37 protein-coding genes and 2 tRNA genes are annotated in these 48,431 nt (G+C 53.1%); 19 read left to right on the forward strand and 20 right to left on the reverse strand.

The window, feature by feature from the left end; translation table 11 throughout:
* Positions 1-765 (forward strand): hypothetical protein (locus D6783_01590; protein ID RME53542.1); only part of this gene is annotated, 765 nt, incomplete at its 5' end.
* 9 nt (positions 766-774) lie between these two features.
* Here D6783_01590 and D6783_01595 read toward each other — a convergent pair.
* Positions 775-1,293 carry a hypothetical protein gene (locus D6783_01595; protein RME53543.1) on the reverse strand — a complete coding sequence of 173 codons (519 nt, stop codon included), beginning with the start codon at positions 1,291-1,293 and terminating at the stop codon, positions 775-777.
* 402 nt (positions 1,294-1,695) lie between these two features.
* On the opposite strand from D6783_01595, the gene D6783_01600 reads away from it, so the two are divergent.
* Positions 1,696-2,100, forward strand: a complete 405-nt coding sequence (locus tag D6783_01600; GenBank protein RME53544.1) for a hypothetical protein — start codon at positions 1,696-1,698, stop codon at positions 2,098-2,100.
* Between the two features lie 108 nt (positions 2,101-2,208).
* Entirely contained in the window at positions 2,209-2,607 is a 399-nt protein-coding gene (locus D6783_01605) for a hypothetical protein (GenBank protein RME53545.1), read from the forward strand.
* 54 nt (positions 2,608-2,661) lie between these two features.
* Here D6783_01605 and D6783_01610 read toward each other — a convergent pair whose 3' ends face one another.
* Positions 2,662-4,011, reverse strand: coding sequence for a signal recognition particle protein (locus D6783_01610; GenBank protein ID RME53577.1), 1,350 nt, complete (start codon positions 4,009-4,011; stop codon positions 2,662-2,664).
* Positions 4,012-4,263: 252 nt separating this feature from the next.
* Between D6783_01610 and D6783_01615 the strand changes: the two genes are divergently transcribed.
* On the forward strand, positions 4,264-4,776 hold the full coding sequence (locus tag D6783_01615; protein ID RME53546.1) for a hypothetical protein: 513 nt from the start codon (positions 4,264-4,266) through the stop codon (positions 4,774-4,776).
* Positions 4,777-4,871: 95 nt separating this feature from the next.
* Here the strand turns inward: D6783_01615 and D6783_01620 are convergent.
* From D6783_01620 to D6783_01640, 5 genes are all read right to left on the reverse strand, one after another.
* A tRNA-Asn gene (locus D6783_01620) sits at positions 4,872-4,944 on the reverse strand.
* A 206-nt stretch (positions 4,945-5,150) separates the two neighbouring features.
* Positions 5,151-7,064 carry a hypothetical protein gene (locus tag D6783_01625; GenBank protein RME53547.1) on the reverse strand — a complete coding sequence of 638 codons (1,914 nt, stop codon included), beginning with the start codon at positions 7,062-7,064 and terminating at the stop codon, positions 5,151-5,153.
* Between the two features lie 94 nt (positions 7,065-7,158).
* Complete coding sequence (locus tag D6783_01630) at positions 7,159-8,454, reverse strand: hypothetical protein (protein RME53548.1); 1,296 nt, start codon at positions 8,452-8,454, stop codon at positions 7,159-7,161.
* Positions 8,455-8,492: 38 nt separating this feature from the next.
* Positions 8,493-9,128, reverse strand: coding sequence for a hypothetical protein (locus D6783_01635; protein RME53549.1), 636 nt, complete (start codon positions 9,126-9,128; stop codon positions 8,493-8,495).
* Positions 9,129-9,134: 6 nt separating this feature from the next.
* On the reverse strand, positions 9,135-9,365 hold the full coding sequence (locus D6783_01640) for a hypothetical protein (GenBank protein RME53550.1): 231 nt from the start codon (positions 9,363-9,365) through the stop codon (positions 9,135-9,137).
* Between the two features lie 39 nt (positions 9,366-9,404).
* Between D6783_01640 and D6783_01645 the strand changes: the two genes are divergently transcribed.
* Positions 9,405-9,650: a hypothetical protein gene (locus D6783_01645; GenBank protein RME53551.1), complete on the forward strand. Its 246-nt coding sequence runs from the start codon at positions 9,405-9,407 to the stop codon at positions 9,648-9,650.
* Positions 9,651-9,684: 34 nt separating this feature from the next.
* Here the strand turns inward: D6783_01645 and D6783_01650 are convergent, their stop codons facing one another.
* Genes D6783_01650 through D6783_01665 form a run of 4 tightly spaced genes read right to left on the reverse strand, consistent with a single transcriptional unit; the run spans position 9,685 to position 22,922 of the window.
* Positions 9,685-11,028 (reverse strand): hypothetical protein, encoded by a 1,344-nt coding sequence (locus tag D6783_01650; GenBank protein ID RME53552.1) that lies wholly within the window; start codon positions 11,026-11,028, stop codon positions 9,685-9,687.
* 5 nt (positions 11,029-11,033) lie between these two features.
* Positions 11,034-22,424: a hypothetical protein gene (locus D6783_01655; GenBank protein ID RME53553.1), complete on the reverse strand. Its 11,391-nt coding sequence runs from the start codon at positions 22,422-22,424 to the stop codon at positions 11,034-11,036.
* Between the two features lie 49 nt (positions 22,425-22,473).
* Positions 22,474-22,701, reverse strand: coding sequence for a hypothetical protein (locus tag D6783_01660; protein ID RME53554.1), 228 nt, complete (start codon positions 22,699-22,701; stop codon positions 22,474-22,476).
* Complete coding sequence (locus tag D6783_01665; GenBank protein RME53555.1) at positions 22,698-22,922, reverse strand: hypothetical protein; 225 nt, start codon at positions 22,920-22,922, stop codon at positions 22,698-22,700. Before D6783_01665 ends, D6783_01660 begins: the two co-directional genes overlap by 4 nt.
* A gap of 670 nt (positions 22,923-23,592) precedes the next feature.
* Here D6783_01665 and D6783_01670 point away from each other — a divergent pair.
* From D6783_01670 to D6783_01680, 3 genes are all read left to right on the forward strand, one after another.
* The gene (locus D6783_01670; protein ID RME53556.1) at positions 23,593-23,781 is read left to right on the forward strand and encodes a hypothetical protein; all 189 of its coding nucleotides are present in this window, start codon (positions 23,593-23,595) and stop codon (positions 23,779-23,781) included.
* A gap of 98 nt (positions 23,782-23,879) precedes the next feature.
* On the forward strand, positions 23,880-24,104 hold the full coding sequence (locus D6783_01675) for a hypothetical protein (protein ID RME53557.1): 225 nt from the start codon (positions 23,880-23,882) through the stop codon (positions 24,102-24,104).
* Positions 24,101-27,841, forward strand: coding sequence for a hypothetical protein (locus D6783_01680; protein RME53558.1), 3,741 nt, complete (start codon positions 24,101-24,103; stop codon positions 27,839-27,841). Before D6783_01675 ends, D6783_01680 begins: the two co-directional genes overlap by 4 nt.
* A gap of 134 nt (positions 27,842-27,975) precedes the next feature.
* On the opposite strand, the gene D6783_01685 is transcribed toward D6783_01680, so the two are convergent.
* On the reverse strand, positions 27,976-28,593 hold the full coding sequence (locus D6783_01685) for a hypothetical protein (GenBank protein ID RME53559.1): 618 nt from the start codon (positions 28,591-28,593) through the stop codon (positions 27,976-27,978).
* Between the two features lie 213 nt (positions 28,594-28,806).
* On the opposite strand from D6783_01685, the gene D6783_01690 reads away from it, so the two are divergent.
* The 5 genes from D6783_01690 (at position 28,807) to D6783_01710 (ending at position 32,547) form a co-directional block, all read left to right on the forward strand.
* Positions 28,807-29,802, forward strand: a complete 996-nt coding sequence (locus D6783_01690; protein ID RME53578.1) for a MoxR family ATPase — start codon at positions 28,807-28,809, stop codon at positions 29,800-29,802.
* 129 nt (positions 29,803-29,931) lie between these two features.
* Entirely contained in the window at positions 29,932-30,834 is a 903-nt protein-coding gene (locus D6783_01695) for a DUF58 domain-containing protein (protein RME53560.1), read from the forward strand.
* A gap of 51 nt (positions 30,835-30,885) precedes the next feature.
* Complete coding sequence (locus D6783_01700) at positions 30,886-31,836, forward strand: VWA domain-containing protein (protein ID RME53561.1); 951 nt, start codon at positions 30,886-30,888, stop codon at positions 31,834-31,836.
* A gap of 63 nt (positions 31,837-31,899) precedes the next feature.
* Positions 31,900-32,340, forward strand: coding sequence for a hypothetical protein (locus D6783_01705; protein ID RME53562.1), 441 nt, complete (start codon positions 31,900-31,902; stop codon positions 32,338-32,340).
* A 79-nt stretch (positions 32,341-32,419) separates the two neighbouring features.
* A tRNA-Thr gene (locus tag D6783_01710) sits at positions 32,420-32,547 on the forward strand.
* Between the two features lie 18 nt (positions 32,548-32,565).
* Here the strand turns inward: D6783_01710 and D6783_01715 are convergent.
* Entirely contained in the window at positions 32,566-32,814 is a 249-nt protein-coding gene (locus D6783_01715; GenBank protein ID RME53563.1) for a hypothetical protein, read from the reverse strand.
* On the opposite strand from D6783_01715, the gene D6783_01720 reads away from it, so the two are divergent.
* The 6 genes from D6783_01720 to D6783_01745 all read left to right on the forward strand — a co-directional run bounded on the left by D6783_01720 (position 32,813) and on the right by D6783_01745 (position 39,566).
* Positions 32,813-33,493, forward strand: coding sequence for a PadR family transcriptional regulator (locus tag D6783_01720; GenBank protein ID RME53564.1), 681 nt, complete (start codon positions 32,813-32,815; stop codon positions 33,491-33,493). The two genes, D6783_01715 and D6783_01720, sit on opposite strands and share 2 nt — an antisense overlap.
* Positions 33,490-34,206, forward strand: a complete 717-nt coding sequence (locus D6783_01725) for an ABC transporter ATP-binding protein (GenBank protein ID RME53565.1) — start codon at positions 33,490-33,492, stop codon at positions 34,204-34,206. The genes D6783_01720 and D6783_01725 overlap by 4 nt, the downstream gene beginning before the upstream one ends.
* Before the next feature lie 139 nt (positions 34,207-34,345).
* Positions 34,346-35,680 (forward strand): hypothetical protein, encoded by a 1,335-nt coding sequence (locus tag D6783_01730; protein ID RME53566.1) that lies wholly within the window; start codon positions 34,346-34,348, stop codon positions 35,678-35,680.
* Positions 35,681-35,734: 54 nt separating this feature from the next.
* Positions 35,735-36,958 (forward strand): ABC transporter permease, encoded by a 1,224-nt coding sequence (locus D6783_01735; GenBank protein ID RME53567.1) that lies wholly within the window; start codon positions 35,735-35,737, stop codon positions 36,956-36,958.
* Entirely contained in the window at positions 36,933-38,297 is a 1,365-nt protein-coding gene (locus tag D6783_01740) for an ABC transporter permease (GenBank protein RME53568.1), read from the forward strand. The genes D6783_01735 and D6783_01740 overlap by 26 nt, the downstream gene beginning before the upstream one ends.
* Positions 38,298-38,531: 234 nt before the next feature.
* Positions 38,532-39,566, forward strand: a complete 1,035-nt coding sequence (locus D6783_01745; protein ID RME53569.1) for an AI-2E family transporter — start codon at positions 38,532-38,534, stop codon at positions 39,564-39,566.
* Between the two features lie 63 nt (positions 39,567-39,629).
* On the opposite strand, the gene D6783_01750 is transcribed toward D6783_01745, so the two are convergent.
* The 7 genes from D6783_01750 to D6783_01780 form a co-directional block, all read right to left on the reverse strand.
* The gene (locus D6783_01750; protein RME53570.1) at positions 39,630-41,495 is read right to left on the reverse strand and encodes a hypothetical protein; all 1,866 of its coding nucleotides are present in this window, start codon (positions 41,493-41,495) and stop codon (positions 39,630-39,632) included.
* Positions 41,496-41,640: 145 nt separating this feature from the next.
* Positions 41,641-42,630: a DUF4931 domain-containing protein gene (locus D6783_01755; protein RME53571.1), complete on the reverse strand. Its 990-nt coding sequence runs from the start codon at positions 42,628-42,630 to the stop codon at positions 41,641-41,643.
* Complete coding sequence (locus tag D6783_01760; protein ID RME53572.1) at positions 42,627-44,411, reverse strand: glycosyltransferase; 1,785 nt, start codon at positions 44,409-44,411, stop codon at positions 42,627-42,629. The genes D6783_01755 and D6783_01760 overlap by 4 nt, the downstream gene beginning before the upstream one ends.
* A gap of 66 nt (positions 44,412-44,477) precedes the next feature.
* A complete protein-coding gene (locus D6783_01765) occupies positions 44,478-45,128 on the reverse strand; it encodes a hypothetical protein (GenBank protein RME53573.1) in 651 nt (216 codons plus the stop codon).
* A gap of 93 nt (positions 45,129-45,221) precedes the next feature.
* Complete coding sequence (locus tag D6783_01770; GenBank protein ID RME53574.1) at positions 45,222-45,440, reverse strand: hypothetical protein; 219 nt, start codon at positions 45,438-45,440, stop codon at positions 45,222-45,224.
* A gap of 134 nt (positions 45,441-45,574) precedes the next feature.
* Positions 45,575-46,876 carry an alpha-amylase gene (locus D6783_01775; GenBank protein RME53575.1) on the reverse strand — a complete coding sequence of 434 codons (1,302 nt, stop codon included), beginning with the start codon at positions 46,874-46,876 and terminating at the stop codon, positions 45,575-45,577.
* Positions 46,870-48,264, reverse strand: coding sequence for a glycosyltransferase family 1 protein (locus D6783_01780; protein ID RME53576.1), 1,395 nt, complete (start codon positions 48,262-48,264; stop codon positions 46,870-46,872). Before D6783_01780 ends, D6783_01775 begins: the two co-directional genes overlap by 7 nt.
* Between the last annotated feature and the right edge of the window lie 167 nt (positions 48,265-48,431).

Raw genomic sequence — 48,431 nt, forward strand, 5'->3', positions numbered from 1 at the left:
CGCGTATACGACCCAAGCGACGGAGCGCCGACCTCTTCGCTCGTGTACCACGCACTCGGCAACAAAGACGATCTCTGGATCGCCGCGGCAGGCACCGTCAGCGACTGGCACCTAGGCCCTGTTGCTGACCTGTTCGCCAAAACCTACCCTGACCTCCTCAACACGAAAAGCAAAAACGTTGCACGCGTCATTTACACCACCCCCCTCGGAAAACTCATCCGCATCATCACCTTCTCCATTAAAGGAAGAGTTTCTGACATGATGACCTCCGTTAAAATTCTCACACGCATAGCCACCCCTTACGAACTCCTCGAGCAAGAAACGCCCAGGGCGCGCTTCCTCCTGCACAAGTACGAACGCATCAACAAAGAATACCAGTCCCTCCTCCAAACAGCACTCGAGACACGGGCAAAGCACAACCTCTTCACCTTCACCTACAAGGAAAAAAACACGTCCTTCACCGCAGACTTGAGCAATGAACTGCTCTTTCGAAAAAAAGGAAACGTCATTCTCGTAGCAAGAGAAGCAGGCGACCTCTTTATCTTCTCCCTGCGCGTCCCTTACACCTTGCACGAGAAGGAAGGAATCAACGCGCAAGAACTGTTGCACGCGGCAATGAAGGGGCTGGACGGGAGCGGCGGTGGGCATCCTACCGCGTGCGGAGGGAGCATTCGAGCTGCATCATTCGACCAATTCACGACAAACCTGAGAAGCATCCTTGCTAAACAATGCAAGAAAACGACAGGAACAGAACAGAACAGCTAAGCCGCCTCGTCATCCTCCAAGCAACCGCTCCTCAAGCGTGTCCAACTGAACTGCGTACTTGCTAAGCAACTTCGAAAAATGCGAAGAGTACGCACGGGTCCGTCCGGAGCGCCCCGCGCCCGCCTTCGAACTGGCAGGAAGCTCGGCAAGGTGCAAATACCCCCTCGCGCGATTCATAAACAACCTTGCGCGCTCCTCCTCGCGCTTCTCGCCTTGAGCGGCAACGGCGCCGCGGCTCCTCAGACATTCCACATACGTCAACACAGCGTAAGCCCTGCTCATGAAGAAGTACAATTGAGATGATGGATGAACAACGTCGCCGCACAGCTCCTCTGAACGCTCACCGAGCAAGATGACTTCCCAAGCAAGCTCTTCTGTCTTTTGAGTGAATTTTTTTTCGAGGAGTTCACGGTTGAGCGCCTTCGCATAGCAAAACGCGGCTCTGGCGTAGTGGTTTGAGCGCTCTGCCTCGTTTTCTTCTTGACGGGCCAGATTGACAAAGAGCTTTCCTGCTTCCTCACCACCCATTTCTTCGCAAAGCCGAGCAAGTGAAGCCATACCTGTTCTTTCCTCCTACTGTTCTTCTTTTCTCTCCAAAGGCGTGTCGTTTTGAAGTGTTTTTGGCACGCTCTTTCCCTTTTTAATTCTGCGCTTTTTGGGCGTTTTCCCATCCGTTTTTCATGAGGCAACGAAGCCCCACCCCCAAATCTTTTTTGTTACTACTAAAAAATAATCAAAACCGAAAGATTTATATACTAGTGCCACTATACAGTAGCTACGTTGCGGGGTTTTGATCCCTCAATGTGCACGCGTGCGTGAAGAGCACGATTCTACCACCTCACCACCCCTCTTCGTCTCTTCACGCGTGCAACCTTTTTCAACAAACAAAAAACGATAAACAAAAAAAACACTTGCTCCAAACCAACGAACATGCATTACAACAACACAACCAACCCGACCAACCCCTCTTATTCTCCGCTCTACGATTCTCCGGTCTACGCACTCATCATCGATGACAGATCAAGAGAACCTATTGTTCACATCAGAGAAGGTATCAAAAACGCTTGGGAAGACTTGCAGCAGGCAAAAAAGTTAGGCTATCAAGCACTTGTGGTTGTTGAAGCGCGCACTGCTGACGACATCAAAAAAGTCGCCGATTTGGCATCTCGTGTCGTCGAAAAATACAGAGCAATGGCTTCTTCTCACGATCAACCAGGCAATCAAGCAGACAAACAACAACCCTCTTCAGGCCAAGCACTCCGCTTCCCCATTCGATGCAACGCATCCCAACTCGAAAAGCTGCTCAGCACCCACAACAAAAAAGGAAGAACGTAACAAAACACCTTCTTATCAACACACCACCCCTTACTTCATCAACAGATTCTTACCAATATATCAACAAAACACATTCTTTAAAAATTCCAAAACATTCTCCTCCACGCTATGGAGCATCACCACCAAAAAAACACTACAGGAGCACACAAGCAAAAAAAGAACAAGGAAACCCGCAAAGAACAACATAAAGAAGCAACACGACAAGCGAAAGACAACAACAAACGCACACTCACCATCATTCAATTCCTCTTTGAAGTCATCGTCGCAGGAGGATTCCTCCTCGGCCTCATCCCCTTCGCCTACCTCTTTTCCGTATGGTTCGTCATTCCACTCACCATCACCAACCTCATTCTTTCCATCATTACGAAAAACGACACGTTCAATTACACACTTCCCAACGTCTTCCTTGCCTTCTTCAGCCTCATGCCCATCCTTGGCATCGCGGCACGCATAGCCGGAGTCATCTTCGCCGCGCTCTCAGCAGCCACCCTCTCCAAACAATTCTAAGAGGCCTTAAGCAACAACACCAAAAAACATCAAACCAAAAAAAACATTCAACACTTAAAACTTCGCAACCCCGCCCTTCTGAAGCTTTTGCATCAACTTCCGCACATCCTTCTCCGACCCGCCGCCGCCAAGCATCTTCACCAACTTCTTCGACTGCCGATACTGCTTGAGCAAGGAGCGAACCTCGGAAGGATCCACGCCTGCACCTCTCGCAACACGCCCAATCCTTGACGCGTTCAACTCCTCGGGCCGCTCAAGCTCCTCCCTCGTCATCGAATCCATAGCATAACGCCACAGCTTCAGCTTCTCCTCCTGCACCTTCAACGACTCCTTCGGAAGCGGCAACGAACTCATCCCCGGAACGAGCTCCAGCACCCTCGAGAGAGGGCCCATCTTGCGCACCGCCTCCATCTGCTGATACAAGTCCAGCAAATTAAAATCTCCCTTGAGAAACTTCCTCCCCAAGTCCTGCGCCTCTTCTTCAGAAATCGCTTCCCGAGCTTTCTCCAAGAGGCCCTCCAAGTCACCCATGCCAAGCAAGCGCCCCACAAAACGCTTCGGATCAAAAATCTCAAACTCGTCAAGCTTCTCCCCCACCCCGATGAACTTCACCGGCGCGCCCGTCACGGAGCACGCAATGAGCGCACCGCCCCCCTTCGCAGTGCCATCAAGCTTCGTAATAACGACGCCCGTCACGTGGCACGTCTCGTGAAACGCCTCTGCTTGGCGTTGCGCCGCCTGACCAACATCCCCCGCCATGACCAACAACGTCTCATCAGGACGCACCACCTTGGAGAGCCTATCAAGCTCCTCAATTAAATCCTCAGAAAGCGCATCCCTCCCCGCCGTATCCACAATAACCACATCAGCACCCTTCGTATCAGCGGCTTCAACAATCTTAACCGGATCCTTCGCTCCCTTGACTCCAAAAACAGGGACACCAATACGCTTCCCCAACTGCTCAAGCTGATCAAGCGCGGCCGGCCTCCACGTGTCCGTCTGAATCAACACCACCTTCAAACCCCGCTTCTTGTAAAAATGCGCAAGCTTGCCTGCCGTCGTCGTCTTCCCATTGCCAAAAAGCCCGACCAGCATAATAGTAAACGGCTTTTTTTGGGGGATCACACGTGGCGCCTCCCCACCAAGGAAGGACACCAACTCCTCATACACAATATTAATCAAGAACTCTTGTTTTGTCAACCCCTTCGGGCAGTCTTCCTTGAGGGCGCGCTCCTTTATCCTCCTCGTCACCTCAAACACGAGCTGGACATTCGCATCCGATTGGAGCAACGCCCGCTGAATATCCTTCACAAGCTCATTCACGAGCTTTTCATCAACGAAGAGCGACTTCGTAACCTTCTTGATCGTTGAGCGCAGCGACTCCCCAAGCTTGTCTAGCACCATACCAACCGCGAGGCAAGTCACCCACCATTTATAAATATTCACTGAAACCCGCCACGAACAGCCCCCCCTTCAACAAAAAAAATTCCTCTTTCGTTCCTGCGGTTCGCCTCAACCAAATAGCACAGTATTTAAAAAAAACAAGAACACCCTCTTCAGAGGAAGACGCATAGACGCTAAGAGAACAAGCGCGTACTTAAAAAAAAAACAAAAACTACCAAACAAAACAAAACACGACAACTGAGACGAAGAGCAATGGCAAAAATTTACCTCTTCAACCCCCACAGGCAACCACGCAGCCCCCACGCCATCGAAGGAAACGGCGAAATCCTCCCGTTCGACTCCACACGAAAAAGCGACAGGAGCGAACGCCTCCACTACCGCCTCCTGCTCCACGAACTAAAATCAACCACGCCCGAACAGGAGATGCCGTACCACTCCCGCAACCGCATACAAAACTTCTTCTTCGGCAAACACGCCTCCGCCCCGCCAGCAGTACCACTTAATCCTGAAGAACTGCTCGCCATAAGCATTGGAGGCGGTGCCGCGACGTACCTGCTCAGCGGCAGCATTCCAGCAGCGCTTCTCGTAGGCGCGGCGCCCTACCTCGCCAACACAGCAAAGAACGCCTGGCGCGCCTTCTTTAAGAAAGAACAACAACCAGAAAAACCAAGCGAAGACGCAGAGGAGCGGCAACTCGCCGCCCGCAACCCGCAGCCTTCCCTTCTTGAACGCATTCTCTTCGGAGACGAGGAAGATACGTGGTGAACACGTTCCACCCGCGAAGCACGGTGCGGAAAGCCAAGACGAGACTATAAAAAAACCAGGAAGAACTGCATTGCACAACACGTGTTGAAAAGAAGCGCCTCCGCCCGGATTCGAACCGGGGACCTTTCGGTTAACAGCCGAATGCTCTAGCCGCTAAGCTACGGAGGCTGACACGAACGCAAGAGCACGCACCCCATTTAAAAGCTTTGCTCTCAACAACCACCCTCGTCAAGGCATTCGTTCACTCCAGCAATTTTCCTTCCAAAAAAAAAACACAAAAAAACACGACGAGGTTACGTCTCATTCAAACAACCCGCCAATGACCCTCGCGTCCTCTTCACAAAACATCAACTCAGCCTTCGCGCTTTTCCCCATCACGAAGGACGCAGGTACGCACCCATGTACTTTATGAGGTAATACAAGCGAGTAATATCATAGTACACAAGCTCGCGCTGCGCCTCCGTCAAAGGATGATACAAATTCAAAATAGTAAGGTAGTGCCGCTTTGCTGGACCAATCCTTCCGAACTGCAAGGCAACGTACGTATTCACCAGCTCATACCGGATACGCTCAACCGCACTCGCACCCGCCGGGGCCTCCAACTCCTGCACTTCACGGCGCACCTCATCAAGCGTGTACTCCGCCGTTGAAACAATCAACGTCCTAAACTCTTCCAAGACGCACTTCAACACAAGCGGCAAATTCCCTGAACGCTTCTCAAGACCGGCAACCCTTCGCTCAAACAAGACAAGAAACTGCTTCAACGACTCTGGCACCGACGCCTTCTTCACCGCCTCCAAGAAATCTTCACGGGTAAAATCCTCCTCCAAATCCAGCGCGAAAAAGAGGTACTTCCTCGCCGCTTCAAACAAGCGTCCAGCATTATGGCTGAGCTGATCGATTTCACGCTCCAGCGCCCGTACCGCCTTCAACAATTGTTCCTTCTCCTCCTTGGACAGCAAGAACACCTTCGACCGCCTCCCCGAAACCCACCATCCAAGCAAAGCCAGCCATTGGCGAATCTTCCTGCGAAACAAAACATAGAACACCAGCAGAAACAAAAGAAGAACGAACAACACAAAGAGAGCAGTGGTGAAAAAACCCTCTGTTGGCTGTACCGGCTGAGGAAACTCAAGAAGAAGGCAGGGCGCACAAGGACCGCCACAATCCACGCCGATCTCCCCGCCATTCTGAACGCCATCATCACAGGTCGGCACGTATTCGCAAACACGCTCCGTGAACGGCTTGAGCACCTCAGAACCGCAAGCGTTCTTGTCATCGCACGACCTGAACTGCTTGTTCTCTGGCGTGCACGGGCCCCAATCAGTGCAGGACCAGTCTTCTTCACACTCGCCCGCACCATACACACACGCCCCTTTCAAGTAGCGCTCCACCTCGCACTCGTTCATGTCAATGCAGCGGCGCCACCTCGTCCCGTTCGGGAGGCAGGGAAGCCAATCGAGACAGTTCCATTCAGGATTGCACAAAGCACCTCCGCCACCTCCGCCGCCACCTCCACCACTACTACCACTACTGCCACCAGACGAGGCCTGCTGGGTGCACACAACCTGAACAGAAACCACGTTACTGTCTGCACTTAAGTTATACGGGTCCCACGCGGTGAACACGACAGGGTACACCTTTGCATCGCCCGTGCACGCGGGATGGGAGTAGCGAACCTCTGAAGAATTAAAAATAGTGACAGAAAGGTCCGGACTGTACGCCACGGTATACGTGAGCGGATCGCCATCGTAGTCTGCAAAGTAATCATCCAAGAAATACGCTGACAGCGACGTCCCCCCATCAAGCGTCACGTTGGGCACCGGCACTGCAAGGTAAGGAGGATCATTGATGTTCGACACATTAAAGCGGTACGTGTCGTTCACCACGCTGTTCGAGCAACCAGCGCCGTCGTCGCCAAAAATAATTGCCGTGTGATTCCCCACATGCGTCGCGTTCAGCGTCACATTAATAACACCCGACGAAGAAATGGTAAACACTGTCACGTTCGTGACGAACGAAGACGTGAACGTCAACGTCGCATTCTCAGGGTCGGACCCGTTCACAACACAAAAAAGAAAATCTCCCTGATCAAACGTCGTATTGCACGGGATCGTTATTGAAGGAGGATAATTAATACATAAGCGCGCCTCTCCTTGCGCTTCGACCGCCTTCCCAGCCACGTGCACGTGCGTGAAAAAAATAAGGAGCGCTGACTGGAGGACAATCATCACGCAGAAGAGCACGACCAAACCATTCACGAATCTCTGTGACTCATCCTTTTGCATCCTGCCTATTCCCCGCCCCTGAACATATTTAAATCTACCTCCTTTCACCCCTCTTCAGAGAAGCCACTCAAAAAAAACACCTCTTGCCCAAGCGTCATCCTGACTTTTTCTTGCGAAAGAAAAGCACGTACACATTAAGCAAGACAAGCAGGAACAGCACAAGGTACGCGACGCCTAAAGGGGATGCCAGTACTCCGAACACGCCGCCCGCGCGCTCTTCCTTTGGCGGCTCGACGACAGAGAACAACACATCCGACGTTGAGGTCTTATTCGCGTAGAAGAGCATGATCGTCGCGGGGTACTCGCCTACTTCAAGCCCGCGCGTATTCCAATACGTCGTGAGCACTCCGCGAGAAAAACCTTGCAGCGTTATCAATGGCGTCCTTATCACCTCGCCAGCAACGCGCACTTCTGCAAACACATCCCCAATATTCCCCTTCCAGTCACTCTCAACAATGATATCGAGCTGGTTAATCACTCCTTTCCGAAACACGCGCGTGTAGTTCACAACACGAACGTCGAGCTCGCCAACGCGAAACGACGCAGAAAGGGGCAGCGACAGCCCATCATAGAAGAGCAGGGCGGACGCGTGATAAGACCCTTTCTTCAGGTCTTTCGTCGGAATCGTAGCGGTTAGCGTTGTGCTCTTCGTTGCCGGAAGCGAAACACGGTCCGTCTCGAACGACCCTACCGCTTCCCCCTCAGGACCTGTCACGTTAATAATAGCAAAGAGGCGGACAATATGACTCAGCGTCCAGCTCTCCACCTGCACCCGCGCCTCGGCGGGCTCGCCCTGATTCACGCTGGAAACCTGCAAACTCGCCTTCACCGCTTTCTCAGGACCGAGGACGCGCGTAATAAACCCTGTTCTCACCGTGGCAAGAGCCGCAATCTGCACTGTCTGCTCGGGAGGAAGCTCCGCGGCGGCGATGAACGTCTTATACTGTCCCGGCTCCAAGCCGGGAGGATGAGTAATGTGCACGGTCACCTTGCGCGGACCACCATCAGGGGACGGGTCGTCAATCACGACGTTCTCACTCAACGCACCCTGGGCATACACGCTTATCCTCGGCGCATCCTCCACGGCGAGCTCGAAGGTAAACGTCTTGCCCGGCTCGTAGAGGAGCGTTCGCTGTTCTAAGGGCAAGCTCGTAATCTTCACCGCCGCTGCGGGTGCCGCCGCGCCCGCGACGAAGAACAACACGAGCAGCGCGGCCACTGCAAACAAAGGAAACCCGCGGCGAGAAAAACGCGAAAGGAGAAAACGCAGACACGCCAGCGAGGACACCAACCAGGACACCAACCAGGAAACACCGTGAAGGAGATAAAACAACCGACAAAAAGGAACGAATTCAGGGTCCTTGAAGTAATTGGCGTGCATGAGCCGCATTCTCCTCCTCACACGTGCCCCTTTCACCAAGCCCTGCTTTACGTGTCGTCACACACCGCTTCAATCGTCGCCTGGTGCGCTCCTGCATCAATCTCCTGCGAGAAATTCACTAACACCACAAACTTCATGGAGTCAGCAGTTTCCGGCGAGTACTGAAACGACGTGGAGCCACAATACACCGTACCGGGCTTGCTCGTGTTCACATCAACGAAAGCAGTATTCGTCAAGTTGCCGCAACTCCCAGACTCGTTGTCAAGACCGGCAATTTGGAACTGAGGAGACGTGCTCCCTGACAGGAACTGCGCCGCTGTCGCGTTCGAGTTCACATACACCGTCGCGTTCACATTCCCATTATTCTCCAAAATAAAGTCCTGACTGGGAGAGCTCAACCCTCCAGAACAACCACTGCCCGTCGTGCCGTTGCTCGTCATGTAACAACGCTGCCCTCCAGCAACGTACCCGGACCCGAAATCAACGAGATTGAACGAGCCGAACGTGCAACCGACCGAAGTCGTGACGGTCAGCGTGACATTCCCTGTTTGGTTGCTCGTCGCAGCCCCGGTCGGGGGGCCGGCAAACCGCTCCACTTGATTCAAGCTAAAAAACGTTCCGAAAAGGGATATCAACATCGCCGCGATCAGCAACAAGCCCAATGTTTTATTTGACACGTCCATTCTTCATCACTCCCCACTTGGTTTTTCAATAGTCAACACCACCTCACCTGTCGGCGGCTTTTGAATCGTCAACGCAACTTCTCCTCTCGCGACAGGGCTTACCCCTCCTGGTTGGGCCTGCCTTGCCGCCTTGATTTGCCCAAGCTCGTACGTCACCGTCATGACGCCAAGCACGGAAATGAGCAGGGTCAAAAGAACCAAGACAAGAATCGTTCTTCTCGAGATGTCTTCGGCCATGTGCATCTTCTTCGAATACCGCCTATTTAAACTTTTCTATTGACCATTATAAAGTCACAACGTCACAAAGGTTGCACAACAACACCCACGCCAAGAACCCGGCAGGCGCGGACGAACAACGGCGAGCAAAGCTTTGAAAAGAACAGAAAGGAAAACAAAGCACACCTCATCGAACAAACAGTTCACCTAGTCAACGACCAAGTCAACGAGGGCATCAACGACTCGCAAGAGCAAACCGAAGGAACAAAAGTCATAAAAAAAATCCCTTACAAAGGAACAAAATAAGCGTGCAGGCCTCTTCAGGGCTCTCCGATCCCGGCTACTTCTTTCTTCGGATGGAGAAGAAGAGCACAATATTCATCACGATAAGCACAGCAACCAGCAAGACCAACACGTTGTACGACGATCCCCCCTTCTCTTCCACGCCAACCACGCGGCCGGAAACGCCACCTCCCTTCACCACCGCCTCATCAAGGGAGAGAACGGTCTCAAACAGCCTGCTTGAAGAAGCGCCATCATAGAGCAAATCCAGATTCACATCGTACTCGCCCGGCACGAGGCCCTGCGTATCCCAATACGCCGTGACAACTTCTTCCTTGTGCGGCCGAACCCTGGTCGGGACCGTGCTAAACGTGCTCAACTCAGAACCCGAATCATCAATGACGTTCACCTCCCCCTCCACGTTCTCAATCGGCTCGTTCCAATCACTCTCCACCGTAAAGTCAAGCTTCGCAATCTCCCCAAGACGAAAGGAACGAATATCCAAACCTTTAATCCTGATGAACTTCCTCCCAATCGTGAACGCCTCGCCAAGCTTCTCCACCTCATCACTGTACTCCAAAAACACCTCAGCGTAGTACGCTCCTGGGTTGTGCTTCCCCTCCCACGAAGCAACAACTTTTCCTTCCTCCTTCGCGTCAAGCGAAATCATATTCGAACGCAACTCCACAATCTCCTCATTGTTCGCTCCAAGAATGCGAACGCGAGCGTACGCGTCTTCAATCCGTTCCGTCCCAAAATTAAACACGGAAATCGTGAACACAACAGGACTGTCCACCCCTCCCTCAGACACGTGCAGCTTTGCCTTCGCATACGTTCCCGGGTACGGAACGTTCACAATAATTTGGCTTGCAACACCGGCCGTCGCCGTCACTTGCGACGTCTCCGTCCTCGTGTTGAACAACAACCCCTGATCCTGCGTCAAAACAAAAACACCCTCTTCGTCAAAGTAATCCTCCGGGACGTGAAGCAACACCACCTTTCCAACGTGTTGCCCTGGCGAAGGCGCCTCATCAGGCAAACGGACCTTGACGGTGAACGTCTTCTCCCCCTCGTCCTGAGAGAGCGCAATGAGCGGCTTCTCAATGCGGATGCTGTCTTTGAGCTCTCCTTCTGCAAATATGATAGCATGAAAGTCCACTTTATCGTTGTTAATGACGCGGTACGTCAGCTCCTTCTCAAGACCGGGAGCGAAGTCAATACGCGTCCTCGCCGGCGCGATCCCAAGCGCTAACGCGTCCTCAGCCACGGCGCAGAAGAGCAGCGCTGATAGCAAGACAAGAAGTGCGAACGCCCCCAGCCGACGATCCAGCCGACGAGCTACCAACACCGAGCGCGCCCCCGCGCGCCTTACACGTTCCTTCCTTGTTCTTTCACCAATCATTGCCTTCACGACACCGGATACTCCGCAATGATAAACAACTGGCTTTGCTTTGCCCCGCCCGGTTCGTTGAGCGGCACTTCCACTCTGAACTCAACCTCGCCCTCATCACCTGCATCAACATACGAGAGGTTCTTGAGCACGAGCACACTCTCATTAGACACGTTCGTCCATGACGTCGCCGACGACCCCCACACAAAGCTCCCCGCCTCGGACGAGTTCCCCGCGGCGAACTGGAAATAACTCGTATTCAGCCCAACAGCATCCCACAAGCCATCAGAGGCGCGGAGAGAAACATCTGCCACGACGTTCCCGTCATTCCTCACGCCAAAGGGCAAAGGATTGTCATCGGTCGTGTCGTTGCTCTCCAGCACGTTCATCGAACCAAAGTTCGTCTCTGCATTCGTCAAGGTAATAATAACAGAGGACTGAATAGTGAAGTTAAAGATGGACGCCCACGCACTGCACCCTTCATCGTCACACGCCTGCACCGTCCAATTATACACTCTATCCACGCACAACTCTTCAGTCGTGTAGTTCGACTCGGAAAGGTTCGAGTACTGGTAGCTCGGGCAGACTGACTGGTTAATACTCAAGTTATACGAGAGCGTGTCCCCGTCGGCGTCGCTCGACGTCCAATTCAGATTCACGTTGCGCTCAAAAATGGACGTGTTGCCATTGGAGGGATACAGGAGTGTCGGAACATCAGGAAGAGTGTTTTGGATCGTGACGTTGTTGCTCTTTTTCTCCAAAGAGTAGAGTTCCCCATCATACCCTGTGACGTTGCACCACCACACCTCTCCTTTTGTCGTGTTCCCCGCCCCGAGAGTGAACACGTTCTCCTCGCCGCTCGTTGCTGAAACGCTTCCTGAAACGTTTGCGACACCATCCTTATACCACGTATAATTAATCCACAACCCTGATCCAAGACCATCGTCTGTCACGTTGACGGTGCAGTTCAAGTCGTCTGTCGTGTAGGGAGCGAGCGGCGTGACGTTCACGTACACCACCTGCGGCGCCTGGTTCGTGAGGGATCCGTTACAAAAATACGTACATAAAAACGCAGGGGATGAATTATCGCACCAATCACCGCTCCACGTATTCGAGTCGCCGTCGAACACGTCGTAGGCACCTCCGGACCCGCAAAACACGTTGGACGCCATTGACGATCCTGAATCGGCCGATGTGGCAAAGCGAATAGCTGAGGTGAGCGAGGAGGAAACGTTGTTGTTCTCAATAGTGTGCCCGGTCGACGTCCCGCTCACGTTAATGCCTACGTCGAAGTCGAGGATTGTGCAGTTTTTGATAGTGTACCCATCTGCTTCGGAAAGGTTGAACGCTACACTCCCTGCCGAGTCGTTTCCTTGCACAACACCGCCCCCGCAGTCAATGTATGTTTGCTCGTTCTGATCACCCGAGTCAAAACCCACAACGGAGCCGTTTACGAAAATGGAAATGTTGACGAATCGGTTTTGCGTGTTGATCGTTCCCTCTTCAATATCAACACCGGAGCTTCCCGACCCCGCAATAGTAACTTTGGTGAAGTTGTTTGAGGAGGTCCCGTCCTGCAGCAACACCCCGCTCGTCGAAAACGTCTGGCCGAATTGCTCGATAGATACGTTCACAAAGCGAGACTCCTTCACGAGGGATAGGTCAAGCCCTGCTCTATTGACGTTTTGAATGGACACATTCTCAACAAGAACACCGGTCAACGAACTTGAAAACCCTGTCACTATAACTCCTTCATCCCAACCGCGTATGATGCAATTCGAAACCGTCGTTTTCGAAGCTCGATAGATTGAAACACCATCGCCAAAGGCAGACGCACCCGTCAAAGTTCTTCCTCCACAATCGAAGCGGTTGTTGCTCCCGCCATCAAGTTCTACCCCTGAAGAGGTAGTAAGCCCGACAGAGACGGACGTGTTGACGAACTGATTGTTCGACGATGGGTTGCCTGAGGTGCCGACCTTTATTCCTTTTGCATCGACTGTTACGTTCACTTCGGAGAAGTTGTTGTTTGATGAAAGAGAAACAATCTCGAGTGCATACTCACTGCTAGAGCCCACGATGTCAAGATTGCTGACCGTGTTTTGCCCCGACGAGGAAAAACTAACACCTTTTGCAAGAGAAGCTCCAGTCATGTTCACGTCGATCAAGGAGTAGGTGTTTTTGTTCGATGATGCGCTTTGCAGCGCGACTGACGCGTGCGAAGTCAGCGTCAGGTTCTGAAAGGTGCTGTTCTCCGAAGACGTCACGAACACCCCAGTGCTAAAGTTCGATACAACGCAATTTTTCACCGACACGTTGTCATACCCGTTCGTCGTCACGCCATACCCGACATCCTCCCCTATGATAGCGTAGCCGGCACAGTCCAGCACGATGTTGTCCGCGCCAAACGTGATGCATGTGTTATTAAATGTGAAGTTTCTCGTCATCGTCACATCAGACGTGATTGTGTCACAGCCCTGCTCGATTGTTCTCGAGGTTGAATTCACGGCGCTCCCAACATCCGTCTGGTCCCTGGGCGTGACTTGACAGAGCCAGGACTCGCCCAATGCCGTGTTCGTGTATGACAAGGTCACCGACTCCTCCGTCCCGTTCGTCACCTGCACTTCCGAACTTGAGAAGTACGCACCGTCACGAAACCACGACACGTTGGCCAACACAACGTCGTTAGGATCAGCGTCTTCAATGATGAACGAACAGTTCAAATCCTCATGCGTCATTGGCGAGGCAGGCAGAAGGGTCACGCTCGTCACGTTGGGCACGTTGTTCGCCACGGGGGTTCCGTCGCACAAGTAAGAACACCACGCCCACCCCGCGCGCGAGTCGCAGGAGTTGTTCGTCCACGTGTTCGAGTCCGCGTCGTACGCGTCGTACGCCCCTCCTGAACCGCAGAAATAATTGTTCGAGAAGGTTGACGACGTCACAGAGCTCACACTCACATTCACGCCTTCCTGAACCGACGATGATACGTTATTCTCCTCGACAACACTCCCTGAACTCGTCCCCTCAAAGAACACGCCTTTTCCGAAGTCCTTCACCGTGCAGTTGCGCAGCGTCACGTCGTCGGCCGAGGAAACGCGCACGCCAAACGAGGAGGCGTCATCGTTGCCTGAAAGAACGCCCCCGCCGCAATCAATCTTGTTCGTGTCCGATGTTTCATCGCTCACATACACCGCAGCATACGCGCCCGTCAAGGAAATGGAAAAGTCTGTTACGTTGTTGCTTGAGGAACTCGCGAAAAAGACTCCGTTCCCGCTGAGGCTGGAGAGCGCAAAGGACGAGATTGCTGACGACGTGACGCTCGATAAGTAATACCCGTTCGCGCTCGAGCTGACATTCACGTTTGTAAACGTGTTGCCTGAAGAACTCGCCGCGTACACGCCCCGTGAGAAGTCAGTGATGGAGCAGTTCCCCACGGTTGTGCCGTCAGCGCTGGAGAGGTACACGCCGTACGTCCCGCCCGTGTCGCTTCCGTCGATAGTGCCTCCTTGGCAGTTGAAAACATTATTGTCGTGCAACTCTCCGTCCACGTACACGCCGTGGTGGCTCGCCCCCGACACGCTCACGGACAACCCTGTGACTTTGTTGCTCGTACTCGCCGAAGCGCCGGAAACGTAAACGCCGGCATCCGTCACGGATCCTCCCTGGACCGTCAAGGAGGAAAGGTTGTTTGACGAAGCGCCTTCGAGCCACACGCCGTAGAGGTCCGCATCGTTCACCGACACGTCACTGATGACTGACTGCGAAGAACCACTCAAGTAAACACCAACGTCGGACGCATTCACTGTCAAGGAAGACACTTGCGTCCCAGACCCCGCACCTGCGTAGACGCCATAGGTGAAGTTCACCACGGTGCAGTTCACAATACTCGTGGATGACGCATCGTTGAGGTAAAACCCGCCGATCGCGTTGGCAGAGCTCGGCGTTGAAACAACACCCCCCTGACAGTCAATAACGTTCGTAGCACTTCCCTGTGCGTCATTGAAAAACACACCATAATACGCAGCCGGATTGGCCAAAGCCCACGAAATGTTTACTCCCTCAAACCTGTTTGACACTCCCCCGCCCGACCCGAAACGAATCCCGTACTCCGTGTCAGCATCCCCCTGAACGACGATCTGAGAAAAATTGTTTGCTGAAGCGCCGTCTCGGAAGAGGATGCTGGCCTTCGAAGAATTTATCACGGTAATGGTCGTGAACACGTTGCTCTTCGCACCGCCGAGAACATCAACGCCTCTCGTGTTCGAAACGACAGTGACGTTCTCCACCACGCTCTGGTTCGTCCCGTCAAGCCACACTCCGCTCGTGAAATCAGAAATCACACAATGAGCAACGGAGATGTTCACCTTTCCCGACGCGTTAACCCCCCTCGTGAGGGGAGAATCGTCACTGTCAATAGTATGCCCTGCGCAATCCAACGCTATGCTGTCCGCGCCAAACGTGATGCACGAAGCTCCCGGACTGCTCAAGTCTGTTGAAAGCATTGAGTCGTTATAAATCGTTCCGCACCCCGAAATGTTCTGCCAGATGTGAGATGCGCTGGAGTTGAGAGATGATCCGGTGGCGTACCCGTCGCTCGGCGTCACTTGGCAGAGCCAATCCTCTCCTGCACCCGTGTTCGCTGCCGGGAGTGCGACGTCTTTTCTCGTATTGTTTAAGACAGCATACACCCCGCTCGAAAAGAGCGTTCCGTCCTTGAACCAAGACACGTTCGCCGAGAGGGAGTCGCCCGTGTTCGGATCGGTCACGATGAACGAACAGTTCAAATCCTGCGTATGATACGCCTTGGCAGGAAGAAGCGAAACCGACGCAACCGTCGGTGCCGTGTCGGTAACCGTGACCGTGTTCGACTGGTTCTCTGACGAATAATTCGTGCCGTCAAACCCTGTGACGTTACAGTACCATTGCTCCCCGTACGTCGTGTTCCCCGCCCCCAAGATGAGCGAGTACGCCGTCCCGTTCGTCACGCTAACCTGGCCTGAACTATACAGGGCGCCGTCACGCACCCAGGTGTAATTCGCCCAGAGGCCGCCGCCGCCACCGTCATCAACAATAGTGAACGTGCAGTTCAAGTCCGACGCGTTCTCAGGCACGGCCGGTGTCAAAGCCAAACTCTCCACCGAAGGCGGCTGGTTCGTACCGACAAACAACGAACCCTGCTCGCTCACCACGCCATACCCTCCTTTTCGGCACGTGATGTTATACGTTACTACGCCGCTTGACGAGAACGAGAAGTTACGCTCCCACTGCTGCGCCGACGCGTTCCACGTCAAGTTCACACTCGTACCGTTCGAAAAGTCCACCCTGCAAAAGTCCACCACGCCGAACACGCCCGCTTCTGACACGCCCGTCCCGGAAGAAACAGCCAAGAACTCTGCAACGCCGTCGCCGTCCCAGTCTTCAACGTCAAGCGAACGCTTCGCATCCAACGTGTTCACGTCGCTCGCGAGCGGGTAGGAAAACGACGCATTCATCACAAACGACCCATCATCAATAAGCCACGCCGTATTATCCCCTCCCGCCGCGAGAACCTCATCCACGCTGTCCAAGTCAACATCAAACACCTCCACGGACGCGACGTAGCCGCTTCCGCTCTTGCTCAACGACCACAACACATCCCCCGACTCATCCACCGCGACGAGCTTGCTCGTCCCGTTCTGGGCGAACACGTCATCAACATAGCCGTCACCATCAAAGTCGCCGGCGCCCATCTCCCACCCCACACCGACCGACACGTTCCACAGGCTCACGCCATCCTTATCAAAAGCACGCAAAAGCCCCGCGGTGACGTCGTGCGCGACGATATCGCTCCTCCTCCCGTCGTTGTCAATATCCACAATAGCAACTGCGCGGAACTCATTGGACACGTTCCAGAGTACATCGCCCGACGCGTTCATGACAAGCAAGTAATTAGCAGTCGCTGATACGAGCTCGTCGCCGGGCCATTGGTCAGAGATGTCCCACGCTTTGACCTCGTTGGGCGTTCCCAGCGACGCGGAAACGTCAAACATTTTCGTCCATGACGAGCCGTTCGTCGTTGCCGCACCTGCACGCCCCGTTGATCGAAGGGACGCGTAGTCATCACGGTACGTCCCGCCGTCAAGGTCCGCTAAGACTGCCGACAAAATGCCGCGGAACGAGAGCAGCTCAACCTGCGAGCCCGAGCCGTTCACGACCTTGAACTGATCAACCACTGTTGTGTACGCAAAATCATCCACGCCGTCCCGATCAAAATCGCCACGCTCAAGACCGCCAATATAATTTGAAGCATTCCACCGGTTGCTTCCTGACGCGTTATACGCTATCAGATTCCGAACGCCCGATGTCAAGTCGCCAATGACAAAGCCGTCCCGCGTCTTCGTGTGCGACGAGCTCCAAAAGAGCGCGTCGTGCGCTTCGTGCGTAAAGTTTTGAAAAAACAGCTTCCTCCCGAGTGTCTCATTGTTCTGTCCGAGGAAGTCCGCCGCGAAGAGCACTGACTCGTTCACGTCAGCACTCGACGGCGTCTTGTCAACAATGGAAGCAGTCAGGGAGGATATCGTCACCGCGGAACTGTTCTGCGAAACATTCACAAACCCATTATCAGCAGTCACTTCACACTTCCACGACTCACCCGGCGCCGTCCATCGCCGGTCAATGCCAAGCCTGCTGGTAGCGAGCGTTCCCTGCACAGAAGCATTCATCAGCCACGATTCGCGAGAACGCGAGAAGATCGTCCAATTCGCAGCGCTTCTATCCCGCCACCAACGCACCAGAACAGTGATGTTCGCGCCGTCTGACTGGGACACGTTGAACTCGCAAGAGAGAGAATCATTCGCGTACGGCGACGCTGGCGTGATGTTCACGCTGTCAAACACGGGCTGCGGGCCGCTGTGCACGGTCACGCTCCTTTGCTCTGTTTCATTCGTGTTCCCGCTCGCGTCGATCGCGTACGCCTTGAACGTATACGTCCCATTCACGAGGCCGGTAAAGTTATGCCTGTACGGGTAGGCACTCGCGTTCCACGACGCGTTGATTTCTTCAGGAGCGAGCACGCGATTATAGAGCTGCACCTCATCAAGAGACCCGTTGAGGCCCTTGCTCGTATCAGAACGGTACGCGCCAAGCACCAAGGGCTCCGTGTCCGCCGCGACGGACCAGTCAATCCCGATCTGCTCGGAGCCGAGGAAGACGCCGTTCTTGTAAAACTGCACTTCAGAACTATTGAACACAATACCCATGAAGACAGGCTGGCCTGCTGAGAAGAACCCTGCCTGCCCTGAGGAAACCCACTCCGCCGAGGCGTTGCTGAACGAAACATCCAAGTCCCCGTTCGTGCGGGCAATAACGTACCAGCCGCCTGTTCCGTTCTGGCCGTTGCTCACTACGACATCATCGGTCGCCGTCGGGTTCCACTCAACCCACGCGAGAAGCGAGCCCTCCTCCCCGACGCGGTACTGCGAAGCGTTTGAACAATCAAGCCGCGCCGAGCCGTCAAACACCCGCTTGCCACCCCGCTGGCCCATAGGCGACCACGACGACCCATAATCAGTGCATGCTTGCTCATAGGAAGACTCCTCCGTCACATCCGCGCCGCTCGTGAACTGCATCCACAACGCTAAGGTGCTGTTCCAATCAACCAAGACCGAATGGTCGCTTGCGTCGCTGGAGGAAACATTGACATAAACCGCCGTGCTCGCCTGCGTCCCCCCCGTAGGCGTGGGCGACACGAAGGAAATGGAAGGCGCGACCGTTTCTGCAACAATAACTGTCGTGCTCGACTGATTCTCAGAGGAGTACTCAGTTCCATCATACCCTGTGACGTTGCACCACCACTGCTCCCCTATTGACGTATTCCCCGCCCCGAGGATGACTGACGAAGCCGTCCCGTTCGTCACACTGACCTGGCCGGACACGTTCTTCACACCATCAACGAACCACGTATAATTAGCGAAAAGCGTATCCCCCACGTCTTCATCCGTAATGACAAAGGTGCAGTTGAGGTCCTGCGACGCATTCGCAATGGCAGGGGACAGACTCAGAGAAGCAACCACCGGTGCGTTGTTGTTGCGCACCCCCGCGCACGTCCAATAACAAATCGAACCAGGGCTCCCCGCGTCGCAGGAGTTGTTCGTCCACGTGTTCGAGTCCGCATCGTACGCGTCGTACGCCCCAGACGAGTTGCAAAAGAAGTTGTTCTCAAGCACGCCGCCAGAGCTCCCGATGTCGGCAATGTTCATGCCGTACCCCGTGCTTGACGAAACATTATTCCCCCGAATACTCGCTCCCGTCGCGCTCGTGGAGAGGTAGATGCCATCGGCGAAATCCGTGATGGTGCAGTTCCCAATAGTGATGCCGTCAGCACTACTAACGCGCACGCCGTTCGATCCCGACGAGTCGTCGCCGTCAATGAAGCCGCCCGCGCAGTCAAAATAGTTGTTATCGCTCGCGTCATTATTGACCAGGATGCCGTAATGGTTCGCCCCGTTTATGGTAATGTTGAAGTTCACGAAGGAATTGTTCGCGTTCCCGCCCGTCTGAAGACGAATGCCAACATCTCCCACGGCCCCGCCGTCAATCCTGACATTGGTAAAGTTGTTTCGGTTCGATCCGGTCGTGAAGCTCACCAGCTCAATACCGTACAACGCGTTGCGGTCTGCCGTGATATCGTCAAAGACGCTGTCCGTCACTTTACGAACATACAACCCGTCTTGGCTGTTGTCGCTCGCGACGATGCCGGACAGGTTCAACCCGTTCGCGTTGTAGAGGTAGAACCCGTGGTTCGTGTTTCCCGACGCGTTGATTGACTGCATAGCAATATTGTTTTCGCTGTCGACATAGATGCCGTGCGTGTTACTCGTGGCGGTGAGGTTAACGAGAAGCGAGTCCTGAGACGGCACAACCCCCCGCTCAAAGTCCTTGACGATGCAGTTCTGCACCGTGCTCACCCCGCCGAACGCTACGTAAAACCCTCTCGTCCCGGCAGTGTCTGCTCCCAGGATGGTGCTGTCTTGGCAGTCGAACAAGGTATCGTTCGCCGATGTACTTGATACGTACACAGCATACGAAGTGCCGGTGTAATTCATTGAGAGGTTCACAAAACGATTCTTATCCCCGCCTTCAAGCCACACCCCGTACGTTCCTGATGCAACAATGTCGATGTCGGTGAAGTTGTTCTCATCAGAAGACCCTCCTGTGAGGTGCACGCCGTACGTGTCGTTAAAACTGGACAGCCCTGTAACGGCGTTGCGCGCCGAGTTCGCAAAGTCAATGCCGTACGTGTTCGACTCGGTATAGATGTTTTCAATAATGTTGTCATTCGCGTACGCTCCTGAAGAGATGCCTGTCGCGAAGTCTTTGATGTTGCAGTTCTTTATCGTGACGTTGTCCTGCCCGTTGATGTCAATGCCGGAGGTCGAAGCGGTGTCGTTTCCCACAATCCAATAGCCGGCACAATCCAGCGTGATACTTCCCGCGCCGATGGTGAAGCACGTCGAGCCGTTCACGGAAACGTTGCCTATCAGCGTCGTGTCCTGCGTTATCGTCCCGCACGATTGATTGAGCGTGATGTTCAGCCCCGCATAGTCAAACAACGCGCCGTTGTTGAGGGCGCCATTGTTCTTCACATAGACACGCACCTTCACATCGTTAAGCTCAGAAACGGTGTCCACAACGCTGGAGAGATCGCACGCGTAGGTCGTGTACGACGTCGCAATATTGGACGCGACACACATTTGCTGCCACGCGCTTCCGTTCCACCACGTGAAGTTCAAATCAATTGTCGTGAGTGATGTCGTCTTATTATACGACCACACAGACGTAACGTTCTCAATCCCTACCAATCCGTTGAACGTGTTCGTCCAGTTCACCTGAAGGTACGAACCACTCTGCGTTCCTGACTCAAGAATGTTGGCGTATGCAGCATCCCTTGACGTGACGTTGGACGTCACCACACCATTATCCCCTAAGGCTGCTGTACTATAGGCGAAGGCGTAGTCCGGCTCTGATTCCGCATCTCCTTCTCCGTATGCCGGGTCTTGTGGCGTGAGGGGGAACGTGTACGCCTCGCCGGGCGTGAGGCGCATCACCGCTTCCCACCGCCCCGTGCACACCTTCCCCGCAAAGTCATACTCCTTGCACTTGAAAAGCCGCCTCCCCTTTGCAACCGCCGTCACGTTTGCAAGGGAGAAATTCACCCGTGTCGGGTCGATCGCGTAGGACTGCAAGAACGGCCTGCCCAGCCACTCGCTGCTCACGTCATCAAGCCCTATTGTGAGGTTTTCCTCAAAGCGCGCGTCTGCAAAGACGATGCGCGCAACGGGCATCTTCTCCGGGAGTACCTCGAGTGCGTAGCGAGCGTTTCTCTGCGGAGAGGAAACAACCCGTCCGTCAGGCGCCAAGAACCGAACGGTAGCATTCGTCTCCTTCACCGCACTCGCGATAGTCACAATGCACGAGGGGCACGCTTCAGCGCGGGCCTTCACTGTCTTCAGCACCTGCCTCTTCTTCCCTAAACCCGCGCCCTGCGCACTCCGAATTGTGATCCCTTGCTGATCTTGCCGCTCACGCACCCCGCTCTTTGTTCCTTGAACCCCTCCACGAACTCCTCCGGAGTCACGCGCCTGCCCAACCGACGCTGAAGGCCCTTCCACGTGAACGGTGAACACTTCGCTCACAATGAGATGGTGCAAGTCAGACACGTACACGAACGCGTCATACGTGCCGTTGCGCACCGCCGTGACGAAGAGCTCGCTCCCCTTCACGCTCAAGAGCAGCCCTGGCGACCCGCTCACATCGTAAAAGAGAACATCCCCGTCAGGGTCGCCGAAGAAGCGGGAGAGATCGACCCGCACCGTGTCCCCCACGGTGAGGTTGTGGTCAGGAAGCGAAAACACCTGCCGCGGAGGGGTGTTCACCCCGATAAAACGATACTGGACACTCTCGATATGCACGACTTCATCAACGCCTTCCACCCTCAACTGAAGAGGCGTTCCCGCAAACGTGCACGCCTCGCCGCACGCGTTCCGAATAAGCAGCGGCCTTTGCAGTGCTTGCGTACCCGACGCGTTCGCGTTCGCCGAAGCATGCTTGTAGAGCAGGTACGACTTCCCAGGCGTGTCCACCCATACCGTAAACGGGGCATCGTAGAGCACGCGCGCATTCAAAGAAAGCGCCTGGACCGCTGGCAAGTCCAACGCGATAGTTCCGCTGCCCGTAATCGTCTTGCCAATAAGCACTGTTTCGTTGCGCACAACCTTCTTGGTGAAAAAGCCCGTCGTGCCCCCTGGCGAGAACAACGGCAGAGAGAAGAGTGAAATGAGCATGACTGCAAAGAGTGCTGTTATCAGGACTGGCTTTTGCCACCGCTCCCACAACGCCCTCGCTTCAAGGCGGTGGCGAGACTCCTCGAGCATGCGCTCTAGCTGCGCATTGCTCTTCTCAAGACGCCGCTTCCATTCCTCGTCACGCCTCTGCGTCACGCTCCACCTCCTCCCTTTTCTTTTTCATCCGGTGATACACGGTCCACACGGTGCGGTCATCACGGTTGAGCAGCTCGGCAATTTGTGCAAAGGTCAAACCACGCTCTTCCTTGAGGAATGCAACGAGCGACTCCATGACAGAAAATGTTCTGTCGCGAAAAATAAATGAGGGGATGTTAAGGCTCTTGTCTGCAAAGAGCCTGCGCTTCATCGGCAACCCTCCACGCACCCTTCGTTCATGGGTGCACTTCGAAAGAAGAAGAACACGTACTTGCACACGTTCGGGCATAACGCTCGCTGGCGTGCTTGCTGAGGGAGGAAAGAAAAGAAACTTGCAAAGAAACGAGCAGAGAAACGAGCAAACCCTGTTGCTTCTCTCCCTTCTTTCTGCGCCTTTCTCGACTCTTCCGAGCCAACAACTGCTTGTGTCATCGCTGTCGTGATCACCACACCATCATTCCTCGTCCCTGCCTGCTTACCTGCTGTGCGATAGCTGAACTGAATTCTTGCTTGTCTTCGTTGCTGCGTGAGGCGTCCTTGCTGTGACGTTCCTGCAGCGTTGGTTGCTGGGCTTCAATGCAAACCAACCCACCAGTTCAGAGCGATCTGGACGCTTGCCTTTTTTGTCCGGCAACCTGTACACGCAGTAGTGCAAAGCTCGTACAAGCCCAACACAACATACTCACATTGTAAGGGTTCTTTATATACCTTTTTATTGTGAATTCCTTCACATGCTCGGAAAGCGCCCCAAACCCCCTTAGAAGAGAAATTACTTACAATGTAAGTAATACACGTATTTATTGGCGCGAAACGAAACAAAACCACACACAAAAACAAAAAGTAAAAATTACCTACAATGTAAGTATACAACCAACTCAAACGTATTTTTGTTCTATATAGAAACATAATTGTTAGCGCCAGAAGCTTTATAAATTACACATTCGCAAAAAAACTTAGTTAACTAAGTTAGCTAAGTTAGCCAAGCGTTTGGTTCCGAGTTTAGCACCAAAAAACCCCCCAAAACAGCACCATCAAATACATCCCCCTCACACTATCACAACACAATAACAACGAACATAATAACAAAAAACACCAACAAAAAATGGTCAACATCAACATCTCCATCAGCGACGACCTCCACCAACAAATCAAACTGCAAGCAACCCTTGCCAAACGCACCCTCAAGGAACACATCATCACCCTTCTGCAAGCACGGGTTCAAAAAGAACTCCCACCACACCAGCCAAACCCAACAAAAAAACAGAACCTGACACTCAGCAAGCGACGCTAAACGAACCAACAACAACAACCCCGCCAGACAACACCCGCACAAACACACACAAACAACAACAAGCAACAACAAACAAACCACACAACTGACGCCAAGCAATGAAGAACATCAACATCACACTTCCCGACGACCTCCATCACCAACTCAAACTCCTCTCTGTTCTCAAAGGAACCACCCTCAAAGCACTCATCACCACCACCCTCTCTGAAACACTCTCTGAAACGCAAGAACAACAACCCCATATCAAGACCCACACCGCAGGCCGACAACAACCCGCCAGACAACACCCACACCACCCCCTTGATAAGAAAAAAACACCATGAAAAACAACAGCACCCGCACTACCAACAATCACCGGCCACCTCCCTTCCCAGCTGGCCCCACACACTCCACAAACACGAACCCCCGCCAGGGCACGCTCCTACTCCTCACAACCCTCATCCTCGCCGCGCTCATCCTCTCCCTCTCCTCCCTCGCCACATTCACCACAGGACCGCAAATCACCCCCACAGGAGCCTCAACCAACGACTCCCTCCTCTGCGAGTGGACCGCCACCGGCACCACCATCACTGCCAACGTCACGTGGTACCGCAACGGCGCCCTCAACGCAACAGAAAACAACATCTCCTGCACTTCAGGCCAGCCCTGCCAAACCCCCACCGGCATCGACGCGAGCGCCGTCATGAGAGACGACGAGTGGAACTGCACCGTCACCCTCTACAACGGATCAACCACCCAAACCCAGAGCACAAAAACAACCATCGCCAACGCAGACCCGACCATCATCCCTGTCAGCGACCCGCAAACCCTCACAGAAGACACTCCCTATTACTACGACTTCAACGCAACCGACGCAGAAAACGACCCTTTATTTTGGACGTCACGAGAAATCAACACAACCACCAACTCAACCATCTCACCACCGCTCTTCCGCTTCTCAGACCCGGGCAGCGACGAAATACTCGGCATCATCAGCTTCACGCCGGACGCGAACGACGTGGGAAACCACACTATGGAGATAACGGTTACTGACGGGCACGAAGGCGCAGACTCCATCATCCTCACCTACATTGTCAACGAAGTCAACGACAACCCCCTCTTCACCGTCACCGACCAAAACGCGACGGAAGACATCCCCTTCTCCTACCTCATCACCCCAACCGACGAAGAAAACGACCTCCCCTTCAACTTCTCCCTCACCACCACCCCTGCAAGCAGAATCATCCTCATCCAAATCAACAGTACAACCGCAAACATCACCTTCAACACCACCAACGGCGCGCCGGACTTTCAAGACGGCGGCACGTACAACGTCACCGTCACGGCCAACGACACCAGAGGAGGCTCAACAACAAAAACATTCCTCCTCACCGTCATCACAACCAACCAACAACCCAACCTCACCCTCATCCAAAACCAAACCTGGACGGAAGGACAACTCCTCACCTTCAACCTCAGCGCAAACGACGCGGACGTCAACGACACACTCACCTTCAGCGTCAACGACACACGCTTCACCGCAAACACCATCAACAACAGCAACAACGCCACCGGCAACGTCACTGCCCAACTTGACGACGCCCACGTCGGCTACTACCCCATCAAAATCACCGTCACAGACATCGGCGGCGCAACAGATTCCCAAACCGTATGGATCAACATCACAAACGTCAACGACGCCCCCCTCATCCACAACACCAGCCAAGACAGCCAAAACACAGACGGAAGCGACATCCACAACCTCACCGCCTACGCAGGAGCACCCTTCGCCTACCACGTCAACGCCACTGACAACGACACCCTCACCCCGACTGGCGAAGTACTCACCTACACCCTCAACGACACGAGCAAACTCTCCATCAACGCAACCACCGGCCTCGTCACCTTCACACCCACCCAAACAGATGTTGGCGTCCACACCGTCCTTGTCACCGTCACTGACGATGAAGGCCTCAGCGACAACGAAACCCTCACGGTCACGACGCTCAACAACTCTGCACCAGCCTTCGACCCCATAACAAACGTGACGTGCTACGAAGACCTCCTGTGCACAGCATTCATCACCGCAACGGACCAGGAAGGAGACAACATCACCATCATGAGCAACAACACCGCAGTCTTTAACCTCACAACGTACAACACCACCACTGCAGTACACAACACCACCCACAACCAAAGCGACGTAGGCAACTACACCATACTCCTCACCGCAACGGACACGAAAGGCGCCTCAAACACCACAACCATCAACCTCTCCATCATCGAGCAAAACGACCTGCCAGTCCTGGACACCATCACCTTCCCCACTATTGTTGAGGAACACCCCGTCCTCATCTATCTCCACGCCGACGACGAAGACTACCTCCTCAACATCGAAAACATCACCTTCAACCGCACCTTCCTCACCGGCAAAGACGTCTTCAACATCACCACGCGCTTCAACACAAGCAACAACAAAACCTACGGCGTCATCAACTTCACCCCGGCAACAAACGACGACGGATTTTACTCGGTCAACATCACCGCAACAGACAAGAGAGGAGGAACCGACTGGCAAGTCATCAATTTCACCATCTACAACAAAACGCTCCCGCCCAACATTACTCAAATCAAGCCGTACGGCAACGCATCAGCAAACAACGCCATCATCGACGCATTCACCGCAACAACCAACTACCCCAACAACAACACTCCCGTGACGCTCAACGAAAACACGACATACACGTTCAACCACACCACCACAGACGACACCACCGCTCCTGAAAACCTCACTTTTGCTTGGTACTACGACGGCTCGTTAAGCACCACCACCCACGCGTACACCAAATCTTTCGACTTTTTTTCCTCAGGAACCCACACCATCCTCCTCGTCGTCAACGACGACCGCCTAGAAAACGCAACGTGGCAGTGGACCCTCACCGTCCAAAACGTCAACAGAGCACCCTCCCTTTCCAACCCGCTCGATAACCTCACCGCCAACGGCACCACAACATACAGCAGCTACTTCAACTTCTACAACTCACAGCAAAAATTCTACGACCCCGACGATGACACGAACAGCGACGGACAAGTAACCGGAAATGAAACGACCTCCCTCACGTTTAACGCGACAACGTGCAACGTCGCCACGCTCTCCATCAGCGGAGCCAGCCTCACGGTCACCCCAACAAGCGTTGGAAACTGCACCGTGACATTCAGCGCGAGTGACGGGCAAGAAAGCGTCACCAGCAACACCGTCACCATCACCACAACCGGCGTGAGCGAATCCCAAACCAGCACAAGCACCAGCTCCAGCGGTGGCGGCGGAGGAGGCGGAGGAGGAGGTTCAAGTACGAGCACCCAACTCGTCCCCATACCGCAAGACAACCCCATCCCGCTGAACATCGTCGCGCCGGAAAACATAGTCATCACCGACGCCAACCTCGTCCGCATCCCGGTCAAGCTCCAAAACACGTGGGACCGAGACCTCCAAGACATAACCGTCCAGGCAAAAACAAACGCGACCGGCATCGAGCTGAGCTACTCCCAAACGTTCTTTGAAACCATACCGCCAAACTCAAGCGCCAGCCTCACCATCACCGCCTCAAACTACCGCCTCGGCGAAGCCTACGAAGTCGTTATCGAAGCAAACGTCACCTCACCAAAATTCTTCGACTCAGCCAGCGTCTTCGTCAGCGCCCTCGAAGCAGCACAAGACAACCTCTCCGTCGATCAAAAAGTCACCTTCGCCAGAGACCTCCTCAACGACAACCCAGAATGCCAAGAACTCAACGAACAGCTCGAACAAGCACGAGAACGCATAGAAGAAGGCAACCTCAAAGAAGCGGAAGCAATCATTGACGCAACCATCAACGGGTGCCGCTACCTCGTCAGCCAAGTCAGAAAGGTCGAAGAACAACCCACACTCATCACCACCGCGCTCAAAAAGAAGCCATTCCAAATAGGGCTCATCGCCATATTCACCATCCTTCTTCTCGCCACTATCGGCACCGTAGCCATGACGCTAAGAAACAAATACCACCTCAAAGAAAAAGAAGACAGCACAAACCAAGAAACATAACAAAAAAAAACAGAACACAACAAAAAAAAACAGAACAAAACCGGCCCGCCGGACAGCCAAGGACAACAAACCACGCCTTACAACAAACCACGCCTTACAACAAACCACGCCTTCAGCGAACAAGCAACACGACGCTACAGCGCCCTAATCCTCCTGTACGCCTCTGCAAGCTCAGGATAGAGCCGCTTTCTCCTCTCCTCAGATGCCTGCTCATAATACCCAATAAGCTCCTTGTACAACCGCTTCGCCTCAGCCTCATCCGCAAGCCTGATCTTCTCACGCAACACCTTCAACCGCTCCTCTAACTGCCTCGCATTCTCATCCACCGCATCATCCAGCGAGCTTGACTCCCGCTTCTTCCACTTGAAGCGGAGCAGGCGCTTCAAAAACGAAACACGTTCCTCCTCCTCACCGACGAGAACGTCCACCACCTTTTCGAACTCGCGCAGCGACCGCTTCAAAGCGTCAACGCTGAACTCTTCACTCCCGACCTCAAAGGATTCCATCAACTCTAAAAAACTCAAAACCTGATTGCGCACGTCATTGGTCAAGTACACCTTCTCAAGCTCTTCCCTCAACTCCGCCGCCGTGAACTCGTAGCGCTTCTGCAAGAACTCCTGAAAAAAATATTTGAAAAGCCGATACACCTCCTCTTCTGTGACGTGACCTTTCTCCAGCAAATTCTGAATCTTCTTCCTCACCGATCTTTTCAGCTCAAGCTGCGACTGAACCGGATGCTCACCTCTTTCCACCATGGTTCTAACAAAGACTTAGACGCTCAAGCGTATTTAAATCTTGCTACCGCCACCAACACGGCACTAGCCGCCTCCCCAGCCCTTTACACCAACAACAAAAAAAAAAAAACTGGGAGAAACACTCGTCGAAGCAGAAACACGAATTCCACAACCAAACACGACAAAACCACAAGGAAACCTTTTTATACTAGCAAACCGCAGACGACCAGTATGGAAAAAGAGGATGAGGGGCTCAAAGAGCGCGCAAAACACTACCAACTTCTCTTCGACAACATCAGAAAAGAAATCGCCAAACTCATCGTCGGGCAACAAGACATTGTCGACTCCCTCATCCAAGCACTTCTCTGCAACGGCCACGTCCTCATCGAAGGCGTCCCAGGCATTGGAAAAACCATGCTCATGCGCTCCCTCGCGCAAGTCACCGGCGGCGTCTTCTCCAGAATCCAATTCACGCCCGACCTCCTCCCCACCGACATCGTCGGCATCACGACCTACGAAGAAGGACGAGGGTTTTTCACGCTCAAAGGACCGGTCTTCGCCAACTTCGTCCTCGCCGACGAAATAAACCGCTCACCACCCAAGGTCCAATCAGCCCTCCTTCAAGCAATGCAAGAGCGACAAGTCACCATCGGCAAGGAAACCTTCTCCCTTCCAGAACCGTTCTTCGTTATGGCAACCCAAAACCCGCTCGAACAACTCGGCACCTACAAGCTTCCAGAAGCCCAAATCGACCGGTTCCTTTTCAAACTCATCATGACCTACCCAACCCTTGAAGAAGAACAACTCATCCTCACCAAGAACACCACGCTCAACGACATGACCTCGTTTAACATCCAATCCATCATCTCCCCTGACGACATCGTCAAGGCCCAAGCATTCATCAAACAAATCACCCTCAGCAAACGCATTGAATCCTACATCGTCCGCATCGTCGATGCAACCCGCCACCCAAAGCAATACGGCATCAACGAATACGGAAAATACATCAACTTCGGCGCATCACCTCGAAGCAGCATCGCCCTCTTCATCGCCTCCAAAGCCCACGCCCTCATCAAAGGACGCACCCACGTCACTCCCCAAGACGTCAAAGACGTGGCGTACAACATCCTGCGACACCGCATCCTTCTCAACTTCGAAGGCGAAGCAGAAGACATCTCAACAGACAGCATCATCAAAGAAATCCTCGACAAAGTCCACATTCTCTGACAAGAACAACACACCCACGTTTTCCTCAGGGAAAAAAAAGCAAAGGCTTGAACACGCACAAAGGTTAAACAACAAAAAGAAACGCCTACAACACGCCGTCACAAAAAAAAATCCTGCAAAAAAAATATCATGGCAGTCAAACACCTCAACATCAACCTTCAAAGAAGGCTCAAAAACACCACAATCGCCACCAAACGACACATCCTCTCCCACATCCTCGAAGGCGCATGGACAACGCTCCGCAAAGGGGCAGGCATGGAATTCGCCGGCTATCGCCAATACACCTACAGCGACGACGCGAGCCTCATCGACTGGGGCGCCTCTTTGCGCGCCAAAGAAACCCTCGTAAGAGAATTCGAAGAGTACAAAACCTTCAACGTCTTCTTCCTCCTCGACGTCAGCGACAGCATGCTCTTCTCAAGCACAGGAAAGCTCAAAGCAGAATTCGCCGCCGAAGTCACCTTCGACCTCACCGTAGCCACTTCAGAAGGCGGGGAAGCCATCGGCCTCGCCCTCTTCACCGACAAACTCGTCACCGCAATCGCTCCCAACGTCGGCGGGGGCGTGATCCACCGAGTCATGAAAGAGCTCCAAAACCCGCTTAACTACGGAGGCCCCATCGACGCCGCCAAGGCGCTCCAGCTCTCCAACCTCTACCTCCCCTCCCACCAAACGGTCATCGTCCTCATTTCTGACTTCTTCGGCTTTCGCCCGGGATGGGAACGCTACCTCAAAAGCCTCGTCCAGCGCTTTGACGTCATCGCCATTATCATCCGCGACCCGCGAGACGAAACACTCCCCAAGTACGCAGGCGAATACTACGTCAAAGACCCGTACTCCGGCCAAGTTATGCTCATCGATACAAAAACCACTTCCCACATGTTCGCCCAAGCAGTCAAAGAAGAAGACAAACGACTAGCCAACACGTTCAAAGAAACGAAAACCAGCTATGTCAAACTCTACACCAATGAAGACTACTACCGAAAACTCTTCCTCTTCTTCCGGCAACTGAGCAAGAAGCGAGGAAGATAACAACAAAAAAGATAACAACAAAACAAGCAAGAAAAAAAAAGAACAGCCACGATGTTCCTCGAATTCGAACACCCCTACTTCCTCTGGTACCTCCTCCTCATTCCAGTCCTCGTAGGCCTGCATTTCTACTACCTACGCCACGCCAGAAAGCGCGCCATCACTTTTGCAAACTTCGAAGCACTCAAGCGCGCCAGCGGAAAAAAACAAAGAACAAGAAACCTCACCCAACTCCTCGTGCGGTGCCTCGTCATTGCCAGCCTCACGTTTGCCCTCGCGAGGCCGAGCCTGTGGATTGAAAGCGAAACCAGCGACCTCGCCGTCATGATCGCAATCGACACCAGCGCATCCATGGCGGCGCAAGATTTCCGGCCAACACGACTCGACGCTGCCAAAAACATCACACGAGCAATCCTTGACACCCTCGGCCCTGCAACACCAGTGGGGCTCCTAAGCTTTGCAAGCGTGAGCTACATCAACGCCCTCCCCACCACCGACCTCGAAAACGTCAGGGACCACCTCGAAGACATCTCCCTCTCAAAAGGAGGAGGCACAGACATCGCCGGAGCGGTCATAACGGCAACGAACACCCTCCTCCACCTCAACAAAACCAAGACTGTCGTGCTCATCTCCGACGGCAGCCAAACACTCGGAGCATACACAGACACCTCCAACCGGGAAGCAATCGAGTACGCCAAGAAAAACCACATCACCATCCACGCTGTCGGGATCGGCACAAACACCGGCCCTATTGGATACCTCCCCAGCTACTACAACCTCAGTTCTGTGTACAACGAAGCAACCCTGCGCGCATTCTCCAACGCGACAGGAGGAACCTACCTTCACCTCGAAAGCGAAAACGATCTCCCAACAGCAACCACGCTTCTTCCCCGCCAAAAAGGCCTCGCGGCCATCCCCCTCACCACGCACTTCCTCCTTCTCGTCCTCATCTTCATCATACTCGAATGGGCCCTCTCCAACACGAGATTCATCACCGTCCCTTAACAAGGCACGCCCCGCCTGGCCATCTGCGAAAGCTTATAAATCCCCTCCTGCTCTTTGCCGAACATGACCGGAATACTACTGCGTACAACGCCTGAGACCGCCTTTATCCTTGCCAGCACAGCACTTGCCTTTCTTCTCGCCCAAATCATCAAGTACTTCACGTTCCAACAAAAACAACCTGCACCGTGGTGGCGCGTCTTTTTCACCTACGGCGGCATGCCTTCCGTCCACACCGCAACGCTCGTGGCAATCACTACTAGCATCTTCCTCACTCAGGGCATAACACCCCTCTTCCTCCTCTCTTTTGTCATCAGCACGCTCATCATTCGAGACGCCATGACCCTGCGCACCAAGATTGGGCAAAACGCCGAAAGTCTTGACAAACTCCTCCACAAGCACAAAAACCTTACCAACACCCGCCTCGGCCACACACTCCCCGAAGTAGCCGTTGGGCTGGGCATTGGCATTGCATCGACAATCATGCTCTTCTTGTTCTTCTTCTAAACAACGCTCAAACCAACGCTCGCCCCAGCAAGGTTCCCAGTAAGTTTTTTAAGGAAGGGTGCGCCTCTTGCTCTGCATTGCCTCCGTAGCTCAGCGGCTAGAGCATCTGACTTGTAAAACTGCACCGAACTGCCTCGCCCTCCCAAGAAACGAGGGGTTCGCGCTCAAGCGATCAGAAGGTCCGGGGTTCAAATCCCCGCGGAGGCTTTTGCTTTCCTTTCAATGCTACAACAGCGCCCATCCCTGCCTTCTTCGCACAACACCGCCCCCTTCTTGCGTCACGCCCGGCCCCGCCCGCGTCCTCTCGCAGCCGCCATAAGTAAATTCCACAAAGTTTAAATACTCCTGTCGCTTTTTTATCGCTAACGATATGTCGGAAACGATAGTAACCTCGCGACGCTCTAAAAACAAGGACCGAAAAAAACGAACAAGAAAATAAAAAAACAGAAAAAAACGAGAAGACGCAACGAACATGACAACTCCCCTCATCCAACACAAACTAAGAATCCTCACCCTCCAAGAACTCAAAAAAAAACCGCTAAGCGGATACGACCTTGCCAACACGATAGAAGCATCCGTGGGGTGGCGGCCGAGCTACGGCTCGATCTACCCCTTGCTTGACCGCCTCTCCAAAGAAGGCCTCATCACCGCCAAGCAAAAAAAGCGAAAAAAAGAATACTCCCTCAAAAAAAAAGGAGAGCGAGCCCTCCAAACCTTTCAAAAAGAAAACGACCAGCTCCTCAAAAAAGCCAAAGAAACTATGAAAATCATCGCCCACCTCCTCGGCATCGACTACAAAACCCACCAAGAAATGTCATCAATACTCCTCTCCCCCACATCCCCACAAGCATTCCCCTTCAAAAACATCATGGCAAGCACCACCGCCCTCAAGCACACACTCCTCACCCTCTACCAAAAGCAGCTCATCGAGAAATACGAAAAAGAAATCAATGCCGCAATCAAAGAAACAACCCGCAAACTCAAACACCTCATCGCAACATCTGCAACAAAAAAGAACAATACAAGCAAAAAAAGAAGAGCAGCTCAAAAAAAGAAAAAGCACAAGAAGAAAGAAGCCGCGACAGCTAAAACAAAAAAGAAAAAAGGACCAAAAACTGCTTCTGCAAAACCAAGACGAAAAACAAAAGCATGACCAAACAAAAAAAAATCATCATCGAACTCCAAGACGTGTGGAAAACCTACACCATGGGCGAAGTCAAAGTCCACGCCTTGCGCGGACTCACCCTTCAAGTTTACGAAGGAGAATTTCTCAGCATCATGGGACCAAGCGGAAGCGGAAAGAGCACTGCAATGAACATGATCGGCTGCCTCGACGTCCCATCGAAAGGACGCATCTACCTCTCAGGACAGGACATCTCCCACCTGAGCGAATCAGACCTCGCCCAAATCAGAGGGAAAAAAATAGGATTCATCTTCCAAAAGTTCAACCTCATCAACACCCTCACCGCAATGGAAAACATCACCCTCCCCCTCCTCTTCCAAAACACTCCCCGCCAAGAACGCATCAAACGAGCAAAACAGTTGCTTTCACTCGTCGGGCTCGAAGACCGCATGCACCACAAACCCACCGAGTTAAGCGGGGGGCAGCAACAACGCGTCGCCATCGCCAGAGCGCTCGCGACAAACCCCCAAGTCATCCTCGCAGATGAGCCAACCGGAAACCTCGACAGCAAGACCGGAAACACCGTTATGGACTTCCTCAAAAAACTCCACAAAGAAAAAGGAACAACCATTGTGATGGTCACCCACGACCCGAACGTCGCAAAAAATGCTGACAGGATCGAAATACTCCAAGACGGAGTGATCGTCACCAAAAAAAAGCATAGAGGACAAGCAACACACTAACCTCGACGAACGCCGAAAAAGAAAGGAAAGAAACAGAAAGAAACAAATAAAGAAAAAAAATAAAGAAAAAAACAAAACAGCAACAAAAAAAAAACAAAAAACGAATATGAAATAAAAGAGCAAAAAAAAGGTGAACCCTATGAAAAAAAACCAAACCATAACCAGAACGCACCAGCTGCGATGTCAAACCCGTGCAAGAAGGCAGGCGCCAAGGGAGCCGCTTCAAAAAAAGACCCCGTTGCTCCTCCTGCTCGCCACCATCACGACTGCAATAGCACTCCTGACAATCCTCAACGCCGCCCCTGCCGCGGCGCTCAACAACCTCGTTGGCGAAGGAAGCGCACTCTCATCCCAACTCCTCCGCTACGAGCCAAACCCGGCAGAACCAGGGGACGTCATCGACGCCTACGTCCTCATCACCAACAACGGCTCCGAACCCGCGCGAGGCGTTGAGGTTGAACTCGTCAACGCCTATCCGTTCAGCGCTGATAGCCCGTCAGAACAAGCAAAGCGTATCAATGAAATACCAGGACAGCAATCAGCCCTTGTCATCTTCAAAATACGCATTGACAAAGACGCTGATGAAGGAACCAACCACATCACCATCCGCTACAAGCCTGCTGGTGCAGGGTTTTGGCGAGAAGACGAACTCCCGCTCGACATCGCAACCAACGACGCCGCCATTTCCATCACGAAGATGACTTCAACACCTCAAGAAATCCTGCCAGGAAGGCCCGCGACGATCACGCTGACCGTCAAAAACCTCGCAGACTCGCGACTGCGCGACATAGCAGTCTCCCTCAGCACAGAAAGAACGGTTGGGAGCACCACGACAACCCTCCCCATAACGCCCCTGACCACCTCTCTCGAGCAGCGCATCCCTGAACTCTTAGCAGACGAAGAAAAAACACTTACGTTCGGCATCGTGACCAACCCGGACGCCGATTCGGACGTGTACTCCATACCGGTGACCATCACCTTCAGCGACGAAAGAGACAACGACTACACATACACCGACGAAATAGGTATCATCATCAACGCCCCCCCTGCGCTCGACGTCTACATTGAATCGGCCGACGTGTACACGGACAAAAAAACAGGGGATGTGACGCTCAAATTCGTCAACCGAGGCTTGTCTGAAATCAAGCTTCTCAACGTCGAACTCAAACCCCACGAGTCATACGAACGCTTGGGAGGCTCAAGCACAATCTACATTGGCAATGTTGACAGCGACGACTTCGACACGCAGAGCATCACCATCAAGGCAAAAAAAGACAACCTCGTCATACCCGTCAAAGTCACCTACCTTGACGCCTTCAACAACCAATACGAAGAAGAACGAGAACTCGCCGTCACCCTCATCAGCTCCAAAGAGCGTAACGGTGGAGGAACAAACTGGGTTGTCATCGTCGCTGTTCTCGCCGTTATAGCGGGAGGGATTTACTGGTGGCGAAAACGAAAAAGGAAACGTTAACCGCGCCAGCCAATCCTTAACCAAACACTCCGACACCCTGACCAGAAACACCTTATGCTTCGCGACGAAATCATACTAGCAGTCAACAACCTCTTCAAGCGAAAGCTACGCTCTTGGCTCACCATCCTCGGCGTAGTCATCGGCATCGCCGCCGTAGTCGCTCTCATCGGACTCGGCGAGGGCTTAACGAGGTTCGTCACCGCACAGTTCGGCATCGTCGGAGCAGACACCATAACCATACGCGCAGAAGGAGACGCCTTTGCACCGCCTGGAACCGGCGTCGTCAACCCACTCACCGAAAGCCAACTCAAGCGCATCAGAAACGTCAAAGGCGTCCAAACAGCAATAGGGAGAATCATTGAAACGGCTTCCGTCGAATTCAACGACAAAACAAAGGTAAACCTCATTGTGAGCGTCCCTTCAGGAGATGAACGCGATGACCTCTACGACATCCTCAACCTAGACGTCACCTCAGGGCGCCTCCTCAAAGACAACGACCAAAACAACGTTCTTATTGGAAGCGAACTGACCGACAAAGAGCTCTGGAACAAGCCACTCGTCACCGGCCGAACCATCCTCATCAAAGGAAGAGAATTCACCGTCGTTGGCGTCCTCAAGAAAAAGGGCAGCTTCGTCACAGACACCACGATATGGATGAACGAAGAACCCATGCGAGACCTGTTCGAAGATACAACAAAAAACTATGACGTCATCGCGGCCAGGGCGTCACCAGGGGAGAACATCGATATTATCGTCGAACGCATCAAAAAAGAGCTCCGCAAAGCAAGAGACGTCAAGGAAGGAGAGGAAGACTTCACCGTCCAAACTGCCCAAAGCGCGATTGAGTCCCTTCAAGACACCCTCTTCGCCATCCAACTCTTCGTCTACATCATCGCCGCGGTTTCACTTCTCGTCGGCGGCATTGGCATCAGCAACACGATGTACACCGCCGTTCTCGAGCGCATCACCGAGATAGGGACTATGAAGGCCATAGGAGCACGAAACAAAGACATCTTCACTATTTTCGCCATTGAAGCCGGCCTCATCGGCCTCGTCGGCGGCCTCATCGGCATGAGCATCGGCGTCGCTATGAGCCACGGACTCGCATACGCGGGCAGGCTCGCCCTCGACCTCAACCTCATCCAAGCCCACACCTCCGCGGGACTCATCCTCGGCTCCCTCGCCTTCAGCTTCATCGTAGGACTACTCGCAGGCCTCCTCCCCGCCTACCAAGCAGCCACCATGCACCCCGTTGAAGCGCTCAACACAGCAAAGTAACCCTAAAAAAAACAAATCCAAAAACAAATCCAAAAAAAAAACAAAACAACACAATAACCAAAAAAAAGCAATAACCAAAAAAAAGAAAGAAAAAAAAGAACGCCCAATGAAACCTGTGAAGCCCGACCTCATACGCTACGCTATTAACAACCTCCTCCACAGGAAGCTACGCAGCTGGCTCATGACGCTCTCCATCCTCGTCGGCATCACAGCTATCTTCGCCCTCGTCAGCTTCGGCCAAGGACTAGAATACTACATAGACCACCTCGCCAACGAAATGGGAAAGGACAAAATCAGCATCCAAGCGAAAACCATCGGCCCCCCCGGAAGCGGCGACATCACCTTCTCCGAGGACGACCTCTCCTTCATCGAAAGCATTAACGGCGTTCTCAACGCTGCAGGAATGGCCTTTGAAAACGCCCAAGTCACCTACAAGCGAGAAACAAAACCCCGCTACGCCTACCTCGTCGGCACCCCTACCGGAGAAGACGGCCGCCTCACCCAAGAGCTCATGACCGTCGACCTCATCCAAGGAAGAACGCTCAAACGAAACGACCAATTCAAAGCCGTACTCGGCTACTCCTACAGCAAAGAAAAAGCAGTCTTCGATCGAGCCATACAAGTCGGTGACCGCATCACCGTCAACGGATACGACCTCAAAGTGGTCGGCATCTACGACAAAGTCGGCAACCCGCAAGATGATAAAAACATCTACGTAACGTTTGACACCTATCAAACGCTCACCGGCTCAGCAAACACTCCCGAGGCCTACGACTGGATCGTCGTGCAGGCAAGCCCGACGGAAGACCCGAAAGCCCTCGCTGAACGCATCGAGGACAAGTTCAGACGAAGGAGAGGACTCAAGAAAGGCAACGAAGACTTCACCGTCCAAACCCTCGAAGACCTTATTCAAACCTTCGGCTCCATCATCACCGGCCTCAACGGCGTGCTCATCATCATCGCCCTTATCTCCCTCTTCGTCGCAGGAATCAACATTATGAACACCATGTACACGGCCATTCTCGAGCGCACCAATGAAATTGGCATCATGAAAGCCATCGGCGCACGAAACAACGACATACTCTCAATTTTCATCATTGAAGCAAGCTTCCTCGGCTTCTCCGGAGGCGCCCTTGGTATCATCCTCGGCTACGCCATTGCGAAGGCAGGCGAAGCCATAGCAAGCGCGAGCGGGTACTCCTTCCTCAAACCAATCTTCCCCCTCTCGCTCATCATTGGATGCCTCCTCTTCTCCACCCTTGTCGGAGCAGCCTCCGGGTTTCTTCCAGCAAGGCAGGCTGCAAAGCTCCAAGCCGCTGACGCACTCAGGTATGAATAAACCCCCTGCGAAATCAGCGAATCAGCTACTAAACAAAAAAAAAAGAACACAACACAGCCGCATAACAACCAACATCCAACAAACAACAAAACCAACAAAAAAAAACAAGCAACAAAAAAAACTAAAGAGAGCGAACCTTCCCTACAAAAAAACCCCTCCAAAACACCACCTTTCACCTCTCTCACGTGAACACTCCAGAATCTTTATAAACTTTCTTTGGCTCTTCCCTCCACCATGCTCCCGCGAAGATTCGCCCATTACAGCCTCGTCCTCTTCACACTCATCATTCTCTTCATCTCCCTGCTCATCATTAAACCATTCTGGCCCTACCTGTTCTTCGCAGGACTCCTTGCCTTCGCCTTCAACCCCCTCAACAAAAAAATCGGCAAACACATCCGCAACAGAAACCTGCGCGCAAGCATCATGCTCGCCATCATCCTCATCCTCATCATCGCGCCAACCATCTTCATCGTCTCCAACCTCGTCAACCAAGCAACAAACGCCTTCATCAACTTCAAAGACGAAAACTTTGAACGCTTCCTCCAAAAACTCCCCTTCATCGACTCGCCAGAAGAACGAAACGACCTTCAAGAATTCCTCATTGACGCCCTCCTCCAACTCAAACACGGCGTCGCCGACTCCTTCCTCAACACCCTCAGCTCCCTCCCTGACTTCCTCCTCGGCATCTTCATCATGTTCTTCACCATGTTCTACTTCTTCAGGGACGGACGAGCACTCTACTATGCAACGGTCAAACACCTCCCCTTCGAAGACGAAGTCAAAAAAAAGCTCGTCGACGAAACAAAACTCATCATCCAAGCAGTCATCTACGGCCAACTCTTCACCGCCATCATCCAAGGCCTTGCAGGAACCCTCGTCCTCTTCCTCTTCGGCATCCCCCAAGCAGCTTTTTGGGGCTTTCTCATGATTATTGCCGCCTTCATCCCCTACATCGGCACCTTCATCATTTGGGGTCCTGCAACGCTCTTCCTCGTCATCAACGAAGAACCAACGATCAAAATATTTTTCTTCCTCCTCATCAACATCACCTTCGTTTCACAAATTGACAACATCGTCCGTCCTTTCCTCATCGGCAGAAAATCCCAACTCCACACCAGCCTCGCCCTCATCGGCGTCCTCGGCGGGCTCAAACTCTTCGGCCTGGTTGGCATCGTCATCGGCCCCATCTTCCTCGCGCTCCTCGTCGTCCTCACAAAAACACTCATCATTGAGAAAAACGGAACAGAATGGACTGCTGACAAAAACTAAGAAACAAAAGAACCACGCCACGAAACGCCCGTGAACAACGACGCCCCCTGCCTTTCTCGCTTCCTACCACTCACCCAAAGCATCCAAGAGCTCAATGAGCGTTGCGGCACTCCACGCCTGGGCCAAGCACCCTCGCGACTCGAGCCTCGCTGCGCTGCTCACCTCAGCACAGTGCCCAGCCCAGCCAGAAAAAAGCAATTCTTCCACACTCGCATCGCGAATCTTGCGAACAAAACCGCCAAAACCCGCCGCGTCCAGCCTGTGCAAAAACACCCCTGCCAGATTATTGCAAAAAAACCAACTGTCACCGCGATGATAGCTCCTGTCGTCTTCACCAGAATGCTCAGCACAAAAAAGCGGATGATTCTTGGCAATCGACGCCAATCCCCCCCATTCAAGCCAGAGCGAACCGAGCAACCACTTCACGACCTTCCCCCACTCCCGCTCAGGGAGCAACTCCGGATAGAGATACCCCGCCAAGAACGCGTTGGGCCTTGCCGTCCAATCAACACCGCCTTGCACAACCCTGTCCGCGAGCCGCCGCCCATCAAAAAAACGCCGACGAACCTCCCCTGCAAGTTCTCGCTCGTACTGCCGATACTCCTTCCCATTCCCCTTCTTCGTCACTTTATAGAGCAAACGAACACAACGGTACAACACGAGCATGAGCGCCTGGACCTCAATACACGCCCCCAACCGACCATCATCAACCCCTCCGGTCGTGTCCATCCATGTTTCCTGCGGAGCGCTCCACACCAACCCCTCCTGCAAAGACGAAGACCGCAATCGCTCAATGACCACCTCCAGCCGGTCACGAAGGTATGCCAGTTCAATACGTGAAAAATAGTCCTGCAACAGCCCGTGACTCCACAAGTAACGAACAGCATCCTCCACGCGCTTAAAGAGCCACCCGGCAGCATCAATAGAACCCACCAACGACGGAGGATGGCGGTTCGGGACCTGCCCTGACGGCAAAATACGCTCAAGATAGCGGAACACCACCTCCTTCACCAGCAAAAACCGCCCTTCAAGAAGCTTCGCTCGCAAACTCACCGCCTCATCTCTCGCGTAGAACTGAAAAAACCACGGAAGCCCTGCAAAGATACCCTGCACGCCGCCCTTAATGAGAACCGTCAAGTCATCAAGCGCCTTGAGCGCTACATTTCCAACAACAGACCTGCGAGAAAGCATTTGCTCCCCAGACTGCACAAGATTCTCACGAATCAACTCATAACGATCCAACACGTACCGAACCTTCTTCACCGCCTTCTCCCTGCTCTTCGAAAATGCGAAAACGAAACGCTTCCCCCCCTCAACCAAGAGCCCGCCGGCATGATACACAAAATCCACTGTGGCCGCGCCTCGCGCCTCATCAAAAGAACGCTCCTTCCTCACCCACCTCCCCGCTCTCTCAAGCGCCACAATCCCGTCAGGACTCCCAATCGCCAAAAAACCTTCGTACCCAGAACCGCTCGGCACAGCGCCCCCGCTCTGACCAGACTTCTCGTAGCGCACAACAACCAACCCCTCCTCCTCGTGCACGTCAAAATGCCTCCCCCAAGGGTCAAAGTCATGAACGTAGCGCATATCAAGCTCAAGCCGCACACTCCCTTGAAAGCCAGCAACCTCGTAGAGAAGCGCATTACTGCTCAACAAAAACGTTTCAGAAGCCCTCCCCGACCTTCTCACGACCAAGGAAGCCTGCTTTTCAACTTCCACCACTGGCAGGCCGAGCGAGAGCGACTCAATCACCTTGAACGGCTGCCAGGCTTCAGCATCAAAATGAAAAAAACCTTCGTAATGCGTCACGTTAGCAGGAAGCGAGAACGCAAAATAATTCCCCTTCTTATTGGACAAGCACACACCACAAGAAGCAACCTCTTTTTGCAGCACGCCCCCTTTCAAGCGATGCACCAACCTCAAAGCCATACCACCTCACAATCGTCTTTCAGCGCGTTCAGGCAAACTCGTGGAAACCACACTCCCCGGACCACCAACCCTCCACATTTATAAAGTTTCCTTTGAGCAAACCACCACGAAAAAAACAACAAGCACGACCCCCTCGCTCCCGCCTTCACTCGTGCCCTCGCAAAAACTTCGCCGCCACTTCAGGCGGGACCGGATTGATAGGAATGCTCACTTCATGCTCAAACCCTGCCCACTTCGTCAACCGAGGAAGAATGCGCAAGTGGAAATGAAACAATCCTTGCTCTTCATCGTTGAAGAAGACGATGTTGTAAGGCGGGTTGCCCAAGGTGTCAATCCTTCGAAGAACTTTCCTCAGTATGTGCGCCAAATCACCCATTTCTTTCTTGGTCAACCTGTCCATGGCAGGAACGTGGCGCAACGGAAGTATCCACGTTTCAAACGCGAACTTTGAGGCATACGGCGCAATACACACAAAACTCTGATTGATAAACACCAACCGATGACTGTGCTTTTCCTTCGCAATGACGTCGCAAAACACACAAGACTCGTTCTTGATCCAATACTGATACGAAGCGCCAAACAACCTCGCAACCGACGGCGGAAACACGTTCAAACCAATGAGCTGGGCGTGAGCATGCGAAATCGAAGCTCCTGCTTCCCCTCCCCTATTCTTGAACAAAGCCGTGTAACGAACGTGAGGCATTGACTCAATCAAGCGCATTCTTCTCGCGTAAAGCTCCAAGACGGCTTGCAAATGCTCCAAATCCAAATCCTCAAGTTCAACCCCGTGTTCAGGCGTTTCAATGACAACCTCGTGCTTCCCATACGCCCCTGCATGCACGGCGAACGGGTCTGAACGCTTCAAGCGCGCATCAACAGCGGTGTCAACAGCGGCGAACTTGTTAGGAACGACTCTTGCAAGCCAAGGCAAACCACTCTTTGTGTCCTTCTTCGCCGGCAACTCCTCAACAATAGGAGGAAGCATGTGCTCGTTGCCAGGGCAAAAAGGGCAATGTTCAGCACTCGAAACCTGCTCTGGCTCTTTTTTGAACTGATGAGGCCTCTTTCCTCGACGCTCTGCAATAATAACGTAATCGTCAAGCACGTAATCCTTACGCAACTGATTCTCCTTCATCCTTGATGCCTCTGCAGAGCAACGTTATGCGCCTGCACATAAAAATTCACGAACTGCCGCCAATCCGCCAGAGCAGACAGGCTCTTTGCCTTTATCTTCTCATGCACCCGCTCACTCCTGTTGAGCCGCGCAAAACGAAGCAAGATCTCGAACAACTCCTGCACCGCCTCATCATAGCTGTGCTTGTAGCGGGGCACGACATAAATTCCCCCCTCCTCCCCATGCACCTTCTTCATAACGAACCTGCCAAATCCCGCCAAGTCTGTCGTGACAGAAGGAACGCCACAAGCAGCCGTCTCGAGCGGCGTGTACCCCCACGGCTCGTAACTAGAAGGAAACACGCCCAGATGACACCCGGTAATGGCGTCATAATACGGAAGATTGAGCAAAGAATCACTCCCGTCAAGGTAGGCGGGGTACACTACCACTTTCACCCTGTCATCCTGCTTATTATCCAATCCCTTGCTTAGAAGAGAATTAAGCAAAGGATCATTTTGCTCATTATCAATATGATGTGTTATCATGGGCGGATTGCCCACCCTCCTAAAATGCATCAAGTCCCGCTTGAGCTCTTGAATGAAGTCCTTCTCCAGCACGAGCTTCCCATCACTCCCTGAGGAAGCAAGATCGTACACGAGCCTTTGCAAAAGCTTCTCCAAGCGACGGGCCACGGACTCTTTCAAGTGATTGAAAAAATTCTTGTTCTCTACAATCTCCTGCTTCACCCCTCTCGTCCCCATCGGAACCCAGAAGAAAACAACAATATGACGATCACCACCTTCTTCTTGAAGCTTCTTGTTCAACTTCGCAAGCGCGTCAATCAAAACATCAATCCCCTTATTGCGAAACTCATAACGCCCAACAAAGAAAAACATTAAGGTATGTTCCACGTCAAACGTGTAGTAGGGGAAGAAGTAATACGACAAGAACTCACGAATGATTTCTCTGTTCGTTGCATGACGAATCGAAGTCTCCTCAAACGTTGGAAACCGTTCCAGCTCAAGCCCGTTGAGCAACAACACCTCAGGCCTCCTCCCCAAGATGCGCTCCGCCTCGAGTGCAGTAATCTCAGAAACCGTTGAAAAAACGTCGGCCTGCGACGCCATTGCCCGCTCCGCAGAAAACTTATCCTGCACTCCCACCTTTTGCGCCCACTCCTGAGGATTAATGGAATCAAGCATTGCGTACAGATCATACCCGCTCCCCGCAAGCGCCCTCCCCAACATCGTCGCGTGCGTCGTGAAAACCGAGGCGATACTGGACCGAACCGAACGCAAATACAACAAGGCAAACCCTGCCAACCACTCGTGGCAATGAACAACCACCTTCTTCCCCACCAACTCCCGCTCAACCGCTTCCAGCAAAACCCCCACCGCCCACGACCACAACATGGGCTCTTCAAACTCCCAGCGGGAATGAAGCGAATCGATATGAAACTCCTCCCAGAGCTTTGCCTTAATACTGTCCTTCTGCGACAAAAGAGCTGACGCGTCAATGAGAACCACCTTCGGCTCTCCCTTTATGAGCCAGGAACCAAAATAGCACCGAATCCCTCGCGCCGAGCACTCAGCAAACGCCTTCTTCAAGAAAGAAGGCGGTTCTGCCTCATCAAGCTCCACTTGAGCGTTCTTCTCAACATAAGGGCCGACCATGAAGTACTCAGCATACCGCTCCTTCATCAAACCAGCTTTGCTCTTAAGAACGGTGTTAATACCGCCAACTTTATTGCACACTTCCCACGAACACTCAAATACCACATCCGCAATTGGCTTCTCGTCCATCCTTACTGGAAACTCCCCCTCTTCATTGCAACACCACCACGTCTTTTCTCCACGTTTCTTCTCGTTCTAGGGCGTGCAGCGAACCACCCCTGTGACATACCACCCAATAACGGCGCCCAAGCCGACGCCGATGAGGAACAACAAGCACAACGCAAGCCACAGCTTCACTTTCTTCTTCGTATCCTTCTTCGCAGCCGAAGCGTGAGGATCCGCAGCGCCACGCGCTTGGTCATTCCCGCCGTTCCCCTTTGTTTCCTTAAGAGAGGCATCTTGTACAAGATCCTCTTCTTGCGAAGCGTACGGCACTCGTAAACCTTGATCTCCCTGCTCCTCTACCTGATGCGCACGCTCGGCACTGTCTTGAAACGGTGATTGCAACGACTCCCCTTCCGGCGAGCCCTCGGGTTCGAACACGACCTCTTCGCCCGCGACCGTTCCTTGATCACCTTCACCCCCCTGGCCACTCCCCGCGTTCCCTCTTGCTTCGCGAAGGACACTGAGCACTTGCTCCTTGGAGTGTGCCTGCTCGAGCTGGCGGGCAACGTCCTCGTTGCGAAGAACATGGCGAACCCAGTTGGCAAAGTCGTTCCTTCCTTCATGAACATGATGAACGAAGTCGTGCTCATCGAGCCCTTCAATGATTTGCAAGAGTTCCTCTAGCGACGCTGCAGTCTTGCCGTGTCGAAAATAAAATTTTTGATCATCCGGTATCATCATCCTCACCTCTTTTTCCAATCCGCCGATTCAACGAAAACGTTTCCGCCACGATGTTCTTTCTTTCACCATCACCGTTACCATACCTTTGCCACATTACTTTTCTCGGAAGTACTTCTTCGTCACGTGCTTGTAAATCTCGAGGCGCAAGTGGTGCTTATCCCTCGCCCTTGCAAGCTTCTCTGCAAGCTCAACGTCCTTGAACACGTCGCGAACCCATGTGGCAAAATCGTGCCCGTCATCCCGCACGTGATGCCGAAACACTTCATCTTCAAGGTGCTCTAGCACTTCAGCCAGTTCCTTCACGTTCTTCACCGGCCTGCCATTCGCTAATATGAAATACTGTTCTTTACGAATTCTCCTGCGCAAATTCGGCTTTCCTGGACGCCCCCGCCTCCCCTGACCAAGGGAACGCCCGCGGCCAACACGACCTGAACGAGCAGCGGCACTCATCGCGCACCACCCCTAACCATGCTCTGCCCATCCCGGACGCCCCCCTTTGCGCAAACGTGAAGGCTGGGATTACCTAGCAAGAGCGGCACTTGCTCCCGCCCCCGCTCTGCCCCCTCAACACTTGCCACCCTCAAGGCCAAGTCGTTGAGGACGTTCATAAATGCTATGAACGCCTCGTAAGGGCTGTCATACGGGTTGAAGTACTTATGCACATCGCCATCCGAGAACCACTTCGTACACATATAATAGGCGTGATCGCTCGTCGTCAGCCGCCTCCAATCTTCTACAAGCTTCTCGTCACGCTTTGCCTTCACCGCCGCCTCGAGCTTGTAGAGTTCGGAAAGCGCGTTTCGTTGCATGGCATTCCCAAGCCACGCGCTTACGTCACGCTCAACATCCGCCCACGAAACAAAATTATGCATATCCACCTCTCCTCGAACAGGGTACCGAAGAGCAGCTTCGGAAACCGTGACGAAATCATTATCCGGGTGCTTCAAGATCTCCCCCGGAAGCGCCTCTAAAAAATGAAAAATACCCGTATCTTCCCATTGGTGCTCGCCGAATGTTTCGTAATCCATAAACAAATTCACCACGTCCCCATTTCCATTCGCGGCTGACACCCATTGAGCAAACTTTTCTGCTGTGAGCGGATACTCCTCCCACGCCGTGTTCCCAAACCGGAACGCGATGTCATCGCTGAGCTTGTAATTCTTCAAAAGCAATTTGATACCCTGCGCGGACCTGGCTGTATAAAGAAAGTTTGGCGAGCGCCACGAAAGAATATGATCCGCGCCTTCACCCAAGACCGCCAAGAAACCCAAATCCTCCAGCAACTTCGCAAGCTCATTGTTCAAGATAAGCTCGGTGTGGCGGAAAACACGTGGCGTCTGCCCGAAAAGCTCTCGCACTTTGTCCGTGTGCCGCTTCACTTGCGCCAAGAACTCGGGCTTAGAATACAAGTACGCTAAGGAATGATAATACGTTTCTGTTAAGAACTCAACACATCCCGTCTCTGCCAACTCTCGAAAGCTCTCAAGGACTTCCGGCGCGAACGCTTCAAACTGCTCTAAACAAACTCCTGAAATGCTAAACGAAACCTTAAACGCTCCCTTCAACCTCCGTATCAGTCCAAGCAAAACGTTGTTCGCCGGCAGGTAGCTCTTGCGCGCTACTTTCTGCAAAATTGCTTTATTTTTCTCATCATCAAAATAGTTACTGTGCTTGCCTATTTCAAAGAGAGAATACCTTCTCAACCGGAGCGGCTGGTGGACCTGGAAATACAAACACACACTTACCATGCAACACCCTCCTTCCCCACTACTTCCTGATATACTTGCAAACATTTCCCGGCAGGAACATCCCAGGTCAGCCGCTTCACTTCCAGGTAGCCATGCTGCTTCAACTCATGATGCAGCGCTTGGTAATGCAAAAGCGAAAGTATGTGCTCCGCCAAGGACTGAACGTCCCAAAAATCAACTTTGATGCAGTGGTGCAAGACCTCGCTCACGCCCGACTGCTTTGAAATAATGCAAGGCGTCCCCTTCACCATCGCCTCAAGCGGAACCACCCCGAACGGCTCGGACACGGAGGGCATCACAAAGACATCGGCCATGCTAAACAAGACCTCCGCTTGATTTCTATCATAAAACCCGGTGAAGAAGAATCGTTGGGACAAGCCCAGCTCCGCCACCCTGTCAATCATCCTGCCTAGTTGATCACCTGAACCGGCAAGGACGAACTTCACGTTCGGATCCCTCTCCGCAACAATTCTTGCAGCCTCAACAAAGTACTCCGGCCCCTTCTGGAGCGTCACCCTCCCAGCAAAGAGAACCACCTTATCGCCCTGTTTCACCTTGATGTCATGCACCTTCCCCTCCTGCAAGGGAACCGCGGCGTTATGCACTACCCGAATCTTCTCGGCAGGAACACCATAGCTTGTGATGAGGCGTTGTTTGACAAAGTCAGACACTGCAATGACAACATCTGCATGCTCCATCCCGTACCGCTCCATATCATACACGCGCTGGTCAACGCCAGCCCCGCCGCTCTTGTCAAATTCGGTAATGTGCACGTGCACCACCAAGGGCTTCCCCGTCGCGTACTTGGCTGCAACCCCTGCAGGGAACGTCCAATGGTCATGGGCGTGGATGACATCAAACCCTTCCGTTTCGGCGAGGTGAGCTGCAATGATGCGCACCTTTTCTGCAAAGCGATGCACCTCAGCCCAGAGATCTTCACCATACAGCGGCTTGCTCCCCCCATCAAACCGATTCATAGCAAGGGAACGCTCTAACAAAGCATTATAGGACGCCGGCGTTGCGTACGCATGAAGCAAGGAATCTACAGGAAGAAGCGAGATCTTATCATCCGGCACGGTGTTGTTTGCGATAATGAGACGAAAGCCCTCCCCCCCGGCACCTTCCACTTCGTTTACTGCCTGCGGGCCTGAGGGCATACAATAGGTTACCTCTACACCGAGGTTTGCGAGGGCCTTGCAAAGCTGCGCGCATACGATTCCAACACCACCTGCAAAGTAAGGTGGAAACTCCCACCCCAACATAAATACGCGGATCCTCCTCACCCCTCTTTCCTTCTCCTTGCGCTTATGCTCCCGTGTGACAACCAGCGCCGCATTAGGAGCGAGACCGTGCAGGACTTGCTGGCTCGGCCGCAACGAACAACACAACAGTTGCAGCAGTCAAACAAGTCACTCAACTGCTCGTGCCCACTCAGCCCTTTGTTTATGAACTGTTGTTTAAAAATGTTTTCTTTTTAAAGAAATGGTGAGGCCTGCCAACACCGATTTTTTAGAAAAAAAAGCCAAAAAAACAATTTAATTTTACATTAAAAAAC

The sequence above is a fragment of the Candidatus Woesearchaeota archaeon genome (genome assembly GCA_003694805.1).
Classification (GTDB): domain Archaea; phylum Nanobdellota; class Nanobdellia; order Woesearchaeales; family J110; genus J110.

Bases quoted from the DNA above. Each gene is read 5' to 3' on its own strand.
- D6783_01640 (RME53550.1), bottom strand. From the start codon at position 9,365: ATGGCCGAAGACATCTCGAGAAGAACGATTCTTGTCTTGGTTCTTTTG.
- D6783_01705 (RME53562.1), top strand. From the start codon at position 31,900: ATGACCGGAATACTACTGCGTACAACGCCTGAGACCGCCTTTATCCTT.
- D6783_01665 (RME53555.1), bottom strand. From the start codon at position 22,922: ATGACACAAGCAGTTGTTGGCTCGGAAGAGTCGAGAAAGGCGCAGAAA.
- D6783_01695 (RME53560.1), top strand. From the start codon at position 29,932: ATGGCAGTCAAACACCTCAACATCAACCTTCAAAGAAGGCTCAAAAAC.
- D6783_01680 (RME53558.1), top strand. From the start codon at position 24,101: ATGAAAAACAACAGCACCCGCACTACCAACAATCACCGGCCACCTCCC.
- D6783_01745 (RME53569.1), top strand. From the start codon at position 38,532: ATGCTCCCGCGAAGATTCGCCCATTACAGCCTCGTCCTCTTCACACTC.
- D6783_01650 (RME53552.1), bottom strand. From the start codon at position 11,028: ATGATTGGTGAAAGAACAAGGAAGGAACGTGTAAGGCGCGCGGGGGCG.
- D6783_01730 (RME53566.1), top strand. From the start codon at position 34,346: ATGAAAAAAAACCAAACCATAACCAGAACGCACCAGCTGCGATGTCAA.
- D6783_01605 (RME53545.1), top strand. From the start codon at position 2,209: ATGGAGCATCACCACCAAAAAAACACTACAGGAGCACACAAGCAAAAA.
- D6783_01775 (RME53575.1), bottom strand. From the start codon at position 46,876: ATGGTAAGTGTGTGTTTGTATTTCCAGGTCCACCAGCCGCTCCGGTTG.
- D6783_01725 (RME53565.1), top strand. From the start codon at position 33,490: ATGACCAAACAAAAAAAAATCATCATCGAACTCCAAGACGTGTGGAAA.
- D6783_01610 (RME53577.1), bottom strand. From the start codon at position 4,011: ATGGTGCTAGACAAGCTTGGGGAGTCGCTGCGCTCAACGATCAAGAAG.
- D6783_01630 (RME53548.1), bottom strand. From the start codon at position 8,454: ATGCGGCTCATGCACGCCAATTACTTCAAGGACCCTGAATTCGTTCCT.
- D6783_01675 (RME53557.1), top strand. From the start codon at position 23,880: ATGAAGAACATCAACATCACACTTCCCGACGACCTCCATCACCAACTC.
- D6783_01635 (RME53549.1), bottom strand. From the start codon at position 9,128: ATGGACGTGTCAAATAAAACATTGGGCTTGTTGCTGATCGCGGCGATG.
- D6783_01700 (RME53561.1), top strand. From the start codon at position 30,886: ATGTTCCTCGAATTCGAACACCCCTACTTCCTCTGGTACCTCCTCCTC.
- D6783_01660 (RME53554.1), bottom strand. From the start codon at position 22,701: ATGAAGCGCAGGCTCTTTGCAGACAAGAGCCTTAACATCCCCTCATTT.
- D6783_01760 (RME53572.1), bottom strand. From the start codon at position 44,411: ATGGACGAGAAGCCAATTGCGGATGTGGTATTTGAGTGTTCGTGGGAA.
- D6783_01750 (RME53570.1), bottom strand. From the start codon at position 41,495: ATGGCTTTGAGGTTGGTGCATCGCTTGAAAGGGGGCGTGCTGCAAAAA.
- D6783_01720 (RME53564.1), top strand. From the start codon at position 32,813: ATGACAACTCCCCTCATCCAACACAAACTAAGAATCCTCACCCTCCAA.
- D6783_01625 (RME53547.1), bottom strand. From the start codon at position 7,064: ATGCAAAAGGATGAGTCACAGAGATTCGTGAATGGTTTGGTCGTGCTC.
- D6783_01670 (RME53556.1), top strand. From the start codon at position 23,593: ATGGTCAACATCAACATCTCCATCAGCGACGACCTCCACCAACAAATC.
- D6783_01755 (RME53571.1), bottom strand. From the start codon at position 42,630: ATGAAGGAGAATCAGTTGCGTAAGGATTACGTGCTTGACGATTACGTT.
- D6783_01600 (RME53544.1), top strand. From the start codon at position 1,696: ATGCATTACAACAACACAACCAACCCGACCAACCCCTCTTATTCTCCG.
- D6783_01715 (RME53563.1), bottom strand. From the start codon at position 32,814: ATGTTCGTTGCGTCTTCTCGTTTTTTTCTGTTTTTTTATTTTCTTGTT.
- D6783_01615 (RME53546.1), top strand. From the start codon at position 4,264: ATGGCAAAAATTTACCTCTTCAACCCCCACAGGCAACCACGCAGCCCC.
- D6783_01735 (RME53567.1), top strand. From the start codon at position 35,735: ATGCTTCGCGACGAAATCATACTAGCAGTCAACAACCTCTTCAAGCGA.
- D6783_01655 (RME53553.1), bottom strand. From the start codon at position 22,424: ATGCTCGAGGAGTCTCGCCACCGCCTTGAAGCGAGGGCGTTGTGGGAG.
- D6783_01595 (RME53543.1), bottom strand. From the start codon at position 1,293: ATGGGTGGTGAGGAAGCAGGAAAGCTCTTTGTCAATCTGGCCCGTCAA.
- D6783_01690 (RME53578.1), top strand. From the start codon at position 28,807: ATGGAAAAAGAGGATGAGGGGCTCAAAGAGCGCGCAAAACACTACCAA.
- D6783_01765 (RME53573.1), bottom strand. From the start codon at position 45,128: ATGATGATACCGGATGATCAAAAATTTTATTTTCGACACGGCAAGACT.